At 66.7% G+C, this 50312-nt stretch carries 45 protein-coding genes and 2 tRNA genes; 23 read left to right on the forward strand and 24 right to left on the reverse strand.

Translation table 11 applies throughout. From position 1 onward, the window contains the following. Window positions 1-470 precede the first annotated feature (470 nt). Window positions 471-1301 (forward strand): class I SAM-dependent methyltransferase, encoded by an 831-nt coding sequence (locus M9979_RS15705; protein ID WP_254290303.1) that lies wholly within the window; start codon window positions 471-473, stop codon window positions 1299-1301. Further along, entirely contained in the window at window positions 1298-1933 is a 636-nt protein-coding gene (locus tag M9979_RS15710) for a glutathione S-transferase family protein (protein WP_254290304.1), read from the forward strand. Before M9979_RS15705 ends, M9979_RS15710 begins: the two co-directional genes overlap by 4 nt. Window positions 1934-2005: 72 nt before the next feature. Here the strand turns inward: M9979_RS15710 and M9979_RS15715 are convergent, their stop codons facing one another. After that, on the reverse strand, window positions 2006-3319 hold the full coding sequence (locus M9979_RS15715; protein ID WP_254290305.1) for a dicarboxylate/amino acid:cation symporter: 1314 nt from the start codon (window positions 3317-3319) through the stop codon (window positions 2006-2008). Window positions 3320-3391: 72 nt separating this feature from the next. On the opposite strand from M9979_RS15715, the gene M9979_RS15720 reads away from it, so the two are divergent. The 3 genes from M9979_RS15720 to alaS are packed head-to-tail and all read left to right on the forward strand — an operon-like array spanning window position 3392 to window position 7946. Then, a complete protein-coding gene (locus tag M9979_RS15720) occupies window positions 3392-4651 on the forward strand; it encodes a M24 family metallopeptidase (protein WP_254290306.1) in 1260 nt (419 codons plus the stop codon). A 26-nt stretch (window positions 4652-4677) separates the two neighbouring features. Further along, window positions 4678-5292: a site-2 protease family protein gene (locus M9979_RS15725; RefSeq protein WP_254290307.1), complete on the forward strand. Its 615-nt coding sequence runs from the start codon at window positions 4678-4680 to the stop codon at window positions 5290-5292. After that, window positions 5289-7946 (forward strand): alanine--tRNA ligase, encoded by a 2658-nt coding sequence (gene alaS, locus M9979_RS15730; protein ID WP_254290308.1) that lies wholly within the window; start codon window positions 5289-5291, stop codon window positions 7944-7946. Before M9979_RS15725 ends, alaS begins: the two co-directional genes overlap by 4 nt. A 171-nt stretch (window positions 7947-8117) precedes the next feature. Here the strand turns inward: alaS and M9979_RS15735 are convergent, their stop codons facing one another. The 6 genes from M9979_RS15735 to yaaA form a co-directional block, all read right to left on the reverse strand. After that, a complete protein-coding gene (locus tag M9979_RS15735) occupies window positions 8118-8732 on the reverse strand; it encodes a hypothetical protein (protein WP_254290309.1) in 615 nt (204 codons plus the stop codon). A gap of 95 nt (window positions 8733-8827) precedes the next feature. Beyond that, on the reverse strand, window positions 8828-9181 hold the full coding sequence (locus M9979_RS15740; RefSeq protein ID WP_254290310.1) for a DUF952 domain-containing protein: 354 nt from the start codon (window positions 9179-9181) through the stop codon (window positions 8828-8830). Then, window positions 9178-11973, reverse strand: a complete 2796-nt coding sequence (gene gyrA, locus M9979_RS15745; RefSeq protein ID WP_277998619.1) for a DNA gyrase subunit A — start codon at window positions 11971-11973, stop codon at window positions 9178-9180. The genes M9979_RS15740 and gyrA overlap by 4 nt, the downstream gene beginning before the upstream one ends. 109 nt (window positions 11974-12082) lie before the next feature. Further along, window positions 12083-12376, reverse strand: a complete 294-nt coding sequence (locus tag M9979_RS15750) for a hypothetical protein (protein WP_254290311.1) — start codon at window positions 12374-12376, stop codon at window positions 12083-12085. A gap of 197 nt (window positions 12377-12573) precedes the next feature. After that, window positions 12574-13263: an SDR family oxidoreductase gene (locus M9979_RS15755; RefSeq protein WP_254290312.1), complete on the reverse strand. Its 690-nt coding sequence runs from the start codon at window positions 13261-13263 to the stop codon at window positions 12574-12576. Then, a complete protein-coding gene (gene yaaA, locus M9979_RS15760; RefSeq protein WP_254290313.1) occupies window positions 13260-14000 on the reverse strand; it encodes a peroxide stress protein YaaA in 741 nt (246 codons plus the stop codon). Before yaaA ends, M9979_RS15755 begins: the two co-directional genes overlap by 4 nt. 167 nt (window positions 14001-14167) lie before the next feature. Here yaaA and M9979_RS15765 point away from each other — a divergent pair, with 167 nt between their 5' ends. Continuing rightward, window positions 14168-15481: a tetratricopeptide repeat protein gene (locus tag M9979_RS15765; protein WP_254290314.1), complete on the forward strand. Its 1314-nt coding sequence runs from the start codon at window positions 14168-14170 to the stop codon at window positions 15479-15481. A gap of 124 nt (window positions 15482-15605) precedes the next feature. On the opposite strand, the gene M9979_RS15770 is transcribed toward M9979_RS15765, so the two are convergent. Next, window positions 15606-16073, reverse strand: coding sequence for an Lrp/AsnC family transcriptional regulator (locus M9979_RS15770; RefSeq protein WP_254290315.1), 468 nt, complete (start codon window positions 16071-16073; stop codon window positions 15606-15608). 197 nt (window positions 16074-16270) lie between these two features. Between M9979_RS15770 and M9979_RS15775 the strand changes: the two genes are divergently transcribed. The 4 genes from M9979_RS15775 to M9979_RS15790 all read left to right on the forward strand — a co-directional run bounded on the left by M9979_RS15775 (window position 16271) and on the right by M9979_RS15790 (window position 20240). Beyond that, window positions 16271-17965, forward strand: coding sequence for a sensor histidine kinase (locus M9979_RS15775; RefSeq protein WP_340689076.1), 1695 nt, complete (start codon window positions 16271-16273; stop codon window positions 17963-17965). A 20-nt stretch (window positions 17966-17985) separates the two neighbouring features. After that, entirely contained in the window at window positions 17986-18978 is a 993-nt protein-coding gene (locus M9979_RS15780) for a polysaccharide deacetylase family protein (protein WP_254290316.1), read from the forward strand. 274 nt (window positions 18979-19252) lie between these two features. Further along, on the forward strand, window positions 19253-19486 hold the full coding sequence (locus tag M9979_RS15785; RefSeq protein WP_254290317.1) for a hypothetical protein: 234 nt from the start codon (window positions 19253-19255) through the stop codon (window positions 19484-19486). Between the two features lie 508 nt (window positions 19487-19994). Next, complete coding sequence (locus tag M9979_RS15790) at window positions 19995-20240, forward strand: hypothetical protein (protein WP_254290318.1); 246 nt, start codon at window positions 19995-19997, stop codon at window positions 20238-20240. Here the strand turns inward: M9979_RS15790 and mazF are convergent. Beyond that, window positions 20192-20584 (reverse strand): endoribonuclease MazF, encoded by a 393-nt coding sequence (mazF, locus tag M9979_RS15795; RefSeq protein WP_254290319.1) that lies wholly within the window; start codon window positions 20582-20584, stop codon window positions 20192-20194. The genes M9979_RS15790 and mazF overlap by 49 nt on opposite strands. Beyond that, window positions 20578-20820: an AbrB/MazE/SpoVT family DNA-binding domain-containing protein gene (locus tag M9979_RS15800; protein ID WP_254290320.1), complete on the reverse strand. Its 243-nt coding sequence runs from the start codon at window positions 20818-20820 to the stop codon at window positions 20578-20580. The genes mazF and M9979_RS15800 overlap by 7 nt, the downstream gene beginning before the upstream one ends. A gap of 451 nt (window positions 20821-21271) precedes the next feature. On the opposite strand from M9979_RS15800, the gene M9979_RS15805 reads away from it, so the two are divergent. Next, the gene (locus M9979_RS15805) at window positions 21272-21670 is read left to right on the forward strand and encodes a protein NO VEIN domain-containing protein (protein WP_254290321.1); all 399 of its coding nucleotides are present in this window, start codon (window positions 21272-21274) and stop codon (window positions 21668-21670) included. A gap of 12 nt (window positions 21671-21682) precedes the next feature. Here M9979_RS15805 and M9979_RS15810 read toward each other — a convergent pair whose 3' ends face one another. After that, entirely contained in the window at window positions 21683-22243 is a 561-nt protein-coding gene (locus M9979_RS15810) for a hypothetical protein (RefSeq protein ID WP_254290322.1), read from the reverse strand. Between M9979_RS15810 and M9979_RS17380 the strand changes: the two genes are divergently transcribed. The 3 genes from M9979_RS17380 (at window position 22196) to M9979_RS15825 (ending at window position 30030) form a co-directional block, all read left to right on the forward strand. Further along, a complete protein-coding gene (locus M9979_RS17380; protein ID WP_479725613.1) occupies window positions 22196-24901 on the forward strand; it encodes an McrB family protein in 2706 nt (901 codons plus the stop codon). The two genes, M9979_RS15810 and M9979_RS17380, sit on opposite strands and share 48 nt — an antisense overlap. Continuing rightward, window positions 24898-26229: an McrC family protein gene (locus M9979_RS15820; protein ID WP_254290324.1), complete on the forward strand. Its 1332-nt coding sequence runs from the start codon at window positions 24898-24900 to the stop codon at window positions 26227-26229. The genes M9979_RS17380 and M9979_RS15820 overlap by 4 nt, the downstream gene beginning before the upstream one ends. Before the next feature lie 198 nt (window positions 26230-26427). Continuing rightward, entirely contained in the window at window positions 26428-30030 is a 3603-nt protein-coding gene (locus M9979_RS15825) for a class I SAM-dependent DNA methyltransferase (protein ID WP_340689077.1), read from the forward strand. Between the two features lie 646 nt (window positions 30031-30676). Here the strand turns inward: M9979_RS15825 and M9979_RS15830 are convergent. The 6 genes from M9979_RS15830 to M9979_RS15855 all read right to left on the reverse strand — a co-directional run bounded on the left by M9979_RS15830 (window position 30677) and on the right by M9979_RS15855 (window position 33584). Next, window positions 30677-30753, reverse strand: a tRNA-Pro gene (locus M9979_RS15830). Between the two features lie 111 nt (window positions 30754-30864). Beyond that, a tRNA-Ile gene (locus M9979_RS15835) sits at window positions 30865-30940 on the reverse strand. A 174-nt stretch (window positions 30941-31114) separates the two neighbouring features. Next, window positions 31115-31378: a hypothetical protein gene (locus M9979_RS15840; protein ID WP_254290326.1), complete on the reverse strand. Its 264-nt coding sequence runs from the start codon at window positions 31376-31378 to the stop codon at window positions 31115-31117. A gap of 132 nt (window positions 31379-31510) precedes the next feature. Beyond that, window positions 31511-32908, reverse strand: a complete 1398-nt coding sequence (locus M9979_RS15845; RefSeq protein ID WP_254290327.1) for a M28 family peptidase — start codon at window positions 32906-32908, stop codon at window positions 31511-31513. After that, window positions 32905-33345 (reverse strand): type II toxin-antitoxin system VapC family toxin, encoded by a 441-nt coding sequence (locus M9979_RS15850; protein ID WP_254290328.1) that lies wholly within the window; start codon window positions 33343-33345, stop codon window positions 32905-32907. The genes M9979_RS15845 and M9979_RS15850 overlap by 4 nt, the downstream gene beginning before the upstream one ends. After that, window positions 33342-33584, reverse strand: coding sequence for a hypothetical protein (locus tag M9979_RS15855; RefSeq protein WP_254290329.1), 243 nt, complete (start codon window positions 33582-33584; stop codon window positions 33342-33344). Before M9979_RS15855 ends, M9979_RS15850 begins: the two co-directional genes overlap by 4 nt. A gap of 110 nt (window positions 33585-33694) precedes the next feature. Between M9979_RS15855 and ettA the strand changes: the two genes are divergently transcribed. Beyond that, entirely contained in the window at window positions 33695-35374 is a 1680-nt protein-coding gene (gene ettA, locus M9979_RS15860; protein ID WP_254290330.1) for an energy-dependent translational throttle protein EttA, read from the forward strand. Window positions 35375-35540: 166 nt separating this feature from the next. Here the strand turns inward: ettA and M9979_RS15865 are convergent, their stop codons facing one another. Genes M9979_RS15865 through M9979_RS15875 form a run of 3 tightly spaced genes read right to left on the reverse strand, consistent with a single transcriptional unit; the run spans window position 35541 to window position 38962 of the window. Next, complete coding sequence (locus M9979_RS15865; protein WP_254290331.1) at window positions 35541-36380, reverse strand: NYN domain-containing protein; 840 nt, start codon at window positions 36378-36380, stop codon at window positions 35541-35543. A 42-nt stretch (window positions 36381-36422) separates the two neighbouring features. Next, window positions 36423-36923, reverse strand: a complete 501-nt coding sequence (gene greB, locus M9979_RS15870; protein WP_254290332.1) for a transcription elongation factor GreB — start codon at window positions 36921-36923, stop codon at window positions 36423-36425. A gap of 5 nt (window positions 36924-36928) precedes the next feature. Beyond that, on the reverse strand, window positions 36929-38962 hold the full coding sequence (locus tag M9979_RS15875) for a lytic transglycosylase domain-containing protein (protein WP_254290333.1): 2034 nt from the start codon (window positions 38960-38962) through the stop codon (window positions 36929-36931). Between the two features lie 79 nt (window positions 38963-39041). Here M9979_RS15875 and dapA point away from each other — a divergent pair, with 79 nt between their 5' ends. Continuing rightward, window positions 39042-39926, forward strand: a complete 885-nt coding sequence (dapA, locus tag M9979_RS15880; RefSeq protein WP_254290334.1) for a 4-hydroxy-tetrahydrodipicolinate synthase — start codon at window positions 39042-39044, stop codon at window positions 39924-39926. A gap of 193 nt (window positions 39927-40119) precedes the next feature. On the opposite strand, the gene M9979_RS15885 is transcribed toward dapA, so the two are convergent. Continuing rightward, the gene (locus M9979_RS15885; protein ID WP_254290335.1) at window positions 40120-40968 is read right to left on the reverse strand and encodes an AAA family ATPase; all 849 of its coding nucleotides are present in this window, start codon (window positions 40966-40968) and stop codon (window positions 40120-40122) included. A gap of 64 nt (window positions 40969-41032) precedes the next feature. After that, a complete protein-coding gene (locus tag M9979_RS15890) occupies window positions 41033-41692 on the reverse strand; it encodes a DUF6975 family protein (RefSeq protein WP_254290336.1) in 660 nt (219 codons plus the stop codon). Window positions 41693-41917: 225 nt separating this feature from the next. Here M9979_RS15890 and M9979_RS15895 point away from each other — a divergent pair, with 225 nt between their 5' ends. The 4 genes from M9979_RS15895 to M9979_RS15910 all read left to right on the forward strand — a co-directional run bounded on the left by M9979_RS15895 (window position 41918) and on the right by M9979_RS15910 (window position 45999). Further along, window positions 41918-44125 (forward strand): S9 family peptidase, encoded by a 2208-nt coding sequence (locus M9979_RS15895; RefSeq protein WP_254290347.1) that lies wholly within the window; start codon window positions 41918-41920, stop codon window positions 44123-44125. Between the two features lie 117 nt (window positions 44126-44242). Continuing rightward, a complete protein-coding gene (locus tag M9979_RS15900) occupies window positions 44243-45271 on the forward strand; it encodes an aspartate-semialdehyde dehydrogenase (protein ID WP_254290337.1) in 1029 nt (342 codons plus the stop codon). A 43-nt stretch (window positions 45272-45314) separates the two neighbouring features. Then, entirely contained in the window at window positions 45315-45596 is a 282-nt protein-coding gene (locus M9979_RS15905; protein ID WP_254290338.1) for a hypothetical protein, read from the forward strand. Beyond that, window positions 45580-45999 (forward strand): type II toxin-antitoxin system VapC family toxin, encoded by a 420-nt coding sequence (locus tag M9979_RS15910; protein ID WP_254290339.1) that lies wholly within the window; start codon window positions 45580-45582, stop codon window positions 45997-45999. Before M9979_RS15905 ends, M9979_RS15910 begins: the two co-directional genes overlap by 17 nt. On the opposite strand, the gene M9979_RS15915 is transcribed toward M9979_RS15910, so the two are convergent. Together M9979_RS15915 and M9979_RS15920 are read right to left on the reverse strand one after the other, a co-directional pair. Continuing rightward, entirely contained in the window at window positions 45996-46619 is a 624-nt protein-coding gene (locus M9979_RS15915) for a YitT family protein (RefSeq protein ID WP_254290340.1), read from the reverse strand. The two genes, M9979_RS15910 and M9979_RS15915, sit on opposite strands and share 4 nt — an antisense overlap. 102 nt (window positions 46620-46721) lie before the next feature. Beyond that, window positions 46722-46982, reverse strand: coding sequence for a hypothetical protein (locus M9979_RS15920; RefSeq protein ID WP_254290341.1), 261 nt, complete (start codon window positions 46980-46982; stop codon window positions 46722-46724). 124 nt (window positions 46983-47106) lie between these two features. Here M9979_RS15920 and M9979_RS15925 point away from each other — a divergent pair, with 124 nt between their 5' ends. The 3 genes from M9979_RS15925 (at window position 47107) to M9979_RS15935 (ending at window position 50175) form a co-directional block, all read left to right on the forward strand. Next, window positions 47107-47550: a GFA family protein gene (locus M9979_RS15925; RefSeq protein ID WP_254290342.1), complete on the forward strand. Its 444-nt coding sequence runs from the start codon at window positions 47107-47109 to the stop codon at window positions 47548-47550. After that, a complete protein-coding gene (locus tag M9979_RS15930; RefSeq protein ID WP_254290343.1) occupies window positions 47531-48292 on the forward strand; it encodes an alpha/beta fold hydrolase in 762 nt (253 codons plus the stop codon). The genes M9979_RS15925 and M9979_RS15930 overlap by 20 nt, the downstream gene beginning before the upstream one ends. Before the next feature lie 62 nt (window positions 48293-48354). After that, a complete protein-coding gene (locus tag M9979_RS15935; RefSeq protein WP_254290344.1) occupies window positions 48355-50175 on the forward strand; it encodes a M2 family metallopeptidase in 1821 nt (606 codons plus the stop codon). Window positions 50176-50312 lie beyond the last annotated feature (137 nt).

The raw sequence follows: 50312 nt of genomic DNA on the forward strand, positions 1-50312 counted from the left end.
GTTCAGGTGTGTGACCAACGCGGGCGGGGAACCGAGCCGGACTGCGGCATCTCCGTGCCAGGGGTCCAACGGTCTCCCGCCCGCCATCCTTATCGCATATCTGCAACACACGGGGGTCCAGTTGGGTAAAGGTTTGTAATGACTTACACTCGGTCTTCCCAACTGGACCCCGGCCTCCGCCGGGGTGGTTCCGATTATGGTGCGAGAGTCGCACAAGCGTTGGGGGGCAACAGGATGACACCGGGTAACGCCCTACGCCGACTGGCCGAACCGCATCGCGGCTTTCCCGGCAGATGCGACCTGGGTCTATATCCTGCAGATATTCGCAAAGGGCTCGGACACATCCGAACTGACAAATTGAGAGTTAAGGTGTCCGGATCCAGCAAGCAGCCACGCATGATGGCCGATTAGCCGTGGCAGAGCTGCGCCGGCGCCATGCCCATCCCCCCGTCCCACACCGGCCATCACTCATGACCGCCGCGATCGACTGGCGCACCCGCGTCGGCAGCGTCTGGGCGGAGGAATGGCAGCGCACCGACCGCATCTTCGCCGGTCTCGCGCCCCATCTCGACGCCGCGATCCGCACCGCCGCCCCCGCCGCGTCGTTCGCCGCGCTCGACATCGGCTGCGGTGCCGGGACGACCGCCGCAGCACTCGCCGCCGCCCATCCCGACGGTCGGATCACCGGCGTGGACGTCTCCGCCGACCTGCTCGCCGTCGCCCGGACCCGCCACGATGCGCTGACGAACCTCACCTTCCGCCACGCCGATGCGCTCGAGGCGGCGGCGGACCTCGCCCCACTCGACCTGCTCGTCTCGCGCCACGGGGTCATGTTCTTCGCCGAACCCGAACCTGCCTTCGCCCGCCTCCGCGCCGCAACACGACCCGGCGGCGCGCTCGTCTTCAGCTGCTTCGCGAGCATCGCCGACAATCCCTGGGCGACGCTGGTCGCCCCGGCACCCGCGCCTTCACCGCACTACACCCCCGGCCCCTTCGCCTTCGCCGACACGACCCGCGTCGCAACCCTCCTCGCCGCCAGCGGATGGCGCGACGCGCAACCGCAACTGGTCCGCTTCGCCTATCGCGTCGCCGATAGCGACGATCCGGTCGAAGAGGCCTTCGCCTTCTTCGCGCGCATCGGCCCGGCCGCGCGTGCGCTGCACGATGCCACACCGTCTGAACGCGCCGGGCTCGCCGTCCTCCTGCGCGACCGGCTGGCGGCGCAACGAAACGGGGCCGTCATCGATTTCCCCGCTGCGGCCTGGATCTGGACCGCACGGGCCACAGGGGAGCTGCCATGATTATCGTCCACCATCTCGAGAACAGCCGGTCGCAGCGGATTTTGTGGATGCTCGAGGAACTCGGCCTCGATTATGAGATCAAGCGCTATGAGCGCGACACGAAGACGATGCTCGCGCCACCCGAGCTCAAGCGCGTCCACCCGCTCGGCAAGTCGCCGGTGATCGAGGACCGCGACGTCGACGGCGGCCGCGTCATCGCCGAAACCGGTGCGATCGTCGAATATCTGGTCGAGAAGGCCGACGGCAAATTGGGCCCGCCCGCGCACCGCGATTCGGCGCTGCGCTATCGCTTCTGGCTGCATTATGCCGAAGGATCGATGATGCCGCCGCTGCTGCTCAAGCTGGTGCTGAGCCGCATCCCGCTGATGGGCAAGCCGGCGATCAAACGCATCCAGCCGATGATCGACGTCCATCTCGATTACGTCGAATCGGAACTGGCGCAACGCCCCTGGTTCGCCGGCGACGCGATGACCGCGGCCGATATCATGATGAGCTTCCCGATCGAGGCGGCACGCAGCCGCGCCGGCCTCGATGCCTCGCGCCCAGCAACGATCGCCTGGCTCGAAAAGGTTCACGCCCGCCCGGCCTATCAGGCGGCGCTGGCGAAGGGCGGACCCTACGCCTACGCCTGACGCGCCCCCCGATCCCGTCGTTCGCGCTGAGCGTCACCGCCCTTCGGCGGCTCAGGGCGAACGGATGGGGGTTTAGTGCCGGAAGCTGGTCGCCGGCGGGATCGCGGGCCCCTCCGCCACCGCCGGGTCGCCGTCGATCGGTTCGCGCGGATCGAACCCGCCCTCCCACTTGGCCACCACCGACGCCGCCACCGCATTGCCGATCACGTTGGTCGCGGTGCGCCCCATGTCGAGGAAATGGTCGATCGCCAGGATCAGCAGCAGCCCCGCCTCCGGAATGTCGAACACCGGCAGCACCGCGGCGATCACCACCAGGCTGGCGCGCGGCACCCCGGCGATCCCCTTCGACGAGATCATCAGGAACAGCAGCATCGCGATCTGCGTGCCGATCGGCATGTCGATGCCATAGGCCTGGGCGATGAACAGCGACGCGAAGGTCATGTAGATCATCGACCCGTCGAGGTTGAACGAATAGCCGAGCGGCAGCACGAAACTGGCGATCCGCGGCGGCACCCCGAACTTGTCGAGCGCTTCCAGCATCCGCGGATAGGCGGCCTCCGACGAGGCGGTGGTGAACGCCACCAGCAGCGGCTCGCGGACGTAGCGGATTAGCTCGCGGATGCGCGGCCCGATAAACAGGAAGCCTAGCCCGAGCAGGATCGCCCACAGGCACAGCAGCGCGAAGTAGAAGCTGCCCATGAAGAAGGCGAGCTGCCCGATCACGCTCGCGCCGCGCTCGGTCAGCGTCGCCGCGACCGCGCAGAACACCGCGAACGGCGCGACGCGCATCACATAGTCGGTGATCCGCAGCATCACCGCGACCAGCCCCTCGACGCCGCGGATCAGCGGCTTGGCCGGTTCGCCGACGGCGGTGATCGCGACGCCGACGAAGATCGAGAAGACGACGATCTGCAGGATCTCGTTGGTCGCCATCGCCTCGATCATCGAAGCGGGGACGATATGGGTGATGAACTTGTCGAGGCTGAACGCCGCGGTGGCGATCCCCGCATCGGCATCGACCGGCGGCAGGGCGAGGTTGATGCCGACCCCTGGCTGGATCAGGTTGACCAGCACGAGGCCGAGGCCCAGCGACAGAAGGCTCGCGCCGATGAACCAGCCGATCGCCTTCGCGCCGACCCGGCCAAGCGCCGCGGTGTCGCCCATCTGCGCGATGCCGCTGACCAGCGTGGCGAAGACCAGCGGCGCGATGATCATCTTGATGAGCCGCAGGAAGATCGTCGTGCCGATCGCAAAATAGCCGGCGATGCCCTTCAGCCGCGCCGCCGCGGCAGGCGTGCCGTCGTCCAGCCAGCCGTTGATCGCCAGTCCGACGACGATGCCGAGCGCCAGGCCGATCACGATAAACACAGTCAGCCGCTTGGCCATGCATACACTCCCGAAATTGCGGCGCAGGGAAGGGGATTGCGGGCTCCGGGTCAAGCGCCGTATCGCTGGCCGATGGTTGTCTCGCCCTCCCGCCGCTCGATCCTCGCCGCCGCCGCGACGCTGCCGCTGCTGACGTCGGGCGTGCTGCGCGCCGCCGAGCCCGACCTGTCGGCCTTGCGCGACATGACGGCCGGCGCGGTGCCGATCGGCCCGGAAGAACGCGCCCGCCGGCTTGCCCGGGCACAGGCGCTGATGGCGGCTAACGGGCTCGGCGCGGTCCTGATCGAGCCGGGATCGTCGATGGTCTATTTCACCGGCGTGCGCTGGGGCCGCAGCGAACGCCCGACGCTCGCGGTGCTGCCGCGCGAGGGCCAGCCGCTGATCGTCACGCCCTTCTTCGAGGAACCCTCGGTACGCCAGACGCTGGCCGTACCGGCGGAGGTGCGCGTCTGGCAGGAGGACGGCAATGCGCTTGGCGTCGTCGCCGGCTGGCTGCGGGAACGCAGGCTCGACCGGCTGCCGATCGGGATCGAGGAGACGACGCGCACCTTCATCCCGACGGACCTCGCCCGCTTCGCGCCGGACACGCGACAGGTCAGCGCCAACCCGGTCGTCCGCGGCTGCCGGATGGTGAAGACCCCTGCCGAGCTCGCGCTGATGCAGACCGCCACCGACGTGACGATCGCTGCCTATCGCTGGCTGGCGCCGCGGGTCGAGACGGGCATGACCGGCGGAGAGATCGGCGCGCTGATGACCGCCGCCACCCGCAAGCTCGGCGGCGACCCCGAATTCGCGCTCGCGCTGATCGGCCCCGCCGCCGCCTTGCCGCACGGCAGTCGCGAGGTGCACCGGATCGCACCGGGCGAGATCCTGCTGATGGACTGCGGCTGCACCGTGCAGGGCTACCAGTCCGACGTCTCGCGCACTTGGGTGCCCAAGGGCAGCGCGAGCGCCGAACACCGCAAGGTCTGGGACCAGGTCGCCCACGGCCAGCAGGTCGCCTTCGCCGCCGCCCGCATCGGTGCGACCGCAGGCAGCGTCGACGACGCGGTGCGGCGCTATTACACCGGCCTCGGCTACGGCCCCGACTACAAGCTCCCCGGCCTGTCGCACCGCACCGGCCACGGCATCGGCATGGACGGCCACGAACCCGTCAACCTCGTCCGCGGTGAGACGACGAGGCTGGCGCCGGGCATGTGCTTCTCGAACGAGCCCGGCCTCTACCTGCCCGGCCGGTTCGGCGTCCGGCTGGAGGATTGCTTCCACATGACCGCCAAGGGGCCGCGGTGGTTCTCGACGCCGCCAACGTCGATCGATCAGCCGTTCGCATGAGGCGCCCCGATTTGCGTCCTACGGCCGTGAAGATCGTGATCGCCGGCTGGATCGTCGGTTTTATCGTTCTTGTATCGTGGACGGGCAATCAGGGCCGAATGTGGCTTGCTTTCGTTGCAATGGCGGTAATTGGCTTCGCTGCCGTGACTTTACATGAGGCCGGGCATGTCCTGGGCGGTTGGGCAACCGGCGCGCGCCTGTCCGTTTTTTCGGTATGGCCAATACAGCTCCGGCTTGATCCGTTCGCGCTTGGTCGGATGCGGCGGGCGAACGAGGGTGACATCGGAGGATATGTTCGGATGATCTACGACCGACCGACATGGCGTCGCTGGGTCTGGATGATTGCGGGAGGGCCCGTGGCCAATATCGCCGCCGCCCTGATGCTTGCAGTATGGGCATCGCACTACCCTGCTTATACCGCATGGTGGGCGATTGGCTGGGCCGCGGCCGTTGTATCGGTGACGCTTGGCGGCGCTAACCTTCTGCCCTTTCAGTGTCGACGCGGCGTGCCATTGAAGTCGAGCGATGGCGCCTGGCTGCGGCTCGCGTGGCAATTGCACCTCCGCGATCGTCAGCGTCGTCAGCGACGGTTGCGCTGCTTGGCAACGAGCGGCCTCCCGTCTAAGCCCCTCGGGCTATGACCTCGACCAACGACATCCGCCGCGGCTTCCTCGACTATTTCGCTTCGCAAGGGCACGCCATCGTGCCCTCCGCGCCGCTGGTGCCGCAGAACGATCCGACGCTGATGTTCGTCAACGCCGGCATGGTGCCGTTCAAGAACGTCTTCACCGGCCTCGAAAGCCGTCCGTACGTCACCGCGACCAGCAGCCAGAAATGCGTGCGCGCCGGCGGCAAGCACAACGACCTCGACAACGTCGGCTATACCGCACGGCATCACACCTTCTTCGAGATGCTCGGCAATTTCTCGTTCGGCGACTATTTCAAGGAACAGGCGATCCACCACGCCTGGACGTTGCTGACCGACGTGTGGGGCATCCCGGCGGAGAAGCTGACCGCCACCGTCTACCACACCGACGACGAGGCGTTCGGCCTGTGGACGAAGTATTTGCCCGAAGAGCGGATCATCCGCATCGCCACCAAGGACAATTTCTGGGCGATGGGCGACAGCGGCCCGTGCGGCCCGTGTTCGGAGATCTTCTACGATCACGGCGACCATATCTTCGGCGGCCCTCCCGGCAGCCCGGACGAGGATGGCGATCGCTTCGTCGAGATCTGGAACCTCGTCTTCATGCAGTATGAGCAGGACGCCAACGCAATCGTTGGCGAGCTGCCCAAGAAGTCGATCGACACCGGCATGGGGCTCGAGCGGGTCGCCGCGGTGTTGCAGGGCGTCCACGACAATTACGATACCGATACGTTCAAGGCGCTGATCGCCGCCTCGACCTCGCTGACCGGCACCGATGCGGAAGGGCCGCGGCGCGCGTCGCATCGCGTCATCGCCGATCACCTGCGCTCGTCGGGCTTCCTCGTCGCGGACGGCGTGCTGCCCGCCAACGAAGGCCGCGGTTATGTGCTGCGCCGGATCATGCGCCGCGCGATGCGCCACGCGCATCTGCTCGGCGCGAAGGAGCCGTTGATGCACCGGCTGGTGCCGGCGCTGGTCGCCGAGATGGGCGCCGCCTACCCCGAGCTGGTGCGCGCGCAGCCGCTGATCGAGGCGACGCTGCGCCAGGAAGAGACGCAGTTCCGCAAGACGCTCGACAAGGGCCTCAAGCTGCTCGACGAGGCGACCGCCGGCATGGTCGAGGGCGCGACGCTCGCCGGCGAGACCGCCTTCCGTCTCTACGACACGTTCGGCTTCCCCTACGACCTGACCGAGGATGCGCTGCGCGAGCGGGGCCTCAGCGTCGATCGTGCCGGCTTCGATGCGGCGATGGCCGAGCAGAAGCGGGCGGCGCGCGCCGCCTGGAAGGGCTCGGGTGCCAAGGCGTCGGACGACCTGTGGTTCGACATCGCCGAGCAGAGCGGCTCGACCGAGTTCATCGGCTATAGCGTCGACGTCGGCGAGGCCGAGGTGGTCGCGCTGGTCAAGGACGGCGCGCGTGTCGATTCCGCCGCGGCGGGCGATACCGTCGCGATCATCGTCAACCAGACGCCCTTCTACGCTGAGAGCGGCGGACAGGTCGGCGACAGCGGCACGATCACGACCGACGGCGGCCTGCGTGCGGCCGTCACCGAGACGTCGAAGCAATTGGGCCGTGTCTTCGTCCACCATGCGATCGTCGAGGCCGGCGGCATCAAGGTCGGCGATGCGGTGAAGCTCCAGATCGACGTCGCCCGCCGCGCCGCGATCCGCGCGAACCATTCGGCGACGCACCTGCTGCACGAGGCGTTGCGCCAGCGGCTCGGCACCCACGTCGCGCAGAAGGGCTCGTTGGTCGCGCCCGAGCGGTTGCGCTTCGACGTGTCGCATCCCGTCGCGATGACCGCGGAGGAACTCGCCGACGCCGAGGTCGCGGTCAACGCGCAGATTCGCGGCAATGGTATTGTCACGACGCGGCTGATGACCCCCGACGAGGCGATCGCCGAAGGCGCGATGGCGCTGTTCGGCGAGAAATACGGCGACGAGGTCCGCGTCGTGTCGATGGGCACGGAGGATGGCGGCGCGACCTATTCGATCGAACTGTGCGGCGGCACGCACGTCAACGCACTCGGCGACATCGGCCTGTTCAAGGTCGTCGGCGAGGGCGCGGTGTCGTCGGGCGTGCGCCGCGTCGAAGCACTGACCGGCGAGGCGGCGCGCGCCTATCTCAACGGCCGCGACGAGCGACTGCGCGAGGCGGCGAGCGCGCTGAAGACGACGCCCGACGAGGTGCCGGCGCGGGTGATCGCGCTGCTCGACGAACGGCGGCGGCTGGAGCGTGAACTCGCCGAGGCGAAGAAGGCACTGGCGATGGGCGGCGGCGGCGGCGCGGCGGCGGGACCGGAGCAGGTCGGCGGCGTCGCGTTCATCGGTCAGGTGCTCGACGGGTTCGAGGCCAAGGGCCTGCGCGGCGCGGTCGACGATGCCAAGCAGCGGCTCGGCGGTGCGGGCGTGGCGGTGATGGTCGCGGTCAATGATGGCCGCGCGTCGATCGCGGTCGGGGTCAGCGACGATCTGGTCGCCAAGGTCAGCGCGGTGGATCTGCTGCGCAAGGCGGTCGCGGTGCTCGGCGGGCAGGGCGGTGGCGGCCGACCCGACATGGCGCAAGGCGGCGGGCCGGATGGCACCAAGGCGGCGGATGCGGTGAACGCGATCCGTGCCGCGCTGACGGAGCAGGCTTTGGCGGCCTGATAAGCCCTAACCGCCCGACCAAACCCGTCGTCACCCCGGACTTGTTCCGGGGTCCACCGTACGGCAGGCGAATGGCCCGAGGCTCTGGCCGATGCGTCCGGGGGTGGGTGGACCCCGGAACACGTCCGGGGTGACGGGGAGGTGGGGAGGACCGCAGCCCTCCCCATCACGTTACTTCGTCGGAGCGCTCGTGGTCGCACCCGCGGTCGCCGCGGCGAGCTGATCGGCGGTGATGCCGACGATCACCTTGCCGCTCGCATCGGCGCTAAAGCCGGCGATCGGCAGCTTCACGTCGCCCTTGGCGGTGGTTACCGTCACGAACTGCGCGTCGGCCGATTTGATCGTGCCGAGCGTCGCGCCCTGCAGGCCGCTGACCGACGTGCCGGGAACGAGCTTCGACTTGACCGCCGCCTGCGCCTGCGCCTGCGAGCTGGCGACCGCGGCGTCGAGGTCCGCCTTGGTCATCGCCATCGCGAAGCCCTTGTCGGTCTTGCCGATCGACGTCGGCGGCACGGGGACCTGCGCGGTGCCGGTGTTGAGCACCACCGCCTGCGGGGTGATGCTGGCGACCGTGCCGAGCGCGACGCCGGCACTGTCGTAGATCGTCGCGCCCACCGTCGGGGCGGTCGCGGTAGCCGCGGCACCGGTCTGTGCCGCCGCGCCGGTCGCGGGCGTCGTCGTCTGGGTGGGCGCAGGCATCGGCGTACGGCCGGGTTGGGCTTGCTGTGCCAGAGCCGCGGCGGGCACCATAATCAGGCTGCCGATCGTCAGGGCCAGGGTACGCATTCGAGATTCTCCATCTTCGTTGTTGTGACAGAGAAACGACCTCGTCTCTTATACGGTTCCGTCCGCTTCGGCCGGGCGCGAAATGGCAGCCGAGATCAACCGCTTACAGGTAATCGCACCGTGCCATCCGGAGCCCGCTCGAGCGGGGCGTAGGCGATCACCGTCTCCAGCAGCAATGGTTCGTACAGGTGCGGAAACAGCTGGCCACCGCGCGATTCCTCCCATTTCAGCGACGCACCGAAGCTGCCCAGATCGACCGCGACGACGTGCAGATCGTCCTGCCCGGCGAAATGCTTGTCGACGGTTTCGGTCAGCTGCCCGGCGGTCGACATATGGATATAGCCATCGGCCAGATCGACCGGCGCACCGGCGAAGCGGCCATCGCGCTGGAGCGTCGCCATCTGCTCGCCGGTTAGCACCTTGTACGCGGTCGTCGGCCTGTCGCTCACGCCTCGTCCTCCCCGTCGTCGTGCTCGTCGACCTGTTCGTCCATCGTCTGCGGGCCGGTGCCGTCGTCGACGATCAGCGCCTCGTCGTCGGACGCGGCGGGGGCCTCGCCCAGTTCCTCGGCGACGATCGCCTCGGCGTCGTTCTCGGGCTCTTCCTCCTCGTCGATCCGCGCGGCGGAAACGACATGCTCGTCCTTGGCGACGCTGAACAGCGTCACCCCCTGCGTATTGCGCCCGGTGACGCGGACGTCGCCGACCGACATGCGGATCAGCTTCGCCTGATCGGTGACCAGCATCAATTGCTCGCCCGAATGTGCGGGGAAGCTCGCGACGACCGGCCCGTTGCGCCCCGCCGAGACGATGTTGGTGATGCCCTGGCCACCCCGGTTGGTGCGGCGATATTCATAGGCCGACGTGCGCTTGCCATAGCCGTTCTGGGTGACGGTCAGGATGAACTCCTCCGCCGCCTCGAACTCGGCCATGCGTTCCGCCGGCAATGCTGCCTCGCGTTCGCCTTCCTTCCACGCCGCGGCCTTCAGATACTGTTCGCGCTCTTCGGTGGTCGCGGTGAAGCCGCGCAGGATCGACAGGCTGATGACCTCGTCGTCACCGATCAGGCTGACGCCGCGCACGCCCGTCGAGGTACGGCTCTGGAACTCGCGCACGTCGGTCGCGGCGAAGCGGATAGCCTTGCCGTTGCGGGTGGCGAGCAGCACGTCGTCGGTTTCGGTCAGCACCGCGACGCCGATCAGCCGGTCGTCGCTGCCGTCGTCGAAGCGCATCGCCAGCTTGCCGTTGGTCGGGATGTTGGCGAAGGCGTCCATCGCGTTGCGCCGCACGGTGCCGTTGGCGGTGGCGAACATGACGTGCAGGTCGCCCCAGCGCGTCTCGTCTTCGGGCAGCGGCAGGACGGTGGAGATCGTCTCGCCCGGTGCGAGGGGCAACAGGTTGATCATCGGCCGTCCGCGCGTCGCCGGCCCGCCCTCGGGCAGGCGCCAGACCTTCTTGCGGTAGACCTTGCCGAGGTTGGAGAAGAACAGCACCGGCGTGTGCGTCGAGGTGACGAACAGCGAGGTGATCGCATCCTCGTCCTTGGTCGCCATGCCGGCGCGCCCCTTGCCGCCGCGCTTCTGCGCGCGGAACGCGTCCAATGGCGTGCGCTTGATATAGCCCTGCACCGTGACGGTGACGACCATGTCCTCGCGCTCGATCAGATCCTCGTCGTCGATGCCGTCCGCCGCGGCGGCGATCTCGGTACGGCGCGGCGTCGCGAAGATCGAGCGGACGTCGACCAGCTCCTCGCGCATCACCTCGTACAGGCGTTTGCGGTTGCCGAGAATCTCGAGCAGCGCGGCGATCGAATCGGCGAGGCCCTTCAGCTCGTCGCCGATCTCGTCACGGCCCAGGGCGGTCAGGCGATGGAGGCGCAGGTCGAGGATCGCGCGGACCTGCGTATCGGACAATTTGTAGCCATCGCCGACCTGCGTGCCCTCGACCGCCTCGACGAGGCTCAGATAGGGCGCGATCTCCGCGATCGGCCATTCGCGCGCCAGCAGCGCGGCGCGCGCCTCGGCGGGGCTGCCCGATCCGCGGATGATGCGGACGACCTCGTCGAGGTTGGTGACCGCGATCACCAGACCCAGCAGGATATGCGCCCGGTCGCGCGCCTTGTTCAGCTCGAACTTCGAACGGCGGGTGATGACCTGTTCGCGGAACTGGACGAACGCCTGGATGATATCGCGCAGGTTGAGCGTCTCGGGCCGACCGCCGCGGATCGCGAGCATGTTGGCGGGGAAGCTGCCTTGCGCCGGCGTGTGCCGCCACAATTGGTTCAGCACCACCTCCGGCGTCGCATCGCGCTTCAGGTCGATGACGATGCGCACGCCTTCGCGATTCGATTCGTCGCGGATGTCGCTGACGCCCTCGATGCGCTTGTCCTTGGCGGCCTCGGCGATCTTCTCGACCAGCGCGTTCTTGCCCTGCTGGAAGGGGATGGCGGTGAGCACGATCGAGCGCCGGTCGCCGCGGCCTTCCTCGACGATATGGCGCGAACGCACGATGATCGAACCGCGTCCGGTGTGATAGGCCGAACGCGCACCCGCCTTGCCGAGGATGATCGCGCCGGTGGGGAAGTCCGGCCCCGGCACGATCTCGATCAGCTCGTCGATCGTGATCCCAGTGTTGTCGATATACGCGATGCAGGCGTCGACCACTTCACCGAGGTTGTGCGGCGGGATGTTGGTCGCCATGCCGACCGCGATGCCGCCGGCGCCATTGACCAGCAGATTGGGGAAGCGCGCCGGCAGCACCTGCGGTTCGCGCTCGGAGGCGTCGTAATTGGGCTGGAAATCGACGGTATCCTTGTCGAGATCCTCCATCAGATAGCTCGCCGACCGTGCCAGGCGCGCCTCGGTGTAGCGCATCGCGGCGGGCGGATCGGGGTCCATCGAACCGAAATTGCCCTGGCCGTCGATCAGCGGCAGCCGCATCGCCCAGTCCTGCGTCATCCGCGCCAAGGCGTCGTAGATCGACTGGTCGCCGTGCGGGTGATACTTACCGATCACGTCACCGACGATGCGCGCGGACTTGCGGTACGGCCGGTTGAACAGGAAGCCGTTCTCCTGCGCGGAGAACAGGATGCGCCGATGCACCGGCTTCAGCCCGTCACGCACGTCGGGCAGCGCGCGCGCGACGATCACGCTCATCGCATAGTCGAGATAGCTCGACTTCATCTCGTCGACGATGGAGATCGTCGAAATGTCAGAAGGTTCGGCGAGGGTGGTCTCGACCAAGGCAATACGCTTTCGGATTGTTACAGATGTGTGCCGATGGTCCTAGGCACATCGCTACCGAAAGTCACGCGCGTACGCCCGTACGCGTACGCGCGGGAGAAGGGGCGGGTTACTTCTTGCAGGCCGCCTTGTTGGCGTTGCCGGCCTTGCCGCAGTCGTAGGTGATGGTCTTGCCGGTGCTGGTCTTGGTGGTGACCATGCGGCCCTTGGCGGCGGTGGCGGTCTTGACCGTCGTCTTCGTCGTCGCGGTGGGTTTGCCGATCGCCGGCTTGGTCGTCGTGGTGGTGCGGCTGGTCGCGACCGTCTTGGCGGTGGTGGTGGGCTTGGTGCCTTGCGCAAAGGCGCTGGACCCGCAGCACAGGCTGGCCGCGGCGATCAGCGCGAGGGGGAGGGCTTTGGTCATGGCATCGTCTCCAACGGCGGCGCGTGGCTCGCGCCGTCCTGTCGACGAGAATGCGCGCGCCAAGCTGAAGCCGCAATGGCCGGTTCATGACGTTTGCGTCATGATCCCCCGCCACCTGGTCCACCGTTCACCCTGAACCTGTCGAAGGGGGGTGAGTCCCATCGTACGTCGACAGGCTCAGTACGAACGGGGGCGTGTCAGGGCGCGACCTCTTTCCCCTCGAAATCGAACAATCTGCCGCTGTCCGGCGCCTTCAGTCCGTCGATCACGTCGAGCAGCTGCGACGCGGCACGATCCGGCGTGAAGAGCGTGCCAGCGCGGACGTTGCCCCGGAACGGCCTGGACAGCGCGGTATCGACCGTGCCCGGATGCAGTCCGACGACGATCGAGCGGTCGTTGCGCCGCTTTTCCTCGATGCTCAGATTGCGCACCAGCTGGTTGAGCGCCGCCTTCGCCATCCGATAACCGTACCAGCCGCCGAGCCGGTTGTCGGAGATGCTGCCGATCCGTGCCGACAGGACGGCGAACACCGTCCGTCCCAGTTTCGGCATCAGCGGCAGCAGGTGTTTCGCCACCAGCGCTGGCCCGATCGCATTGACGCGCAGCGTCGTGGCGAGCCACTCGGCGTCGAGCTCGCGATAGGCCTTCTCCGGCCCCCGCTCGCCCTGATGCAACAGACCGGTGGCGACGATCACCAGCGACGGCGCCGGCCCCACGGCGATCCGCGCGGCGGCGGCGGCGATGCTCGCCTCGTCCTCGATGTCGATTGGATCGGCGCCGCTGCGCGACAGCGCATGAACGACGTCGAACGTGCCTTCGTCCTCGATCGCCGCGCACAATGCCACGCCGATCCCGCCCGTCGCGCCGACGACGACCGCGCTGGTCATCGCACGAACCGCCACTGGTCGTCGCTGCTCGCGCCCGCATCGAAGGCATAGCCGTCGCTGTCGAAGCAACGCATCGCGTCGATATCGGTGACGCGATGCTCGATCATCCAGCGTGCCATCATCCCGCGCGCCTTCTTGGCATGAAAGCTGACGAAGCGGTCGCCGTCGCGGAAATCGACCGCGACCACGCGGACGCTCGCCGGCAGCCGCCCCGCCACCACCGCCCAATATTCCTGGCTGGCGAGGTTGAGCACGATGCCCGTCTCCTCGCGCGCGACATCCTCGGCGAGCGCCTGCGCGATCCGGTCGCCCCACCAGTCGGTCAGCTTCGTCTTCCGCGGCGCCCAGCGCGTGCCCATCTCCAGCCGATAGGGGCGCATCAGGTCGAGCGGACGCAGCAGGCCGTACAGCCCCGACAGCAGACGCAGGTGATCCTGCGCGAAGGCGACATGCTCGTCCTCCAGCGTCGCCGCATCGAGTCCGGTGTAGACGTCGCCGGCGAAGGCGAACAGCGCCGGCCGCTCGGGCGCGTGCGGGAAATCGCGGAAGCGATCCGCGTTGAGCTTCGCCAGCGCGGGCGAGATATGCATCAGCGCCGACAGCTTCTTCTGCGTCAGGTGCGACGCCGCCGCAGCGAGCCTCGCGGCCTCGTCGGCAAAGCGCGGCGTCGTCGGCGTCAGCGCGGGGAGCGGGCTCTCATAGTCGAGCGTCTTGGCGGGGGAGAGAACGGCGATCATCGTTGCCGCCGGTAGCCGCCCGCCGCGCGCCGTTCAATCGCCGTTCAGTGGGCGCCGGGCATCCGCATCGCCTCTATGGCATCGCTTGTACGCCCCGCGCGGGACCGTTAGAGGCCCCACGAACGTTAGCGGCAGCGATGCCCCCAATGGTTGGAGAGAGAGTTAGCATGAAGACCCTTTCGAAGCTCGCGCTGGCCGCCGTGCTCGCCACCGGCGTGAGCGGACTGGCCCTCGTCGCGCCCGCCGTCGCCAAGGACAAGAAGGAAGAGGCCGCGGCTCCCGGCTTCAAGCTGAGCAAGCCGGTACAGGCGGTCGCCTTCCAGGCGCAGACCGCGATCAAGGAGCGCAACGTCGCCACCGCCGAGCCGCTGGTCGTGCAGATCGAGACCGCCGCGACCACCGATGACGACAAGTACATCGCCGCCGCGCTGCGCTACGACCTCGAGAACACCAAGCTGCTGCTCGCGCAGACCGCCAATCCCAAGGCGCCGCTCGACGAGACGCCGCTCGCCAAGCCGCTCGACGCGCTGCTCGCCGCCAAGAGCACGCCGGCCGCCGATCGCGGCAAGTACCTCTTCCGCCGCGGCCAGCTCGCCTACAACAGCGGCCAGTATCCGGTCGCGTCGCAATATTTCACGCAGGCCAAGGCCGCCGGCTACACCAGCGGCGATTTCGACCTGCAGCTCGCCAAGGTGAAGGTGCAGGCCGGCGACACCGCCGGCGGCCTCGCCGACCTCGACCGCTACATCACCGCGCAGAAGGCGGCGGGTCAGCCGGTGCCCGAGGCCTATTACCGCTTCGCGATCGCGACCGCGAACACCAAGAAGATGGCGCCTGAAACGCTCGCCTGGATGCAGAAGTACGTTACCGCCTATCCGAACACGAAGGTGTGGCGTGACGTGATCCTGCAATATGCCTTCGCGCAGAACAGCCTGGCGGTGCCCGACAAGGCGCAGACCACCGACCTCTACCGCCTGCTGCGCGCGGCCGGTGCGATGCCGGATCAGGCGATGTATGAGGATTACGCCAACAGCGTCTACAAGAACGGCAATCCGTACGAGGCGGCGGCGGTGCTGAAGGAAGGCACGGCGGCGGGCAAGATCCCGGCGTCGAGCAGCTTTTCGAAGAGCCTGCTGACCGCGGCGAACGCCGCGATCGCGCGCGAAGGCTCGCTGGCGGCGAGCGAGAAGCAGGCATTGGCGGCGAAGGACGGCAAGATCGCCTCGTCGACCGGCGACGCCTATCTCGGCCAGAACAACTACGCCAAGGCCGCCGAACTGTACCGCGCGGCGCTGAGCAAGGGCGGCGTCGATGCCAGCGAGGTGAACACCCGCCTCGGCATCGCGCTCGCCCGATCGGGCGACAAGGCGGGCGCACAGGCGGCGTTCGGTGCGGTCACCGGCACCCCGCGTGCGGGGATCGCGGCGTTGTGGTCGACCTGGACGCAGGTCGGCTCGACGGCGCCCGCGCCTGCGGCGTAACGCGGGCGACACCGACATGAAGAAGGGCGGCTCCGCAAGGGGCCGCCCTTCCTTGTTTCAAGGTTCTTGCTGAGCCTGTCGAAGTACGATGAGACTCATGCCCGCCGTCCCAGGCGAATGGTGCTCAATCGACCGAAACGGGAATCCCCGACGTCGATTTCGCCGTCCGGATCGTCAGCGACGTCTTGACGCTCGCGACGTTCGGTGCCGGCGTCAGATGCGTGGTCAGGATTTCCTGAAAGCTCTTGAGGTCACCCGCGACGATCTTCAGGATGAAGTCGATCTCGCCGTTGAGCATGTGGCATTCGCGCACCTCGGGGATGTCGGCGACGTGCGCCTCGAACGCGGCGAGGTCGTGTTCGGCTTGGCTGCGCAGCGACACCATCGCGAACACGGTGATCGGAAAGCCGAGGCTGGCGGGATCGAGATCGGCGTGATAGCCGCGGATCACGCCCGCCTCCTCCAGCGCGCGGACGCGGCGCAGGCAGGGCGGGGCGGTCAGTCCGACGCGCTCGGCCAGCTCGACATTGGTCATCCGCCCGTCCTGCTGCAGGTGGGCGAGAATCTGACGATCGATCCGATCGAAGGACATTGCGCGTTACTCTCCGAAAACAGGCCGATCCTCGTCGGCGGCCTTCCCTAATCATAAGAAAATTGCGGCGCAACGCAATTGTCCCACTATGCGACGCATGAAGCGGGTCGTGAAAATCACCTGTTCCCCCGACGAGTCCGGCTCGTTAAGAAATCCTTGCGCGCCGCTGCCGATGGCGTCGCCCTGGGGAGTTTCAGTTGCGCTTCGACGATAGCCTCAAGACGGTGCTTTCCGCCGACATGGACAGCGGCTTCGGCGCGCAGTCGGCATGGCGACAGCTCGTCGACCTGATGGGGCGAGGCCGGATCGCGGCGGACGAGCCGTCGCTCGCCCGGCTGCGGCTGCTGCGCCAGGCGGTGCCGGTCGCGGTGCGTAGCGCCAGCGCCCGCGCGCTCGCTTTCGCCTCGCCGCCTGCGGCCTTGGTCGGCTTGTTCGCCGAGGACGAACTGGCGGTCGCCGCGCCGGTGATGCGCACGGTGCAGCTTGGCGACGACGAATGGGCGGCGCTGCTGCCGCGCTTGTCGCCGCAGGGCCGCGCGCTGCTGCGTCATCGCCGTGACCTGTCGGCGCCGGTGTGCCGCGCGCTGGCGGGCTTCGCGCCGACCGATTTCGTCCTCGATTACGACGTTCCCGTCGCCGCCAACGATCCCGCTGAAGATGCCGCGCCCGTCGCGCCGGCGCCCGTCGTCGAGTTGCTGCGACCTGCACCGCCGCCCGTACCCGCCACCCCGACCGGACCGCAGCCGGTCGCCGACGGCGGGTTCCAGATCGCCGACGTCGTCGCGCGGATCGACGCCTTCCAGCGACAGCGGCCCACGGCGTCGCCGTCGCTGCCGATCGCACCGCAGCCGGTCGCAGGGCCGGTCGCCAGCTTCCGCTTCGACACCGATGGCAATGGCGTGATCTGCGCGGTTGATGGCATTGCGCGGGGCGCGCTGATCGGCGCATCGCTCGCCTTCGGTGCGCCGCAGGGCGCGGTGCGCGTCGATGCGGTGATGAACGGCGCGCTGCGCCAGCGTCAGCGGTTCGCCGACGCACGGCTCGATATCGGCGGGCGATCGGAGGCGGCGGGCGCATGGCGCGTCGCCGGCACGCCGCAGTTCGATGCCGCGACCGGCCGCTTCACCGGCTATGCCGCGGTCGCGCGCCGTCCGCGCAGCGACGAGGAGGCGGGCAGGGCGCCCCATTCCGCGGGCTCGGCGGCATCGGATTCGCTGCGCCAGCTCGTCCACGAACTGCGCACCCCGACCAATGCGATCGCCGGTTTCGCCGAGCTGATCGAGGCGCAATTGCTGGGCCCCGTCTCGCCGGTCTATCGCGATCATGCGGTGACGATCCGCGACCAGGCGGCGAGCCTCCTCGCCGCGATCGAGGACCTCGACACCGCCGCGCGGATCGAAGGCAAGGCGCTCGAGCTGCGCCCGGGGCCCGTCGAGGTGCAACCGATGCTGGAGCGGATCGCACGCGATCTGGCGCCGCTTGCCGGACTGCGCGGCACCGCGCTCGACATCCATCCGATGGGCGACCACGCGGCGCTCGCCGACGATCGCGCGATGGAACGGCTGCTCTCGCGCCTGCTCGCCGCGCTGACCGCGGCGGCGGTGGCGGGCGAGCGGATCGACATCGCCGAAGCACCGGCGCCGGCGGGGCAGGTCGCGATCTGCTTCGCACGTCCGCAGGCGCTCGGCACCGGCGGCGAAGAGGCATTGCTCAGCATCGACGGCGATACGCCGGCGGGCGAGGGCGCGCCGCTGCTCGGCACCGGCTTCGCCCTGCGGCTTGCGCGCAACCTCGCGACGGAACTGGGCGGCGAGCTGATCTTCGGCGACCATCTCCTGACGCTGCGGCTGCCCGCGGCGCTGGACGAGGCGATGGGGCAGGCGACGCACTGACCGTGCCCCCGGACCTTCGCATGCCGTACCGGGTGCCCGCGCCGGCGCGCGACGCGCTGATCCGCTGGCCTGCGGCATTCGGCACGCGATTCCTCGTCTTCGTCGACGTGGAAGAGGAATTCGACTGGTCCGCCCCGCTCGATCCGCGCAACCGTTCCGTCACCGCGATGCGCGCGCTGCCCGCGGCGCACGCGCGGTTTGCCGACCATGGCGTCAGCCCGGCCTATATGGTCGACCACCCCGTCGCGAGCGATCCCGCCGCGGTCGATATCCTGCGCGGCGCGATCGCGGACGGCCGGTCGGCGATCGGGGCGCAACTGCACAGCTGGGTGACGCCACCATATGCGCCGCCGGCGCCGGGCGACAGCTATGCCGGCAATCTGCCGCCCGAACTGGAAGTGGCGAAGCTCGACGCGCTGACGACGTTGCTGACCGACGCGTTCGGCCGCCCGCCGCTCGCCTATCGCGCCGGCCGCTACGGCATCGGTCCCGCCACCACGGCATTGCTCGCCAGCCGCGGCTATCGGATCGAGACGTCGGTGCGCGCGCGCTACGACTACCGGCATGACGGCGGCCCGGATTTCACGGGGATCGGCAATGCGGCGTATCGCTGGGGGCCGTTGCTCGAACTGCCGCTGACCAGCGTGTTCACCGGCGCGCTCCGTCGTTCCGGGTCGCTTTTCTATCCGGCGCTGGGACGTATCCCGCACGCGCGCGGCGCCTTCGCCCGTGCCGGTCTGCTGCAGCGGATCGCGCTGACCCCCGAAGATATGCCGATCGACGATGCGATCGCCGCGGTGCGAATCGCGGTTCGGGAGCAGGGGCAGCGATTGCTGAGTTTCTCCTTTCACTCGCCGTCGCTCGAACCGGGGCATACGCCTTACGTGCGCGATGCCGCCGATCTGCGGCATTTCTGGAACTGGTGGTCGCGCATGTTCGCGACGCTGGTGCAGCTCGGCGTGACGCCAGTGACGCTGGATGAGGTGCTCGCCGTCGCCGATCGAAGGGTATGACGCCAAACGCCGGGCTTGGCCTGCGTGTTCTACCCGCCTATATCGGAATAGTCGGTCCGGTATGCCGTAGCGGCTTGAAATAGCGGAACCGATATCGGCTATTCGACGAAGAAAGCATCATCGTAAGGCGCCATGATTGACAGTCACACGATCGTAGCAATGCGGATACGGCGCGCAATAAAGTGATGCCGGCAATGGAACTAAACCAACAACGCGCTTGCAATCCGGAAAACTTCTGCCATTGAAAAGTCTCACTTTAGGAAAGGGGACCACCATGGTTGCCAAGTATCTGATGGCTGTTGCTGCAGCCGCTCTCGCCGTGGCTCCCGCTGCGGCCGCTCCGGCGAACCCCGCCGCGAGCCTGTCGGTTGCCAAGTCGGTTCGCACCGGTTCGCACTCGGCCAAGAAGAACGAGCTCGCCGGTGGCGGTCTCATCATCGCGATCGTCGCGGCGGCTGCGGTCGTTGCCGGCATCGTGATCGTTGCTGACGACAGCGACAGCAACTAAGAGTTTCGCATCGATCCGGCGGAGTTCCCAAGACGCTCGCCGGTCATTGCAGGACTTAGACAAGGGGGGCTTCGGCCCCCCTTGTTGATTCTGGCGGATGTCGATCTGTCGGATGAACAATGCTGGCGTCGCTGAGCGCCACGATCAAGGGATCGCCCTGGCGCATGCCTTCGGGGCTCCTGTGGATGCTTCCCGCCTCGCCGCCCGTTCGAAAAGGCGTCTGGCGGCCGGCTCCTGCGATCGAGACGGTAGAGGAGAAAGCTCCGCTGCGGCTCGGCCGATTCCAACAGGAGCCATCGACCATGACTCACATCACCAAAACCGCGGCTGCAACGCGGCCCGCCTGCGCCGATGATGCGGACCCACATCCTGCGCCGCGTGTCCTCACTGAACGACTTTCCGCTGGCCGAGCACGTCACCGGGACTGTCTGGCGCGTCGCTATCGTCGACACCGAGACGACCGGCACCGACGTCCTCCATGACGAGATCATCGACATCGCGGGTGGTCGTGATCGATGCGGACAAAGCCGGTGGGATCGTCGGCATCGCCAGCGCCGGTCAGGCGCTGCGCGATCCGGCGATGCCGATACCGGCGGCGATCATGCGCCTGACCCGCATCGGCGACGCGGACGTCGCCGGCAAGGCGATCGACCTGGACCGGCTCGCTTCGGGCGCGGCGGGAGGCAAGCTTCGCCAAGCGGGTCATCAAGGCGAGCACGATGTCGAAGTGTTCGCGCCGTGGCTGTCGGCGTAAGCGGCATGAGAAAGGCGAAGGAGGCGGGCTCTCGCCCGCACCTCAGTTAGAGTGGCCGGCGAGACCCGGCCCTTCCTCTCCGCCCGCCGCGCGCGCCAGTCGAGGCTCTTCACCTGATCGGCCAGCACCACGCTCGGCGGATCGTCGCTGTCGACCACCTCGAACGGATAGCCCTTGATCCGCGAGGTCATCAGGCAGCAGATTGTCATGCCCCGCGGCCCATTGTAGCGCGCCGGCGACAGCACCAGCGCCGGGCGGTGTCCTGCCTGCTCGTGCCCGGCCTGCGGATCGAAATGGAGCCAGACGATGTCGCCGGTGTCCGGGACATAGCCTGGCTTCACCATGCCTCTTGCCCAACCGGACGGCAGAAATCGATGTCGTCTGGAAAAGTCTCGAGGGTCATTTTCGCGAGCAGCGCGTCGAGATCATAGGACGGCGCGATGACCGGCTCGATCACGATCCGGCCCTCGTCCTCGCGCACATCGACCTCCTGATCGATCCGCAGCGCCGCCGCCGCCATCACCGACGCGGGGATGCGTACTGAAGCACTGTTGCCCCATCGCTTGATCTGGACACGCATCGCGCCCTCCTATGTATCGACATTCGTGATACATAGACGGGCTAAGACCAGAGACAATGTGCCGCCCAGTGACGTGACAGCCCCATCCGCTTCGCTTAGCGTTCGCAGATGGCCTCCGGCGACTGGACCGATCAGCGAAACGACGCGATCGTCGCCGACTATTTCGCGATGCTGGCCGATGACGAGGCGGGGCGTCCCTACAGCAAGGCCGAGCACAACCGGCGCTTGCAGAAGGCGATCGATCGTCCGCGCGGATCGATCGAATACAAGCACCAGAACATCAGCGCGGTCCTCAAGGGCCTCGGCGAGGACAGGATTCAAGCCCGCTTTCAACGTTCAGGGGTCGCTGGTCGACGCCGTCGCGCGGTGGCTGGCCGCTCATCCGGCCTGGCTGTCGCCGGATACCCGCCTTTCGCTATCCGGATCGGCCACGCCGTCGCGGGTTCGGGAAATGCCGACCCTGTGGATCGGCCCGCCGCCAACGGTCAGCAACGTGCCCCCGCCGGACGAACTCGAACAGATGCAGCATATCGCCCGGCGCTTCGACGTGGCCGAGCGCGATGCCCGCAACCGCGCACTCGGTCGCGCCGGCGAGGAGCGCATCGTTCTTCATGAACGATCGGCGCTGGCGGCCGCCGGGCGCGACGACCTCGCCAATCGTGTCCGCTGGGTGTCGGATCAGGACGGCGATGGCGCCGGCTACGACATAGCCAGCTACGAGATCGACGGTCGTCCCCGCCGCATCGAGGTGAAGACCACCAACGGCTGGGAGCGCACGCCCTTCCATATCAGTCGCAACGATACCGAGGCGATGATTGTGCCGGCTCGAAAATGGTCAGGAGCGTTATGAGCGAAATTCCTGTTACTGATAGCAGTTCGAGGCGGCCGTTAAAGCGGTGACGGTGTGGGATGAGGCTGAGCTCGCAAAACATGTGAAGAGGATTACGCCAATCTCTTTACGTTCAAACATGATAAGCGGCGCAGCCAGACGTGGCGAGATGCGCTGCTGATGCGCTGGACTGAAAGACGGAAGTAGGGCCTGACCATGAAAGAATCCGAATTCACGTCGTGGATGGAGGCGCAGGACTACTCCCGCAACACGATCAATACGCAGATGAGCAAGGTCCGAAAGCTCGACCGCATCTTCGGTGATCTCGATCAGCTGCATGCGGATGGAAGGCTTGACGAGCTGGAAGCCAGGCTGAAGGCTGGCGATAACCTGCCTGCAGATATCGGCAACGACGGCGAGCGGAGACACCTGCCCACAAGCCTGAGATATTATCGCCGTTTCCTCGAAGGTGGCAGCGTATCCACCCGCGATCGTGGCCATGCCGAGCTGGTGGCGCGCCTTACCGCAGCGGATATCGAGGCGACTATGGACGACTGCGATGCCGTCGGTATCGATGATTTCCTGCGCCGTCACGGATACATCCGGCCATCGAATTGGGTGATCCGTCCTTCGAACGGCCAGCGTTACCCGGCGAAAGCAATCGTGGGGATCGCTGTCGGCAAGCTCGCCGGCGCAACGCCCAAGACCGCGAGCGAGTTTTTCGGCGGCTTTGGCGAGAGCCAGTCCTATGCTCGGCTGAAAGCGCTCCGCTACACGATCGTCGGTCGCGACGACGCGGGTGTAAAGGTTTCGGGCGCGGGACTCGGGCTGACGACCCGGGACATCCTCGACGCCATCGACCGCTGCGATGCCGCCGGATCGGTCGAGGCGTTCATCGCCAACCATGACGGGCTGGGTCCACCCGCAAAATTCTGGCTGCTTCACCGCGGCAAGCGCTATCCCAGCAAGGCCATCGTCCGCGATGCCCTCGCGCATGCCGGCAGCGAAGCGCTGCCCGGCGGCGCGCAATGCAAGACCGCGCTCGATGCGCTTGGCTTCGTTGTCATCGACTGGCCGGCGTTCAAGGCGCTGCGCGACACTTTCCTCTCGCGCATGGCGGGTTTCGAGGACTTTCGTCGGCAGGATGGCAACTATTGGACGATCGAGCGGCGCTACAAGGATCAAACGATCGATAAGGTCCGGGCGCTTGCCGCGTCGGACGCTGATGACCGCACCGCCGGCGAGCAGATTTACCGCGCGCTCAGCGTCGATGTGCAGGGCCTGCCGCTTAGCTGGCGCACGCTCGACGAGGTGCAGAAGGCCGACGCGCCCCTGCGCGACCGCTTCTTCGAGATCGTCGGGCGGCTGGCGCGCAGCGACGACGATCCGCTCGCCACGATCGCCGTGGGCGCACGCGCGCTCGAACAGCTGAAAGCGGACGGCATCGTCGGCCTGCGTCGTGGCGAGGTGCTGGCGATCACGATCAGCGTCGTCGGCACCATGCATCCGGAGGCGGCGAGCTGGTTCAAGGTCAGCCGGATCGAGGCGATGGGGCAGCGCCTGTTCGGCCGCAAGCTGTTTGCCCACCAGCAGTTCGAGCCGACCGATCTCGACGAATATCTCCACTTGCTGAGGGCGCTGTTCGCGCTGTTCGGCGAGGAACTGGGCTGGAATCCGCTCGACCTGTTCGACGTGCAGGGCTTCGTGTGGGTGGCGCTGGAAGGAAAATGGGATGGCGACGAGACGCCGCTGCTGGCCGCGCCGCTCGATGAGGCGGAGGCAGATGTGGTGAAAGACGGTCCCTATTGGTTCGTCGGCGCGTCCTATGGCCGCCGCGACGATCAGGTCGAACGCTTCCTGGCTGAGGGCATCTGGGACATCGACAGCCCCAGCGACCGCAATCGCGAGCAGGTGCTGCGGATGCAGCCGGGCGAGCGGATCGCGATCAAGGCGACCTATGTCCGCAAGAACGGCCTGCCGTTCGACGGGCGCGGGCGATCGGTATCGGTCATGTCGATCAAGGCGATCGGCACGATCACGGCCAATGCCGGTGACGGCGAGCGCGTGTCGGTCGAGTGGCAGGTCGGGTATAGCCCGCGCGAATGGTATCACTACACCTATCAGCCGACGATCTGGGAGGTGTATCCGACCAACGAGATGGCGCAGCGGCTGATCCGCTTCGCCTTTATGGACGCGGCCCAGGATTACGACTGGTTCCTGCGCAACATGTCGCACTGGGGCGGCCTGCCCGCCGAGGAAGCGCCCGCGCCGGACCCCGTGAAGCGGTCGCCGCTCAATCTTATCCTCTATGGGCCACCGGGCACGGGCAAGACCTATCGCACAATGGCCGAGGCGGTGCGGTTGTGCCGTGGGCTAGCCGGGACCGACCCGTTGCTGACCGACGTCGAGCGTCGGCAGGAGCTGCGCCAGGTCTATGAGGAACTGAAGGGCCAAGGGCAGATCGGCTTCGTCACCTTCCACCAGAATTACGCTTACGAGGACTTCGTCGAGGGCCTGCGACCGCAGCCACTGGCGGACGGCGTCGGCTTCACGCTCAAGGCCAAGCCCGGCATCCTGCGGCAGATGGCCGAAGCGGCCGAGGCCAGCGCCGAGGAACATGTCCTCGTCATCGACGAGATCAACCGCGCCAATATCTCCAAGGTGTTCGGCGAGCTCATCACGCTGATCGAACCGGACAAGCGGCTCGGAATGGACGAGGGGATGCGGCTGACCTTGCCCTATAGCGAAGCGCGGTTCGGTGTCCCTGCGAACCTGCACATCATCGGCACGATGAACACCGCCGACCGCTCGATCGCGCTACTCGATACCGCGTTGCGCCGCCGGTTCGAGTTCCGGGAGCTTATGCCGGATGCCACTCTCCTCAAAACGGTCGATGGCATCGATCTCACCGTACTGCTTGCCACGATAAACGAGCGGATCGAGTATCTGTTCGACCGCGAGCATCAGATCGGCCACGCCTATTTCATCCGCTGTACGTCCCGCGCCGATGTAGACGAGGTGATGCGCCATAAGGTCATCCCGCTGCTAGCCGAATATTTCTACGAGGACTGGGCCAAGGTGGCGGCGGTGCTCGGCGATGGTGACGATGGCGAGAGTGACCGCGAGGGACGCTTCATCGACCGCCGCCGGCTCAAGGCGCCCAAGGGTCTGGGTGGGGATGAGGATGCCGCGCCGCGTTATCGTTGGCACGTGCGCGACACCTTCTCCTACGACGGTTTCGCCGCCGCGTGATCCGCCGCACGATCCTCGAATGGGAAACCATCCGCTACGGCGAGGCGGCGGATGAGATGCCAACTGCCGCGGCCGACCGGATCGCGGCGGTCGCCGCCGCGTCCCCGCTGGCGGGCCGGGGTGGTGGCGGCGTGATCGAGCATGGCCGCAAGGGTTTGCGGGCGCGCGGCGTCGTCGGTGTCATCGCTGCGCAGGGCTGCGCGCTGGAGATCCTGCCGAAGATCGACATTCCTGGCGTGGACGGTGCCGCGGCGACCGGCAGCATCCGTCGCCGTCTCGTTCATATGCTGGCTGTCGCGCTCGATCTGAAGATCGACGCCGGCCAGGTCACCGCGCTCGACTGGCAGCGCGAGACGCTGCTCGAGATCCTGATCCGCCTCTTCTCGGAAAAGCTGGTCGATGCGGTACGGCAAGGGATGCCGCGCCGCTATGTCGAGCATGCCGACGACTTGCCGACGCTGCGTGGGCGGCTGGATGTGACCCGCCAGTTCACCGCGTTGGCGGTCGAGCCGTCGCGGCTGGCGTGTCGCTTCGACGCGCTGACCCCGGATATGGCGCTCAACCGCATCATGAAGGCGGCCGTAACCCGGCTGTCGCGCATCGCCCGCACGACCGACAACCAGCGACGACTGCGCGAGCTGGCCTTCGCCTACGCCGATATCGCCGATGTGCCGGTCGCAGCGCTGCGGTGGGACGAGGTGACGCTTGATCGCACCAACGCCCGCTGGCGTGAACTGCTCAACCTGGCGCGGCTGCTGCTGGGCGAACGCTTCCAGACCACCTCTGCAGGCGGCAGCGACGGCTTCTCGCTATTGTTCGAGATGAACACGCTGTTCGAGGAATATGTCGCAAGGATGCTTCGACGAGCGTTGGCCGACACGGACCTGCGCGTCGTCAGCCAGGGTGGGCGGCTCTATTGCCTGGAAACCGAAGATCGACGGGGCCTGTTTCAGACCCGGCCCGACATTCTCATCAACCGCGGCGATGCCATCGTGCAGGTCATCGATACCAAGTGGAAGCGCATCGCCGCGCGGATCGACGATCCGAAACAGGGCGTATCGCAAGGCGATGTGTATCAGATGATGGCCTATGGTCGGTTGTACGGCGTCGAGAGACTGACGCTACTCTACCCGCATCATCCCGGATTGGGGGCTGCTGACGGTATCGTCGCTTCTCATCGGGTCAACGGCAGCGATTATCGACTGGAAACGGCTACGATCGATCTGACCGCGTCGGACGGTCTCGCGGCGCGCCTGCGTCAAATCCTGATTCGTGAAGATGCGGCTCAGCATCCCCGCATCCGCCTTCACCCCGTGCCCGGCCAGTAGCCGCTCGGCGACGGCCAGTAGCGTCAGGTCCGGCTCCGCCTCGATCAGTGCCGGAAGCCAACTCCTGCCGGGAGGGAGGTGATCTGGGACGTATCGAACGGCATCGTCGGAGTGATGCTGCCGGACAAGGAATGCACCGTGCATGTGACGGACGATAGCCGATTGTCGTCAACAGACCTCCGGGCCTAATGTACGGCCATGATCGCTTCTGCCGCCACCGACGCATTCATCACGCATTGGCGCGATACCGGCGGGTCGGAGCTGGCCAATACGCAGAGCTTCATCAACGGCCTGTGCGCGCTGATCGGGGTCGATCCGCCGCGCGGCAGTCGCACCGACGATGCGCATAACGACTATGTCTTCGAACGCCGCGTCTTTCAGGACAATGGCGACGGCAGCGCCAGTTTCGGGCGGATCGACGCCTACAAGCGTGGTGCCTTCGTCCTCGAAGCCAAACAGGGCAGCGACGCCGATCGCGCCGCAGCGACCCGCGGCGAGGACGATCTGGACCTGTTCGGGCAGACCGCCACCGCCCGCATGAAGCGCGGCACCGCCCGGCGCGGCACGCCGGGCTGGGCGAAGGCGATGGTGCAGGCGCGGGGCCAGGCCGAACGCTACGCCAAGGCTCTGCCCGTCGATCACGGCTGGCCACCGTTCCTGCTGGTCGTCGATGTCGGCTATTGCATCGAGGTCTACGCCGACTTCACCGGCACCGGCAAGGCATACGCCCAGTTCCCGGATCGGTCGCGCTATCGCATCATGCTCGACGACCTGCGCGACGACGACGTGCGCCGGCGGCTCGCCGCGATCTGGAACGATCCGCGCAGCCTCGATCCCTCGACCCATTCCGCGCGCGTCACCCGCGAGATCGCCGACCTGCTCGCCACCGTCTCGCGCCGGCTGGAAGCGCGTGGGGCGTCGGCGGAGGCGGTCAGCGGCTTCCTGATGCGCGTGCTGTTCACGATGTTCGCCGAGGATACCGGCGTGTTGCTGCCGAGAGACAGCTTCAAGATGCTCCTGCGCGGCCAGCTCGACCATTCCCAGCATCTTCATCACCAGCTATCGGCGTTGTGGGCGGCGATGGACCGGGGCGACTTCGCCCCGGCGCTCGGCCTGCCGGTGAAGCGGTTCAACGGCTATCTGTTCAAGGATACCGCCGCGCTACCGCTGGAGGTGGACGAGCTGAAGGCGCTGATCGCGGCTGCGGACAAGGACTGGACCGAGGTCGAGCCGGCGATCTTTGGCACCCTGCTGGAACGCGCGCTGGACGCGAAGGACCGCGCGAGGCTCGGCGCGCACTACACGCCGCGCGCCTATGTCGAGCGGCTGGTTGGACCGACGATCATCGAGCCGCTGCGCGCCGACTGGGCGGGCATCCGCGTCGCCGCGACCGAGCTGATCGACCAGGGCAAGGCCGATGAAGCGCGTCGCACCGTCGAGGCGTTCCACGGCAGGCTCGCCCGGACCCGTGTGCTCGACCCGGCGTGCGGCACCGGCAACTTCCTCTATGTCGCAATGGCCCGGATGAAGGAGCTCGAGGGCGAGGTGCTCGACCTGCTGGTCGAGTTGGGTGACGACCAGTATCTCGCCGAGCTGACCGGGCATACGATCACGCCCGAGAACTTCCTCGGCATCGAGATCAACCCGCGCGCCGCAGCGATCGCGCAGCTGGTGCTGTGGATCGGCTACCTCCAATGGCATTTCCGCGTGAACGGCCGCGACCGCGCGCCCGCCGAGCCGATCCTGCGCGACATCCGTACGATCGAGACCCGCGACGCGCTGATCGCTTGGGACGATCGGGTATTGGACCGGGATGCGCACGGCGCGCCGTTGTCGCGCTGGGACGGCGAGACGATGAAGCCGCATCCTGTCACCGGGCGCTCCGTGCCGGACGAAACCGCGCGGGTCGAGCAATATGCCTACGTCAATCCACGCGCGGCGGCTTGGCCGAGTGCGGACTTCATCGTCGGCAACCCGCCTTTCATCGGCGGCAAGGACGTGCGTGCAAGGCTGGGCGACGGCTATTTCGAGGCGCTGTTCCGCACCACCGACGTGCCGGAAAGCGCAGATTTCGTCATGCACTGGTGGAACAAGGCCGCATGGGCGGTGCGCAAGGGCGGCACGCGGCGGTTCGGCTTCGTCACCACCAATTCGATCACGCAGCTGTTCAGCCGCCGCGTAATCGCGAAGCATCTCGATGCCAAGGACGGCGTCGGCTTGCGTTTCGCGATCCCTAACCACCCGTGGATCGACGAGAAGGACGGCGCGGCGGTACGGATCGCGATGACGGTCGCCGCCGCCGGTCGAGTGGATGGTCAACTATTGAACGTTGCCGATGAAAAGGGTGCGCCGGATCGGATCGAGTTCCGGGTAGCGACGGGAAGGATCGGGAGTAATCTTCACGTTGGCGCTGATGTAACGAAGACCATCCCGTTGTTGGCCAATGCCAAACTATGCTCGCCCGGTGTCAAACTGCATGGAGATGGCTTTATCGTCACGCGTGCAAAGGCCGTCGAAATATCAACTAAACTGTTGATAAAAAATGATAGTTTAGCTATGATCACCCGATCACCCGATCACCCGATCACCCGATCACCCGATCACCCGATCACCCGATCACCCGATCACCCGATCACCCGGATTCGGCTCGGTCTTGCGACCGAGCCGACCGTCATTTTTCCCTACCGCAATGGCCGCGACCTCGCGGCGCGCCCGCGTGGCGTGATGGTGATCGACTTGTTCGGTTTATCGGAACGCGAGGTGCGTGACGGCTATCCGACAATCTACCAGCATCTCGTCGCCACGGTGAAGCCTCACCGCGATACGAACAATCGCGCCAGCTATCGCGACAACTGGTGGATATTCGGGGAAGCCCGCACCGACTTGCGCAAGTCCTTGGCCGGGCTAGATCGGTATATTGCGACGATCGAAACGGCGAAGCATCGCGTATTCCAGTTCTTGGACACCACGATCGTCCCGGACAACATGCTTGTCTGTATCGCCAGCAACGACGCCTTTGATCTCGGAATATTGTCGAGCCGGTTCCATGTATCATGGGCGACGGCAAGCGGCGGCCGTCTCGGGGTGGGCGACGATCCCCGCTACAGCAAATCGCGCTGCTTCGATCCATTCCCGTTCCCGGCAAACGTGTCCGAACCGCTTAAAGACCGCATCCGCCACGAAGCCGAAGCCCTCGACGCGCTGCGCAAGCAGGTGCTGGCCGCCCACGACGATCTTACGCTGACGAAGCTATACAATGTGCTGGAAACGTTGCGGTCGGCGGACCAGGGCGGCAACGGCCTGACGCAAGGGGAGCGCGACGTGCATGATCGCGGGTTGGTCACCCTCATCCGACAACATCACGATCAAATCGATTCTCTGGTGGCCGCCGCCTATGGATGGAGTTCGGACCATGAGGCGGGCCGTCTGACAGACGAAGAGATACTGGTGCGGCTGGTCGCACTCAATCGGGAACGCGCGACCGAGGAGGCGCGTGGTCTGATCCGCTATCTGCGTCCCGCGTTCCAGGATCCTGGATATCGCGCACCGACGGTCGGCACGCTCGATCTCGGCGACACGATGGCAATATCCCCTGACAACATCATTGCCTGGCCGACGACGTTGCACGAGCAGGTCGGTGCGGTTCGAACCGTCCTGGCAACGGCATCATCGCCGATGGCGGCTCACGACGTCGCTCGCAATTTCAGGGGAAAGCGAGCGGCTACTGTCCGTCCGGTACTGGATGCATTGGCAGGGTTGGGCATGGCTCGACGCCTCGGCGATGGACGCTACGCCGCATAGGACGCTCCCATGGCCGTTACTTCACCCGGTAAAGCTATGCACGGGACCCAGCAGAAACGTCCACGCCAACCGGCGCGCTGCAAGCGTGGTCGGCAGACCGCCTTGCTGTAGGGTCAGTAGCAGGGCGCCCGCACCTGTCCGGAGCAGGTCCAGCAGCTTACGCCGCGCACCGGCAGCGGCTAGACGTCGGCCTCCTGGTTGGGCAGGTCCAACCCTTCGGTCGCGGCGAGACAGGCATTCCGATATGCAGCCGCCGCGACGCGGCCCATCACATGCATGTTCTCGTCGGTCGGCTTGCCCCCGCCGCACGCACATGACCGGCGAGATGCTTCCAACCGATCGGCGGTTCCCAGCGATGCTTCGCCACGGTGACGAACACGGCGTCGGCGGCCTTCGGATCGAGTCCGCTGTCGGCAAGCTGCTGGCGTAGCGCCTCGTCGGGCTCGGGCAGTTCGGGCTGCGATGCCAGGAGCGTGAAGTAACAGGCATAGGTCCAATTACTGCCGTATGTCGTCGGGCGCGATCCGCCCCCTCAGGTCTTCGGCAATCGTCGTCTCCGCCGTCCGAATCTCCATCTCGAGATACCCGGCGCGGGCTCGGGTATCATGCGGGCTTTCCGGTGGTTTTCGCTTGACCGAACCGAAAGTGGTCGGGGAGACAGGATTCGAACCTGCGACCCCCTGGTCCCAAACCAGGTGCGCTACCAGCCTGCGCCACTCCCCGACATGCCCGGCGACCGCTTGAAGAGTAGCGGTGCGAGCGCGACTGCTCCTAGAGGCGTGTTGCGGTGCTGGCAAGCCGTACCGGCACCCGCGCGGGCTTTCGCGCGTGAAATGGTGGGCCCGGCAGGACTCGAACCCGCAACCTAGCCGTTATGAGCGGCCAGCTCTAACCGTTGAGCTACAGGCCCCACATTTCGCCCATCCGCCTAGCGCAAGCCCGTCGAAAGAAAAAGCGTACGCACGACGGTCGCCTCATAAAAAGAACGTCGACCATGGAAAAAGGGCGCCTCCCACAGGGGATGCGCCCTTTCTGATCGTGCAACCGCAGGATCGGCGCGTCGGGCGAACCCGACGCCGCGCGATTACAGGTTGTCGGCCTTCTCGTCGGCGGCGTCACGGACGTTGTCCGCGGCGGCGTTGATGTTGTCGGCCTTGTTCTCGAGGACGGCTTCGGCCGTCGCGTTCGAGGTGTTGTCGGCCAGCGCGTCGATATTGTCGGCCTGCGCCTCGAGGTTGTCCGCGAGCACGTCGGCGTTGTTCTCAACGGCGGCGGCTTCAGGCGACTTCGAGCAGGCAGCGACGGACATCAGGCCGGCGGCAGCGAGAACGAAAGCGATCTTCTTCATTCGAATGCTCCCAAGCAAAGCAAAATTCGCGGCCGGCCCGATCGCCGTCGCGAGACAGCCCAAATACCGCACGACTCCCCGTGGTCAATCACGAAATTCATGTGGGCGAAAGGTGTGAGGTTTCTGTGACACTTAACGGCGCGGGCTGACCGGCCCGATATCCTCCGGCGCATTGGCGACGACGGCCAGCATCGTCGTCCACGCCGCGACGTTCTGGCGCAGCTGTTCGGGGTCGATCCGGTCGAGCGTATCGTCGGGCGTGTGATGGGTGTCGAAATAGCGCGTGCCGTCCTGGTTGAGGTCGATCGCCGCCACGCCCAGCGCCATCGTCGGGCCGACGTCGGTGCCGTCGCCACCGATGCCCGATCCGCGGCTGATCCCGAGCGGCGCGAGCGCGCTCTGCAACCGGTCGGCAACGGGCTTCGCGCCGTCGGGCAGGTTGACCTCGAACCGCCAGACGCGGTCGGCGCCGAAATCGCTTTCGCCGGCCGTCGCGTGGCGCTCACCGCCATGGACGCGGGCGTATTCCTTGCCACCGTAGCCGCCCGGCTCCTCCGCGCCGAACCAGACGACGCGGATCGTGCGACGGGGGCGGGGGCCGTCGAGCAGTCGCTTGGCCGCCGCGGTGGTGATCGCGATGCCGCTCGCATCGTCGATTGCGCCGGTGCCGAGGTCCCAGCTGTCGAGATGCCCCCCGATCAGCACGATCCCCGCTTTGGGGTCGCTGCCGGGGACTTCGGCGATGACGTTGCCCGACGTGCCGGTGCCGGCGAAGCGCGGGGTCAGCACCAGCTTCAGCGTGATCGGCTTGCCGCGCTCCGCCATCCGCTCGATCAGCTCGCCATCGGGGACGGAGAGCGCGGCGGCGGGGATCGGCGTAACGCCCGCGGGCCAGTTGGTGCCGCCGGTATGCGGATTGCGGTGATGGTCGGTGCCGACGGACTTGATGACCACCGCCGCCGCGCCCAGCCGCGCCGCCAGCGCCGGGCCGACGAAACGGGCAGGGCCATAGGCGCCGTAGCTCGATCCGTCCTGCGTCGGTTTCATCGCATTGCCGATATAGACGATCTTGCCACGCACCGCCTCGGGCAAGGCATTGGCAAGCTCGCCATAGGTGCGGAACACCGCGACCGGCGCGGTCAGCCCGGCGTCCGGCGTCGCCCCCGAATTGCCGAGCGCGACGAGCTTCAGCTGCTGAGGGAAGGGCGCAACGACCTCGGCGGTTTCCGTACCCCGCAGCCAGACCGGCATCTGGTACGTCTCGACGTGCACGTTCTTGAAGCCCAGCGCCTTCAGCTTCGCTACCCCCCAGCTCCGCGCCCGCGCCTCCGCCTCGGTCGCGGCGAGCCGCTGTCCGACCTCCGTCGTCAACCCTTCGACGATGTCATAGGCGACGTCGTCCTTCAGCGCCGCATCGCGCAACGCCGCGACCTTGGGATCGACTGGCGCAGGCACCGGCGGCGCCGCGCGCTGGGCGAGCGTTGGCGCAGCAATCAGGGCGGAGGCGAGCAGGAATCTGCGATAAGTCATGATGCCCGGGATCCTTCGAAGGGGTTGATAGTGGGGTGGTCGATCGCCTGACACGCACGGCTTTGTCGACTGTCGGTGGTCAGCAACGGGATGCCGCTGCGTCGTGCGAGCGCGATGTGCAATGCGTCAGGCATGCGCAAGCCGAGATCGAAGCGCTCGACCAGGTCGATGGCTGCGGCGACATCCTGCGCGCCGCAGCGCAGGAACCGCCAGTCCTTGGCAAACCGCCCTGCCGCAGCGATCGTTTCGCGAGCCTCAACGTCCGTAACGACGTTGCGGCGGACCCGGATGGAAACCGCGGATATGAATTCTCCCCATCCGAAATCGCTGATATGGCAGGCGCTTCCGTCGGCGGCGAGCCAAGCCGCGATACGATCCCATCCATCGTCCCGCAGCACGATGTTGGTAAAGGCGCTCGCGTCGAAGTAGACGTTCAATGATCGTCCATCGCGCGAAGCTCTGCGATCGTTGGACCGTTGCCACAGATCGCGGTCGGCAGATTGGCATGCAGCAAACGCAGCGCTTCGCTGTCGAAAGCTCCAGGCGCGCGTACAGTCACCTGTATCTCCGCCACCACTTCGCCGTCGCGTGTTATCACGGCTTCATCGCCGCGCGCGGCGGCATCGATCAATGCGGCAAGGCGATGGTCGTCGCCGATTTCGTAGCGTTCCATCATGAATCTCCGGGCACAAGCTAGGCCGCCGGGGCCGCGTTGCCAATACGACTTGCCGTCGCTACATCCCGCGTCTGATTTCCGTCATATCCATCCCAGGAGCCGAGCCCCCGATGGCCGTCCAGTATACCTACGTCATGAAGGGTCTGACCAAGACCTTCCCCGGCGCCAACAAGCCCGTCCTCAACAACATCCACCTGCAGTTCATTCCGTCGGCGAAGATCGCGATCATCGGCCCCAATGGCGCCGGCAAGTCGACGCTGATGAAGATCATGGCGGGCATGGATCCCGACTTCACCGGCGAGGCGTGGGCGGCCGAAGGCGTGCGCGTCGGCTATCTGGCGCAGGAGCCGCAGCTCGATCCGACCAAGGACGTGATGGGCAACGTCAAGGACGGCGTCCGCCCCGTGGCGGACCTCGTCGATCGCTTCAACGCCATCTCGGCGGAGATGGGCGATCCCAAGGACGACACCGACTTCGACGCGCTGATGGAGGAGATGGGCGATCTGCAGGGCAAGATCGACGCGGTCGACGGCTGGACGCTCGACAACCAGCTCGAGGTCGCGATGGAGGCGCTGCGCTGCCCGCCGGGCGACGCCGACGTGTCGAAGCTGTCGGGCGGCGAGAAGCGCCGCGTCGCTTTGTGCAAGCTGCTGCTCGAAAAGCCCGACATCCTGCTGCTCGACGAACCGACCAACCACCTCGACGCCGAAAGCGTGTCGTGGCTGGAAAATTACCTGAAGGAATATACCGGCAACGTCATCCTCGTGACGCACGACCGTTACTTCCTCGACAACGTCGTCAACTGGGTGCTCGAGCTCGATCGTGGTCGTTACTACACGTATGAGTCGAACTATTCTGGCTATCTTGAGAAAAAGGCGAAGCGCCTTGAGCAGGAGGAGCGCGAGGAAGCGGGTAAGCAGAAGGCGATCGCCGACGAACTCGCCTGGATGCGCCAGACCCCCAAGGCACGCCAGACCAAGTCCAAGGCGCGTATCCGCGCGTTCGACGAGCTGATGGCGAAGCAGGAGAATCGCGTCGCCGGCAAGGCGCAGATCCTCATCCAGCTGCCAGAACGGCTCGGCGGCAAGGTGATCGAGGCCAAGGGCCTGACCAAGGCGTACGGCGACAAGCTGCTGTTCGACGGCCTCGACTTCACGCTGCCGCCGGGCGGTATCGTCGGCGTCATCGGGCCGAACGGCGCGGGCAAGTCGACGCTGTTCAAGCTCATCACCGGACAGGAGCAGCCCGACAGCGGCACGATCGAGGTCGGGTCGACGGTGCGCCTCGGCTATGTCGACCAGAGCCGCGACGACCTCGATCCCAACAAGAACGTCTGGCAGGAAATCTCCGACGAGCTCGAGGTCTTCCGCTTCGGCAAGCAGGAACTCGGCACGCGCGCCTATGTCGGCGCGTTCAACTTCCGCGGGCCCGACCAGCAGAAGAAGGTCGGCCAGCTGTCGGGCGGCGAACGTAACCGCGTCCACATGGCCAAGATGCTGAAGGAGGGCGGCAACGTCCTGCTGCTCGACGAACCGACCAACGATCTCGACGTAGAGACGCTGCGCGCGCTCGAAGAGGCGCTGGAGACGTTCGCGGGCTGCGCCGTGGTCATCAGCCACGATCGCTTCTTCCTCGATCGCCTCTGCACGCACATCCTGGCGTTCGAGGGCGACAGCCATGTCGAATGGTTCGAGGGCAATTACGAAAGCTACGAGGAGGACAAGCGCCGGCGCATGGGCGACGCCGCGGATCGTCCGACGCGGCTCGCCTACAAGAAGCTGACGCGATAGGCGTTCAACGCCGTTCGCCTTGAGCCTGTCGAAGCGCGGGGAGACTCATCGCCCTTCGACAATGAGCAGGTAAAACGTCCCCCGGACGTTTCAGTCGAGGCCCGGGGGGCCTCGACGACCTGCTCATCAGGGTGAACGGTGGGTGAGGTGGCCCGCCAGCACCACTCTAACGAACGCGGCGGACGTAGGACTGGCCGCCTTCGCGGCGCTCCAGCCGGAAGTTGCCGACCGATTCGATCAGGTCGGACAGGCGCTTGTAGCCGTAGTTGCGCACGTCGAAGCTGGAGCGGTTCGCCGCCAGCTGTCCCATCGCCGACAGGTTCACATAGCCCTTCTCATCGCGCTTCGATGCATCATAGGCATCGATCAGCAGCTTCAGAAGCTCCTCGTCCACCGGCAATTTAGGACGGCTGGCGCTGATCGAGGGGGGCAGGCTTTCCGCGATCGGCACGTCGACCGCCACTGTCGGTGCTGTCTTCGCGGCCGCAGGGGGCGCTGCGGGTGCCGCCGTCGTGGAGGGGGCCGTCCGTGCCGCCGCGACGGCAGGCTCGGGCTCCTCGACCGGCGCGGAAATCGCGTTGACGTCGATGAACCGCGTGCAGGCGCGGCGGAACCCCTCGGGCGCGCGGCTGGTGCCGAAGCCGTAGACGGGGATGCCTTCCTGCCGGATGCGCATCGCCAGTGGCATGAAGTCCGAATCGGACGACATGATCCCGAACGCCTCGACCTTGCCGCGGAACAGCAGGTCCATCGCGTCGATCGTCATCTTCATGTCGGTGGCGTTCTTGCCCTTGGTCAGGTCGAACTGCTGCTGCGGCTCGATGCCGTGCCGGACGGTCATGTCGCCCCAGCTCTTCAGCCCCGGCTTGGTCCAGTTGCCATAGACGCGGCGGATGTTGACGGTGCCGAGCTCGGCGAGGACGGTCAGCACCGGGTCGAGCGTCGCGGCGGAGGCGTTGTCGGCGTCGATCAGCAGCGCGACGTTGCGGGTGGGGGTAATATCCATGCGCGCGACTGTCGTCCGCCGCCGCCGCCGATGCAACGGCTATCAGGCGCGGTTCGCGGTGTCCGTCGGGTAGGTGATGGCGATCACTTCATATTCCTTCTCGCCCGCCGGCAGCACGACGCGGCGCAGGTCGCCCGCTGCGGCACCGCGCAGCGCGCGGGCGATCGGCGCGTTCCAGCCGATCCGGCCGGCGCCGGCATCCGTCTCGTCGTCGCCGACCAGCGTCAGCACGCGCTGGTGGTCGTCCTCGTCGGCGATCGTCACCGTCGCGCCGAACCAGATCCGGTGCCGGTCCTCGGTGCGGGAGGGATCGACGACCTTCGCCGCCTTCATCCGCTTCGCCAGCCAGCCGAGCCGCCGGTCGATCTCGCGCAGCCGCTTGCGGCCGTAGATATAGTCGCCATTCTCCGACCGGTCGCCGTTCCCCGCCGCCCAGGCGATCGTCTCGACCAGCGCGGGGCGCTCGGTCGCGAACAACCGGTCGTATTCGGCGCGCAGCACCGCATAGCCCGCCGGCGTGATATAGTTCGGCCGTTGCTCCATCGTCGTCAGCCCGGCCGGTTCTTGCCGAGATACCAGCTGAGGTTGGCCGGGCCGCGGCTTTTGGCGCGCGCCGGGTTGATGAGGTCGTAGACGACGGCGTTCTCGAGCACGCGCTGCACGTAGTTGCGCGTTTCCTGATACGGGATCGCCTCGACCCAATCGACCATGTCGATGGTGCCGGTGCGCGGATCGCCGTTGGCGCGCAGCCATTTGTTCACGTTGCCGCCGCCGGCATTATAGGCTGCGATAGCAAGCGGATAGCTGCCATAGTTCGCATAGACGCGCTGGAAATAGCTCGACCCCAGCATGATCGAGATATTGGGATCGCTCGTCAGTGACGCGGGGTTGTAGGCGAGGCCGATCTTGCCCGACTGTTCGCGCGCGGTGGCGGGCATCAGCTGCATCAGCCCGCGTGCGCCGGCATGGCTGACCGCGGTCTTGTCGAACTGGCTTTCCTGCCGCGCGATCGCGTGGATCAGCGTCCAATTGTCCTCGTATCCGGCCGGCACCGACACCGTCGGGAAGCCGGTGGCGGAATAGTCGCTGAGCCCGTTCTGCATCGCGCTGCGCCCGACCATCACGCCGAGGTCGGGGCGGCCGATCTGCCCGGCGAGTTCGGCGGCGAGCAGATGGTCGGTGCTGGTCGTCGCCTGCGCCGCGATCTGGCGGACGAAGGCGGTCTGGTCCTGCCACTGACCGATCATGCCGAGAAAACGCGCGGCGCGCACCGTCTCGCGATTGGCGAACGCCTGTCGCACCGCGGGCGCGATCGTCGGCGTGCCGATCGCCGGCGGCGCGACCAGCGCGCGGCCGGTGCGTTCGAGCGCGAGCTGGCCGTAGAACTGGTCGCGATAGCCCGCGGCCTGCCCGAAATAGCCCGCCGCCTCGGCCGTCTTGCCCGCCGCCTCCGCCGCGCGGCCCGCCCAGTAAAAGCCCTTCGCGCGCGTCTGCGGCGCCTGGCTGCCGCGGCCGTAGCGGTCGAACATCACCATCGCATCGCCCGGCCGGCCGAGCTGCTTCATCGCGACCTGCCCGGCGAGCCAGACGAGGCTCGTATAATCGTCGCGCTCGCCATAGGGCTTGACTGACACGTCGGTGCCGGCGGGATAGGCATCGTCGACTTGCCGCGCGATGTCGTAGGCGAGCTGATACTGGCCGTCCGCCTGCGCAGCCCGCGCATTGGTCAGCAGCACCTCATACCATTTCTCGACATTGCCCGGCCGCCCGGCGAGGCTGCGCGGGCGCGCCAGCCAGCTGCGCGCGCTGGGCGATGCGCCGGAATTGCGCAGCCAGCTCGCGCGATCGGCGATATAGCCGGGGTCGGTCGCGTACAGGTCCTGCGTGCGCATCGCGAGATCGGCGGCATTCGCGGCGTTGCTGCGGAAGGCGAGCCGCGCGTCGAACACCGGCCGCCGCGCGGGGCTGGTCAAGGCGATCTGCCGCGCCGCCACACCGGTGGCGTTCTGCCACAGCAGCGCATCCATCCGCGCGTCATGGTCGTCGGGGGTAAGCGCCCCCGCGAACCCCGCCAGCACGCTCGCCTCATCGGTGGCGGACAGCCCGCCCTTGCGCCACGCCGCGCGTGCCGCCGCCTGCGCCTCGGCACCGCGGCCCAGCGCCTGCAGCGCACGCGCCTGCGCGACGAGGCCCGCCCCGCTTTGCGGCGGGAAGCGCGCGAAGAAGGCGGCAGCACTCGCCGGTGCCGCGGTCGCCGCCTGTTTCTCCGCCGCGCGCCGGTTCGCCGCTTCGCCCGGCCAGCCGGGATGCGCCGTCAGGAAGCCCGCATACATGTCGAACGGCAGCGCGTCGGTCTGCTGGATCGCCTTCCACTGTGCGATCGCGGCGGCGATGGCGCCGTCTGCGGGGGATTGTGGCGCCTGCGGCGACATGTTCGCCATCTGCGTACGATAGCGGTCGAGCTGGTCCGGCGTGCTGGCGGCGGGTGGGTTGGGGGCCTGGATCTGTTGCGCGAGGGGAGCGGCGCTCACCCCGGCGAGGGTGGCGACGAGCAGTCCGATCGGTAGCGTGGCTGGGTGCATGTGGACATCATACGGCGTCCGCCCGTATCTGTCCTGAACGAAACGCTGCATCGGGCGCAGCAGGAGCGCAGATTATCCCATGTTTTCAGGTTCCATTCCCGCCCTCGTCACGCCCTTCACCGACGACGGCCGGTTCGACGAAGCGAGCTATCGCGCGCTGATCGACTGGCAGATCGCCGAAGGATCGTCGGCGCTGGTCCCCTGCGGTACGACGGGGGAAGCGGCGACGCTGACCGCGGACGAACATTTCGCGATCGTCGGCGTCTGCGTCGATCAGGCGGCGGGTCGCGTGCCGGTGATCGCCGGCGCGGGATCGAACGACACCGCCGTCGCTGCCGCGAACATCACGCGCGCGAAGCAGGCCGGTGCCGATGCCGCGCTGATGGTCCCGCCCTATTACAACCGGCCGAGCCAGGAGGGCATCTACCAGCATTTCGCGAAGCTCGCCGAGACGGCCGAGCTGCCGATCGTCCTCTACAACGTCCCCGGCCGCACGGTCACCGATATCCTGCCTGCGACGATGGCGCGGATCGTCACGGCGTTTCCGGAGATCTTCGTCGCGGTGAAGGATGCCAGCGGCGCGATCGCCCGCGTCTCGGCGCATCGTGCCGGCTGTGGCGCGGATTTCGTCCAGCTGTCGGGCAACGACGACATGGCGCTCGCCTTCAACGCGATGGGGGGCAGGGGCTGCATCAGCGTCTCGGCCAACGTCGCGCCGCGGCTGTGTGCGGAATTCCAGGCGGCGTGCCAGGCGGGCAATTACGCCGCCGCGCTGGCGTTGCAGGACCGCCTCTATCCGCTCCACGACGCGCTGTTCACCGATGCCTCGCCCGGCCCGGTCAAATATGCGATGACGCGCGTGCGGCCGGGTTTCCCGAAAGGGTTGCGCCTGCCGATGACCTGGCCGTCGGAGGCGTCGCGTGCCGCGGTGGATGCGGCGCTGGATCACGCAGGGCTGGTGTGATCCCCGATCCCGGGCTGGCCCGAGTCTCAGCTGTGCTTCGACAGGCTCAGCACGAACGGCTAGTTAGGGTTGGTCGGTTGTGGAAACACGTTGCGCCACTCCCACCGTTCGCCCTGAGCCCGTCGAAGGGCAGTTGAGTCTCTTCGCGCAATGACACGCGCAAGACGGCCAGCTCCATCCCCGACCCGAAACCTCACCGCCCCTGTCGCTTCGCCATGAACGCCAGCCGTTCGAACAGCATGATATCCTGTTCGTTCTTGAGCAGCGCGCCATGCAGCGGCGGGATCGCCTTGGTCGGATCGCGGTTCTGCAGGACGTCGAGCGGCATGTCCTCGTGCAGCAGCAGCTTCAGCCAGTCGAGCAATTCGCTGGTGGAGGGCTTCTTCTTGAGCCCCGGCACCTCGCGGACGTCGTAGAAGATGTCCATCGCCTTGCTGACCAGGATCTTCTGGATTCCGGGGAAGTGGACGTCGATGATCGCCTGCATCGTGTCACGATCGGGAAACTTGATGTAGTGGAAGAAACAGCGGCGGAGGAAGGCGTCGGGCAACTCCTTTTCGTTGTTGCTGGTGATGACCACGATCGGCCGTTCGACCGCGCGCACCGTCTCCTTCGTCTCGTAGACGTGGAATTCCATGCGATCGAGTTCCTGCAACAGATCGTTGGGAAACTCGATATCCGCCTTGTCGATCTCGTCGATCAGCAGGACGGGGGGCGTCGGCCGGGTGAACGCCTCCCACAATTTGCCGCGACGGATATAATTGGCGATGTCGTGGACGCGCTCGTCGCCCAGCTGCCCGTCGCGCAGCCGGGCGACCGCGTCATATTCGTACAGGCCCTGTTGCGCCTTGGTCGTCGACTTGACGTTCCATTCGATCAGCTCGGAGCCCGTCGCCTTGGCGATCTCATAGGCGAGCACGGTCTTGCCGGTGCCGGGTTCGCCCTTGACCAGCAAGGGCCGGCGCAGCGTCACCGCGGCGTTGACCGCGACCTTCAGGTCGTCGGTCGCGACATAGCTTTGCGTGCCCTCGAAACGTTTCATCGCCGGTCCCGATCGTTGGAATATCGGGTATGTCGATGGCGGATCGCCGCGTCTGACGCAAGCGTCAGCCGTCGCGGGCGCTGGCCCGCGCTTCGAGCAGGTCCCAGATCGCGCGGTGCTGCGCGAGCAGTTGCTGCGCGCCGAAGCTGACGGCACGTTCGGTCGCGGCGCTGGCGCCCAGCATCGCGACGCTCGCCGCGGTCTCGGCGGCCGGCGGGAAGGTGGAGGGGGTGGCTTCGATCCCGAACCGCGCCGCCGCGCGGTCGAGCAGCCGGCGGATCGTGCCCCAGTCGCGCACCAGCGCGGCGATCGCGCCGGTCGCGCAGCCGCGCCGTTCGGACTTGCCGAGCATCTCGAGCGCGTGGCGGCTGGTGGTCAGCGCGCTCTCCGTCTCCGCCTGTCCCGGGGTCGAGGGCAGCGGGCCGACCGCGGCGGCGAGGCGGGCGATATAGGCGCGCTCGCCGGCGAAGGCCTCGGCGATCGCGTCGAGCCAGTCGCACGCATCGGGCTGGACGCAATGCACACGCGCTTCGGCGGCGATGCCCGGATGGACGCCATGCACCGCGCACAAGGCGTGGATCGCATCCGACAGGTCGCGCTGCGACGCCGCCGGCGACAGCAGCCGGGCGAGGTGGCGATGCGTCGCGCTGCCGTCGGTATCGTCGAGCTGGGCGACCAGATCCCATGCGTTCGCGTGCCAGCCCGTCTGTGCCGTGTCCAACATACCACCCCGAAAAGTACCGATGCCGCCCGCCTATCCGGTGCGACACGCGCCCTTGTCCGCTCTCGACATATACGAACCACGTAAAGACACGGTTGATGGGGCGGTAACCCTGTCGCAATGGACCTTTACGCCGCCGGGCCGTGGCCTAAGAACGGCGACACGTGATTTTGGAGAAGGTGGATGCGGGGATGGATCGTGGCCTTGGCGCTGGCATCGGCGGGAAGCATGGCGATGAGCGTTGAGGCGGGCGCGCAGGGCGTCGTGGCGGCGAAGGCCGGCGACCTGACGCTGGCGCGGGTGTTCGGCAGTCCCGATCTTTCGGGATCGCAGCCGCGCGGGCTGCGGCTGTCGCCGGACGGCAGCCTGCTCACCTTCCTGCGGCCGCGCGCCGACGAGAAGGAGCGTACCGATCTGTGGGCACGCGACACGCGTACCGGCGCCGAGCGGATGCTGGTCGACAGCAAGAAGGTCGGCAGCGGCGCCGAACTGACCGAGGCGGAGAAGATGCAGCGCGAGCGCGCGCGCATCGGGGGCGCGAAGGGCATCGTCGCCTACGATTTCGCCCCCGACGGCCGCTCGATCCTGGTGCCGCTCGACGGTGACCTGTATCTCGCGACACTCGACGGCAGGGTGCGGCGGCTGACGCAGACGCCGGGCGGCGAGCTCAACCCGGTGGTGTCGCCGAAGGGCGGCTATGTCAGCTTCGTGCGCGACCAGAATTTGTTCGCGCAGCCGCTGACCGGCGGTGATGCCCGCGCCGTCACGCAGGGCGGCGGCGGCACGATCCATTTCGGCGAGGCTGAGTTCGTCGCGCAGGAGGAAATGGACCGCCGCACCGGATACTGGTGGTCGCCCGACGAGCGCTACATCGCGGTCGAGAAGTTCGACGAGGCGCCCGTCCACGTCTTCACCCGCGCGTCGATCGGCGCGGCGGGGACCAAGACCTACGAACAGCGCTATCCCGCCGCGGGGACGCCCAACGTTCTGGTCGAGCTGTACGTGATGCGCCCCGACGGGTCGGGGCAGGTGAAGGTCGACCTCGGCACCAATCCCGACATCTATCTTGCCCGCGTCGACTGGACGCCGGATGGCAAGACGCTGCTCGTCCAGCGCCAGAGCCGCGACCAGAAGACGCTCGACATGCTCCGCGTCGATCCGGAGACCGGCAAGGCGAGCGTGCTGTTCACCGAAAAGGCGGGCGCGAAGAGCTGGCTCAACCTCAGCGACGACTACAAGCCGATGAAGGACGGCAGCCTGATCTGGCGGTCCGAGCGCGACGGCTACGGCCATCTCTACCGCTGGACGCCGGGCGGCAAATGGACGCAGCTGACCAAGGGGCCGTGGGTGGTCACCGGACTGGTCGGCGTCGATGAGTCCAAGGGCCGGTTGTATCTCACCGGCCTGAAGGACGACGTGCTCGAACAGCATCTGTACAGCGTCGATATCGCGCGGCCCAACGTGCTGACGCGGCTGACCGAGCTCGGCTGGACCAACGGCGCGACGATGGACAAATCGGCGAGCCGCTTCATCGTCTCGCGCTCCAACCCGACCCAACCGACGCAGGTCTATATGGCCGATAGCGCGGGCAAAAGGATCGCCTGGATCAACGAGAATGCGATTGTGGCGGGCCATCCCTACCAGCCGTTCCTCGCCAGCCACCAGCCGACCGAGTTCGGCACGATCAAGGCCGCCGACGGCACGACGCTGTATTGGGAGATGATTACCCCGCCGCTGGTCGCGGGTAAGAAATATCCCGTGTTCTTCGAACATTACGGCGGCCCCGGCACCGGCCAGCAGGTGACGCGCGGCTGGCAGGGCGCGCTGCCGCAGTTCCTCGTCGATCAGGGCTGGATCTATTTCAAGATCGACAACCGCGGATCGTACAACCGCGGCAAGGCGTTCGAGGACCAGATCTATCACGCGATGGGCACGGTCGAGGTCGAGGACCAGCTGGCCGGCGCCAGGTATCTGCAATCGCTGCCGTTCGTCGATGGCGGCAAGATCGCCACCTATGGCTGGTCGTACGGCGGCTATATGTCGCTCAAGATGCTCGAGAAGACTCCCGGCGTTTACGCCGCCGCGGTATCCGGCGCGCCGGTGACCGACTGGCAGTTGTACGACACGCATTACACCGAGCGCTATCTCGGCGATCCGGCGAAGGACCCGAAGAGCTACGCTACATCGGCGGCGATCGAGGATGCCGACAAGATCCGCGATCCGCTGCTGCTGATCCACGGCATGGCCGACGACAACGTCTTCCTCGACAATTCGACCAAGGTCGCCGCGCGCATGCAGGCGACCGCGACGCCGTTCGAGATGATGTTCTACCCCGGCTACACCCACCGCGTGGCGGGGCCGGTGGTGAGCCAGCATTTGTGGGGCACGATCCTGGAGTTCTTGGATCGCGCCGTGAAGAACAAGCCGGCGAAGTGACGCGCGCGGCGGGGCTCCGGTCCCGCCGCAAGCCCGGCTTTGCCGCAACAAACGAGAAGCTGTTGGACGCGCTGACGCAACGCAACTAGGGGCGCCACCCTACGAGTGGAGGGTTTCATGGGTTATCGGGTGGTGGTCGCGGGCGCGACGGGCAATGTCGGGCGCGAGATGGTCAACATCCTCGCCGAGCGCGAATTCCCCGCCGACGAGATCGCCGTGCTGGCGTCGAGCCGCAGCCAGGGCGAGCAGATCGAATACGGCGACACCGGCAAGATGCTCAAGGTGCAGAACATCGAGCATTTCGACCCCTCGGGGTGGGACATGGCGCTGTTCGCGATCGGCAGCGAGGCGACCAAGGTCTATGCGCCCAAGTTCGCCGCCGCGGGCTGCACGGTGATCGACAATTCGTCGCTCTATCGCATGGACCCCGACGTGCCGCTGATCGTGCCCGAGGTGAACGCTGCGGCGATCGACGGCTACAAGGCCAAGAACATCATCGCCAACCCCAATTGCTCGACCGCGCAGATGGTCGTGGCGCTGAAGCCGCTGCACAACGCCGCCAAGATCACGCGCGTGGTCGTCGCGACCTACCAGTCGGTGTCGGGCGCGGGCAAGGTCGGCATGGACGAATTGTTCGAACAGAGCCGCAACATCTTCGTCGGCGATCCCGCTGAAGCCAAGAAGTTCACCAAGCAGATCGCGTTCAACGTGATCCCGCACATCGACAGCTTCCTCGACGACGGATCGACCAAGGAAGAGTGGAAGATGGTGGTCGAGACCAAGAAGATCCTCGATCCCAAGATCAAGGTGACCGCGACCTGCGTCCGCGTCCCCGTCTTCGTCGGCCATTCCGAGGCGATCAATATCGAGTTCGAAAACGAGATCTCCGCCGAGGACGCCAAGCGCATCCTTCGCGAGGCGCCGGGCATCATGCTGATCGATAAGCATGAGGACGGCGGCTATATCACGCCGATCGAGGCTGCGGGCGACGACGCCACCTACATCAGCCGCGTGCGCGAGGACCCCACGGTGGAGAACGGCCTCAACCTATGGTGCGTCAGCGACAATCTGCGCAAGGGCGCCGCGCTGAACGCGGTACAGATCGCCGAACTGCTCGGCCGCCGGCACCTTCAGAAGGCGGGTTGAGCGGCTATTCCATTGGCATCGGCTTCCATGATATAGGAGAGCGATGCACGACGGTTTCAACACCCGGATCGACGCGATCGCCGCCGACGCATTGTACGAACGAGCGTCGGCGTTCGGTCATTCGATCGAAGAAGAGGTCGATGCGCTTCGTCGCGAGGCGCAGCCGTTGAGCATCGCCGACAAGGTGGCGTTGTCGGCCCGGCAACGGGCGATGGCACCGACCGACTGCCTGTCCGACGACAGCACGCTCATCATCCGCTGGTATCGCGACACGAACGGCGGGCGGGACACGGACGACGGCTGGATCGATGACCATCGTCGTTGATGCCAGCGTTGCCATCAAGTTTTCGGTCGAGGAGCTTGGTTCGGCGGCGGCATTGGAACTGATCCGTTCCGAACCTGCGCTGGTCGCGCCCGACCTGATCCTGACCGAAGCGGCCAACGCCTATTGGGCGATGGTGCGCACCAGCCGGTTGCTGATGGTCCATGCAGAGGCGAATCTCGAAGACCTGCCGCGCTACTTCAACCGCCTGTATCCGACCGGGACGCTCATCAAGGCGGCGCTGACGATCGCCTTCCAGCTTCGTCATCCTGTCTATGATTGCGTGTACGTCGCGCTCGCCGAAAAGCTCGGCTGCCGGTTAATGACGGCCGATCGTAAATTCCATGCGAAAGCCTGCGAACGCTATCCGGTCGATCTTCTGCCGTTCGAAACGGATGGCGCCTAATGCCCGATATACCGCCCCGGGCGGTGCCAGGCGATCAGGATCAGGCTCATCGCGGCGGCGCTGAGCGCGGACCAGGCGAGTTGGCGGGTGCTGACGACGGGGATCGCTGCGGCCAAAATGACGATGTCGATCGCGATCTGGCTGCGGCCCGCGTTCCAGCCGCGGGTGCGTTGCAGCCATAGAGTGATGACGCCCGTGCCGCCGACGCCGGCGTGATGGCGGGCGAGCGCGAGGATGCCCATGCCGATGACGGTGCCGCCGACCAGCGCGGCGAAGGCGGGATGGACGTGCTCGATATGAATCGACGCCCGCGTCAGCGACGAGAAGAGCGCGATGCCGATGTTGACCAGCAGCGACTTCGCCGCGAACCGCGCGCCCATCACCTTGTGCGCGAAGGCGAAGAAGGGAATGTTGAGGAGCGTGAACAGCACCCCGACGGGCAGCGGCACGCGATAGGACAGGAGCAGCGCCAGACCGGCGACGCCGCCGGTGACCAGCCCCGCCGCCTTCAGGAAGGCGAGGCCCAGCACGATCAGGATGCAGCCGATCGCCAAAGCATAGGCATCCTCGGCGATGCTATGACGGCGGCCGGGGGGAGGGGACGGATCGCGGGGCTGCATCGGACCTCATGGACAAGGGGTCAGGCGCCTCTCCCGGATCGACGGCCTTCTTGCGAGCCAATCGCGGCTATACAGCAGTCGTCCGCGAACGAAAGCCGCGGGTCATAGCCGCCGGTGCTTGCCGCCGTAATGCTGGCCGACATACTGACCGATCCGCGCCATCTCGCGCGCCGCGCCGCGCGTCGCCTCGGCGCAGCAGGGCAGGGGATCGCGTTCCGCCTGCGCAGCGCGCATCGCGACGCGGTCGGTCAGCTCCTCGATGTCGGCGCGGCTGAGCACGTTCTTCTCGCGCAGCAGGCACAACAGGCTCTGGAGGATGACCAGGCTTTCGTCGCCGGCTTGGGATTGCAGACCGTTGTCCATCGTCGCTCTCCTTGTATTTTGAAAGGAGAGTATGCCTTTTTCGTCGGGTTGGAAAGGCCGTTCCGGGTAGCGGGGATGGCCGATCCTGCGTCATCGTGCGGACGATGGACTAACGGAGGATGCGATGCGCGAGGCGACGGGCGGCTGCCAGTGCGGGCGGGTGCGCTACATGGTGCGGCTGGCGGATGACGACGCCTATCTGTGCCACTGCCGCATGTGCCAGCGCGCGACCGGGGGCGTGTCGATCGCCTTCACGCTGGTCGATACCGCGGCGGCGACGTGGACGGGCTGCGAGCCCGACCGCTACCGCTCGTCGCCGTTCGCGCAGCGGGGGTTCTGTTCGGCGTGCGGCACGCCGCTGACCTATGAATCCGACGGTCACGACAAGATGGACCTGACGATCGGCAGCTTCGACGATGCCACGCCGTTCCGGCCGGTCGCGCATTCGGGCGTCGAAAGCTGGCACCCGCAATGGCTGGACACGCGCGATCTTCCGACCCAACGGACGGATCAGAACGAACGCATCGCCAACAGATGGATCGAGACCCTTGGCCACCTCCCCGATTGAACCGCAGTTTTTCGAGAGCTTTGACGGCACGTGCCTAGCGTGGCGGGAGATGGGGGAGGGCCGGCCGGTAGTCCTGATCCACGGCTATTTCTCGACAGCCGAGGTCAACTGGATCAAATACGGTCATGCCGCGAAGCTCGCGGAGCGCGGCTTTCGCGTCATCATGCCCGACCTGCGCGGTCATGGATCGAGCGACAAGCCGCACGACATCGCCGCCTATCCGCCCGACGCGCTGATGCGCGATGGGCTGGCTCTGGTCGAACACCTCGGGCTGACCGACTACGACCTCGGCGGCTATTCATTGGGCGGGCGCACGACGATGCGGATGCTCGCCAATGGTGCGGCGCCGCGACGGACGGTGCTGTCGGGGATGGGACTGGCCGGGATCGTCAGCACCGCGGGGCGGGGCGGCTATTTCCGCCATGTGCTGACCAACCTCGGCAGCTTCCCGCGCGGGTCGTCGGAATGGATGACCGAGGCGTTCCTGAAGACCACCGGCGGCGATCCGGTGGCGTTGCTCAACATCCTCGAAACCTTCGTCGATACGCCGCTCGACGTGATCGAGGCGATCGACGTGCCGGCGGTGGTCATCACGGGGGGCGAGGACGACGACAACGGATCGGGCGCCGAACTCGCCGATGCGCTGGGTCATGCGATCTATCGCGAGATCCCCGGCAATCATATGAGCGCGGTGACGAAGCCTGAACTGGGGCAGGCGATCGCGGATTTCCTGAGCGCTTGACCGGGGCGGGGTGACGCGCCCATCCTGACGGCAACATCATGATCGTCAGGGGTTTTCAGTCCATGCGTCTCGTCTCCACCGCTGCGCTCGCCGCGGCGCTGTTCGCCATGCCCGTTGCGGCGCAGACCGCGCCGGCCGCCGCGAAGCCCACCGCCGCCGAAGCCGCGGCCTATGTCGCCGCGGTCGAGAAGGAGGCCGCCGATCTGTCGGTGCCGGCGCAGCAGACGGCATGGGTCAACGCTACCTACATCACCGACGACACCGACGCGCTCGCCGCCAAGTCGGGTGCGGAGCTGACCGAGAAGGCGGTGCAATGGGCGAAGGGCGCGGCGCGCTTCAACGGCGTCGCCGGGGTGAGCGGTGACGTGCGCCGCAAGCTCGACCTGCTCAAGAACGGCGTCGGTCTGCCTGCGCCGACCACGCCGGGCGCAGCGACCGAGCTCGCTACGCTGACCACGCGCATGTCGTCCTCCTACGGCAAGGGCAAGGGCACGCTGGATGGCAAGCCGATCAACGGATCGGATATCGAGGCGGCGATGGGCACTACGCGTGATCCCGCGAAGCTGCAGGAGATGTGGGTCAGCTGGAACGACAATGTCGGCGCGCCGATGCGCAAGGACTATACGCGGATGACCGCGATCTCGAACGCCGGCGCGAAGGAACTGGGCTTTACCGACGTCGGCGCGATGTGGCGATCGGGCTACGACATGACGCCGCAGCAGTTCGAGGCGCTGACCGACCAGATCTGGAAGGAGGTCGAGCCGCTCTATCTGTCGCTGCACACCTATGTCCGCTGGAAACTGAACGAGAAATACGGCGATGCCGTGCAGCCCAAGACCGGGCCAATCCGCAGCGATCTGCTCGGCAATATGTGGGCGCAGGAATGGGGCAATATCTACGACGTGGTCGCGCCGAAGGGCGCGGGCGACGTCGGTTACGACACCGGCGAATTGCTCACGGCCAAGGGCTACGATCCGGTCAAGATGGTGAAGCAGGGCGAAGCCTTCTATTCGTCGCTCGGCTTCGCGCCGTTGCCCGAGACGTTCTGGCAGCGTTCGCAAATCGTCAAGCCCGCCGACCGCGAGGTGATCTGCCACGCATCGGCATGGGATATCGACAATCTGGACGACATCCGCATCAAGATGTGCACCAAGGTGAACGGCGACGATTTCGTCACCATCCACCACGAACTCGGCCACAATTACTATCAGCGCGCGTACAAGAACCAGCCGTATCTCTACAAGAACGGCGCCAACGATGGCTTCCACGAAGCGATCGGCGATACGATCGCGCTGTCGATCACGCCCGACTATCTGGTGAAGATCGGCCTGCTACCTGCCGCGCAGGTGCCGAGCGCCGACAAGGATATCGGCCTGCTATTGCGCCAGGCGATGGACAAGGTCGCGTTCCTGCCGTTCGGGCTGCTGGTCGACAAATGGCGCTGGGGCGTGTTCTCGGGCAAGATCGGGTCGGGCGATTATCAGAAGGGTTGGGACGCGCTACGCCTGCAATATCAGGGGATCAAGCCGCCCGTCGCGCGCGACGAGACCAAGTTCGACGCGGGCGCCAAATATCACATCCCGGCGACGGTGCCGTACACGCGCTACTTCCTCGCGCGGGTGCTGCAGTTCCAGTTCTACAAGGCGGCGTGCGATCAGGCCGGGTGGAAGGGGCCGCTGCACCGCTGTTCGTTCTACGACAACAAGGCGGTCGGCGAGAAGCTGAATGCGATGCTGACGATGGGGCAGTCGAAGCCGTGGCCGGATGCGCTGCAGGTGATGACCGGCAGCCGCCAGATGTCGGGCAAGGCGCTGGTCGATTATTTCGCGCCGTTGAAGGCGTGGCTCGACCGGCAGAACAAGGGCAAGCCGACGGGGTGGTGAGGGGTTAACCCTCCCCCGTTCGCCCTCGTCTTAGTGGAATGACGTAGAGTTGGTTTGCCGCGTAGGATGCGGAGCCGGGGTGGGGGTGGCCACCCCCACCCCGGCGGCCGGCTGTCGGATCGGGTTCGTCCGGTTCC

The sequence above is a fragment of the Sphingomonas liriopis genome (genome assembly GCF_024211255.1).
GTDB lineage: Bacteria > Pseudomonadota > Alphaproteobacteria > Sphingomonadales > Sphingomonadaceae > Sphingomonas > Sphingomonas liriopis.

Bases quoted from the DNA above. Each gene is read 5' to 3' on its own strand.
- M9979_RS15705 (WP_254290303.1), top strand. From the start codon at position 471: ATGACCGCCGCGATCGACTGGCGCACCCGCGTCGGCAGCGTCTGGGCG.
- M9979_RS15710 (WP_254290304.1), top strand. From the start codon at position 1,298: ATGATTATCGTCCACCATCTCGAGAACAGCCGGTCGCAGCGGATTTTG.
- M9979_RS15715 (WP_254290305.1), bottom strand. From the start codon at position 3,319: ATGGCCAAGCGGCTGACTGTGTTTATCGTGATCGGCCTGGCGCTCGGC.
- M9979_RS15720 (WP_254290306.1), top strand. From the start codon at position 3,392: ATGGTTGTCTCGCCCTCCCGCCGCTCGATCCTCGCCGCCGCCGCGACG.
- alaS (WP_254290308.1), top strand. From the start codon at position 5,289: ATGACCTCGACCAACGACATCCGCCGCGGCTTCCTCGACTATTTCGCT.
- M9979_RS15735 (WP_254290309.1), bottom strand. From the start codon at position 8,732: ATGCGTACCCTGGCCCTGACGATCGGCAGCCTGATTATGGTGCCCGCC.
- M9979_RS15750 (WP_254290311.1), bottom strand. From the start codon at position 12,376: ATGACCAAAGCCCTCCCCCTCGCGCTGATCGCCGCGGCCAGCCTGTGC.
- M9979_RS15755 (WP_254290312.1), bottom strand. From the start codon at position 13,263: ATGACCAGCGCGGTCGTCGTCGGCGCGACGGGCGGGATCGGCGTGGCA.
- yaaA (WP_254290313.1), bottom strand. From the start codon at position 14,000: ATGATCGCCGTTCTCTCCCCCGCCAAGACGCTCGACTATGAGAGCCCG.
- M9979_RS15765 (WP_254290314.1), top strand. From the start codon at position 14,168: ATGAAGACCCTTTCGAAGCTCGCGCTGGCCGCCGTGCTCGCCACCGGC.
- M9979_RS15770 (WP_254290315.1), bottom strand. From the start codon at position 16,073: ATGTCCTTCGATCGGATCGATCGTCAGATTCTCGCCCACCTGCAGCAG.
- M9979_RS15780 (WP_254290316.1), top strand. From the start codon at position 17,986: ATGCCGTACCGGGTGCCCGCGCCGGCGCGCGACGCGCTGATCCGCTGG.
- M9979_RS15785 (WP_254290317.1), top strand. From the start codon at position 19,253: ATGGTTGCCAAGTATCTGATGGCTGTTGCTGCAGCCGCTCTCGCCGTG.
- mazF (WP_254290319.1), bottom strand. From the start codon at position 20,584: ATGGTGAAGCCAGGCTATGTCCCGGACACCGGCGACATCGTCTGGCTC.
- M9979_RS15800 (WP_254290320.1), bottom strand. From the start codon at position 20,820: ATGCGTGTCCAGATCAAGCGATGGGGCAACAGTGCTTCAGTACGCATC.
- M9979_RS15805 (WP_254290321.1), top strand. From the start codon at position 21,272: ATGCCGACCCTGTGGATCGGCCCGCCGCCAACGGTCAGCAACGTGCCC.
- M9979_RS17380 (WP_479725613.1), top strand. From the start codon at position 22,196: ATGGACGACTGCGATGCCGTCGGTATCGATGATTTCCTGCGCCGTCAC.
- M9979_RS15825 (WP_340689077.1), top strand. From the start codon at position 26,428: ATGATCGCTTCTGCCGCCACCGACGCATTCATCACGCATTGGCGCGAT.
- M9979_RS15840 (WP_254290326.1), bottom strand. From the start codon at position 31,378: ATGAAGAAGATCGCTTTCGTTCTCGCTGCCGCCGGCCTGATGTCCGTC.
- M9979_RS15845 (WP_254290327.1), bottom strand. From the start codon at position 32,908: ATGACTTATCGCAGATTCCTGCTCGCCTCCGCCCTGATTGCTGCGCCA.
- M9979_RS15855 (WP_254290329.1), bottom strand. From the start codon at position 33,584: ATGATGGAACGCTACGAAATCGGCGACGACCATCGCCTTGCCGCATTG.
- ettA (WP_254290330.1), top strand. From the start codon at position 33,695: ATGGCCGTCCAGTATACCTACGTCATGAAGGGTCTGACCAAGACCTTC.
- M9979_RS15865 (WP_254290331.1), bottom strand. From the start codon at position 36,380: ATGGATATTACCCCCACCCGCAACGTCGCGCTGCTGATCGACGCCGAC.
- greB (WP_254290332.1), bottom strand. From the start codon at position 36,923: ATGGAGCAACGGCCGAACTATATCACGCCGGCGGGCTATGCGGTGCTG.
- M9979_RS15875 (WP_254290333.1), bottom strand. From the start codon at position 38,962: ATGCACCCAGCCACGCTACCGATCGGACTGCTCGTCGCCACCCTCGCC.
- dapA (WP_254290334.1), top strand. From the start codon at position 39,042: ATGTTTTCAGGTTCCATTCCCGCCCTCGTCACGCCCTTCACCGACGAC.
- M9979_RS15885 (WP_254290335.1), bottom strand. From the start codon at position 40,968: ATGAAACGTTTCGAGGGCACGCAAAGCTATGTCGCGACCGACGACCTG.
- M9979_RS15890 (WP_254290336.1), bottom strand. From the start codon at position 41,692: ATGTTGGACACGGCACAGACGGGCTGGCACGCGAACGCATGGGATCTG.
- M9979_RS15895 (WP_254290347.1), top strand. From the start codon at position 41,918: ATGGCGATGAGCGTTGAGGCGGGCGCGCAGGGCGTCGTGGCGGCGAAG.
- M9979_RS15900 (WP_254290337.1), top strand. From the start codon at position 44,243: ATGGGTTATCGGGTGGTGGTCGCGGGCGCGACGGGCAATGTCGGGCGC.
- M9979_RS15905 (WP_254290338.1), top strand. From the start codon at position 45,315: ATGCACGACGGTTTCAACACCCGGATCGACGCGATCGCCGCCGACGCA.
- M9979_RS15910 (WP_254290339.1), top strand. From the start codon at position 45,580: ATGACCATCGTCGTTGATGCCAGCGTTGCCATCAAGTTTTCGGTCGAG.
- M9979_RS15915 (WP_254290340.1), bottom strand. From the start codon at position 46,619: ATGCAGCCCCGCGATCCGTCCCCTCCCCCCGGCCGCCGTCATAGCATC.
- M9979_RS15920 (WP_254290341.1), bottom strand. From the start codon at position 46,982: ATGGACAACGGTCTGCAATCCCAAGCCGGCGACGAAAGCCTGGTCATC.
- M9979_RS15925 (WP_254290342.1), top strand. From the start codon at position 47,107: ATGCGCGAGGCGACGGGCGGCTGCCAGTGCGGGCGGGTGCGCTACATG.
- M9979_RS15935 (WP_254290344.1), top strand. From the start codon at position 48,355: ATGCGTCTCGTCTCCACCGCTGCGCTCGCCGCGGCGCTGTTCGCCATG.